Raw genomic sequence first — 55,841 nt, 5'->3', positions numbered from 1 at the left:
TTTCTGTTTTCCGCCGGCATCCTGGCGCCCGCTCTCGGCGCGTTCCTGGGATCGCTGGCATCGCTGATCAACTATGGCGAGCCATTTGGGCCGTCTTTCGTGCGCTGGTTTGCCAGTAATGCGCTGGGCCTGCTGATCGTAACCCCGGTGCTCAAGAGCCTTCTCGATGGGGGCTACCTGCGCTGCTATACCCAACGGAGCTGGCTGGGACGGTTTGAAGCCATCGGCCTGCATGCCACGCATATCGCACTGACCGCCGCCGTGTTCAGCCAGAACACAATGGCGCTGTTGTACCTGCCCATCTGTTCCCTGCTCCTGCTCTCCTTCCGTTTGGGCAGGTTGGGCACGCAGGCCGGTGTCATCATGGTTGCCCTGATCGGCGGGGTGGCCACGTATCGCGGCCTGGGGCCGGTAAACCTGATGGACCAGAGTTCGGACTTCGACGCGATCTTCTTTCAGGTCTATCTGGGCATCCTGCTGTGCACCGCCCTGCCGGTGGCCGCCACGGTTTCGGCCAATACCGAGGCACTGACTCGCCTGGCCGAGCGGGAGAAAGCGCTGCACCTGATCATGAGCAATTCGCCCGACGGCATCATCAGCTTCGATCTGGCCGGAATCTGCCGGTGGGCCGACGGACGGCTTGAAGACTACCTCGGCGTCAAGCCCCGGGACCTGCTTGGCGCGTCCCTGCCGGAGATCGCCGAACGGACCGGCATGTTGTGCCCAATTCTATCTGGCCCGATACTACCGGGAACAGCGGAAGGACACGAACAGGCGACGGCCGAATTCACCCCGAAGCTGCGCCCGGACATTACGCTCGAAGCCTCAACCGGCCTCGTCAAGCGCGATGGTATCCGGCTGGGAACCATCGTCACGCTGCGCGACATCTCGGCACGCAAAGCGAAGGAAGTCGCGATATCGAAAATGGCGGAAACGGATGACCTGACTGGCGCTCTCAACCGCAAGGGTTTCAGGCAGCGCCTCGACGAAGCGGTAAAGGACGCCACGCGGCAAGTGTCGCTGGCCCTGATCGACGTGGACCATTTCAAGTCCATAAACGACACCTTCGGACACACCGTCGGTGACAAAGTGCTTCAGGAAGTCGTCACGCGCATCAAGGCGAGTACACGAAACACCGACATCGTCGGCCGCCTCGGCGGAGACGAGTTCGCCATCCTGTTTGATGGGGACATGAAGATCGCCCGGTCCGCCTGCGAACGCCTGACGGCGTCTTTCCAGTATATGCCGGTGTTCGAACAGTCCAATGTCAGCCTGCACGCCTCGATCAGTTGCGGCATTGCCGAACTGCATCCCAATATGTCCCGCGGACAGTTCTTCGACGCGGCCGACATCGCCCTGTACGATGCCAAGCATCAGGGACGTGGTTGCGTGCGGGCAGCGGCCTGAAGCCCGCCGCCCATTCCGCAGCCGCGACGGAGCAGCTAGACTGCACGCATGACATCGCTTTACCACCCGCCGGTCAAACGCTCGGTCGAAATCGCCGGACACAAGACCTCCATCAGCCTCGAACCGGTGTTCTGGGACATGCTGAAAGCGGCGGCGATTCGTGAGGGCGTCCCGGTCAACGCCCTGGTGGCGCGCATCGACGCGGAACGCCTCGAAGCGCAGACCCCGCCCGGGCTCGCCAGTGCGATCAGGGTGTGGCTCGCCGCGAAACCCTGAACCGGCAGATCAATACGTGGCTGGTCAATATGTGGCTGGCGGATCGCTGGCCGGAAAGCTTTCGTCGATCGCCTCGTCGGTTTTCGACCAAGGGCCGGGCCTGGATTTCATGTTTTCCGGCCCGGCATCGCGCACGTCGGTGAAGTGACCGTTTCCGGCATGGGCCGGCTTACTGCCCCTGCCGTGCATCGCATACTTGTAGATCGCGTAACCGGCCACGCCGGCGGCGGCCAACTTGATCAGGCCCATGTCGAGATTCCTCCAATATGCCTTGCGGGTTTGTGGAGGAAAAACGCACGGCGGGCGCGGCAGGTTCCTCAGTCCCCGCCGACCCGTTCGATCTGCGCGCCGGCGAGAGCCAGCTTTTCTTCCAGCCGCTCGTAGCCGCGGTCGAGGTGATAGAGGCGGTGGACCTGGGTCTGCCCTTCGGCCGCCAGACCGGCGATGACAAGGCTCATCGAAGCACGCAGGTCCGTGGCCATGACTTCGGCACCATGGAGCTTTTCCACGCCGTGGACGATGGCGGTGCGCCCCTTGGTCTCGATATGCGCGCCCATGCGGTTGAGTTCGGGCACATGCATGTAGCGGTTCTCGAAGATCGTCTCGGTCAGGACGCTCGATCCCTCGGCCAGGCAGAGCAGCGCCATGAGCTGGGCCTGCATGTCAGTCGCAAAACCCGGATAGGGGGCCGTCGAGATCGTCACCGGGCGAAGCTTGCCCTCCGCCGCGACATGAAGCCCGCCGGGAACCGCCTCGACATGGACGCCGGCATCGCGCAGCGCCTGCACGGTCGCTTCCATATCCTCGATCTTCGCGCCCTTGAGCGTGACTTCGCCGCCGGTGATCGCCGCTGCGCAGGCATAGGACCCTGCCTCGATACGGTCGGGCATGACCATGTAGGTCGCCCCATGCAGGCGCGGCACGCCATGGATCGTAAGTTCCGACGTGCCGATGCCTTCAATCTCGGCGCCCATCGCTACCAGCAGGTTGCACAAGTCAACGATCTCGGGTTCACGCGCAGCATTGTTGAGAACGGACTTTCCGCGCGCCGTAACCGCCGCCATCAGCGCATTCTCGGTCGCTCCGACGGACACGACCGGGAAGGAATAGCGCCCGCCGGGCAAGCCGCCATCGGGCGCGATCGCCCGCACGTAACCCGCGGCCAGCTCGATAGTCGCCCCGAAGGCTTCCAGCGCCTTGAGGTGGAGATCAATCGGGCGGTTGCCGATCGCGCAGCCGCCGGGCAGCGACACGGTCGCTTCGCCCATACGCGCCAGCATCGGGCCAAGCACCAGAATCGAGGCGCGCATCTTGCGAACGAGATCGTAAGGCGCGACCGAACTGGTGATACGGGTCGCCTGCAGAGTCATGACGCGGCCGAAATCTTCCGGACGCGACCCCGCGATCATCGTCGAGATGCCGAACTGGTTCATCAGGTGCTGGAACCCGTCGATGTCGGCGAGGCGGGGCAGGTTTCGCAGAGTCAGCGGCTCATCTGTCAGCAACGCACATGGCAACAGGGTGAGCGCTGCATTTTTTGCGCCGGAAACCGGGATAGTGCCTGACAGGCGTTTTCCGCCCTCAATAATGATCTTGTCCATCCTCGCCATTTAGCGGGAAACGCGGGCACGGCAACGGGGGAAGCAGACGATGACAGGCGCTGTTAAATGATCCGGCACCAGTTGCATGTGTCGGATCAAGCAGCCTAGACTGTCCCGCAATACAGGAGGAAATGCAGCATCCCATGAGTGAAACGAACTTCCGAAGGCCCGTCCGCAAGGCGGTCTTCCCGGTCGCAGGCCTGGGTACACGCTTCCTGCCGGCCACCAAGGCCATTCCCAAGGAACTGCTTCCGGTCGTCGACAGGCCGCTGATCCAGTACGCGGTCGACGAAGCGCGCGAAGCGGGGATCGAGGAATTCGTGTTCGTAACGGGGCGCGGAAAGACCGCCATCGTCGAGCATTTCGACACTGCCTACGAGCTCGAAGCAACGATGACGGGGCGCGGAAAGTCACTCAATGTGCTGGCCCCGACGCGAATCGAGCCCGGGAACCTCGTCACCGTGCGCCAGCAGGTACCGCTGGGGCTGGGACATGCCGTGTGGTGCGCAAGGGCGGTCGTCGGCGATGAGCCCTTCGCGATCTTCCTGCCGGACGAACTGATGTACGGCTCGCCCGGCTGCATGGCGCAAATGATCGAGGCCTACAACGAAGTCGGCGGGAACCTGGTTTCCGTGCTCGAAGTGCCGATGGAAGAAGTCTCCAGCTACGGCGTGATCACCCCTGGCGAGAGCAAGGGCAATCTCACTGAGGTCAAGGGCCTGGTCGAAAAGCCCAAAGTCGCGGATGCCCCCTCGAACAAGATCGTTTCAGGCCGCTACATCCTGCAGCCCGAAATCATGGACCTGCTGGCGAATCAGGGCAAAGGCGCCGGCGGCGAGATCCAGCTGACCGATTCGATGGCCAGACTGATCGGCGAACAGCCGTTTCACGCCGTCACCTTCAACGGCCGCCGTTTCGACTGCGGATCGAAAGTCGGTTTCGTCGAAGCGACACTCGCCATCGCCCTCGACCGCGAGGACATGGGCGCAGAAATACGCGAAGTGGTCCGGAAAATGGTGGACTGATCACAAGGCGCAGGGGCAGCACGGCCAGCCCCTCGCCGTTGCTACGGGCGGACTGTATCCGTCAGCCGCCCCATGATGGCGGCCACATAGGCCTTCGTTTCGCGGATGTTGGGAATGCCGCCTGCCTTTTCGACCCGCAGCGGCCCGGCATTGTATGCCGCCAGGGCTTTCTCGACATCGCCGCCGAAAGCATCGAGCTGCATCCGCAGATAGCGCGCGCCGCCTTCCAGGTTAGCCATCGGATCGCCGGGATTGACGCCCATCTGAGCGGCCGTGCCCGGCATCAGCTGGGCAAGACCGCGAGCCCCGGCCGGAGAGACGGCACGCTCGTTCCAGCGGCTTTCCTGCCAGACGACGGCTTCGAGCAAGGCCGGGCTGATGTCGTACTTTGCCGCCAGTTCCGCAACACGGGTGCGCCAGCGGACCGGCCCCGCCGCCTCCTCCGCGACTGTCATGGATTGCGGGTGAAGCGCGGCGTCCACGGCCAGCGGCGTGTCCTGCACCATCTGCGAATCGGCCGTGCCGCCCGCCCGAGGACCGCCCGCAATCCACTCCGCACCAGAAGCGCCAATCTGCATAACATCGGCCATGGCCACCGACGGCGCGGCAAACAGCCCCGTCACCAAGGCGATACCGAGTACGGAACGCAGATTCACGGTTGCAAGTCCCCAAACATCCGCCGCCCATACCGCAAAGGCGGCATGGCACTCAAGCCGCTCGCCACGGCCCATGCCTGCGGCAAGTTCAACGGATACCGAGAGCCTCGCGAATCGCACGCCACGAGAGCAGCTTGAAGTTCTGCGCCTGTGGCGCGTTGTCGCCATCCTGCGCAACGAACAGGCCTTCCGGGAACTCCGGCCCGAAATCGCCCAGCACGACCTCGATCCCGTCGGTATCACTGGTGCCATCGATCGCACCGCCGTGGATGCGGAAGCGTCCGGTGAACGCGCCGGTGCCGAGATCGAACAGCGCATAGGCATTGTCCCCCTGGCTCGATGCCACGAGCCAGCCCCGGCCATCGGCTTCGCGGGCGATCCCGAGCCCCTCGATATCATCGACGAGACCATCGGCCGCTCCAACGCGCGCAAATGCCTCACCAGCCAGAGCGGGTGCCGCCAGCGCCACGCGCCAGATACCGGCATCTTCCTCAGCCACGTAGAGCGTATGCGTGGCATCATCGACCACGCAGCCTTCGGACTGGGTCGCGAACTTCACATCACGCAGATGCTCCGGCACGATCGCGCCACCGCGCTCGACCAGACGGCTTTCCGTTACTGTGCCGTCCTTCAGCACGACATAGGCCCGCGCCAGCTCTCCCGCCGCCAGCGGCGCGCCCATGCAGAAGCCATAGGCCTCGGCCGGTGCGTGCCCTGCGGGCAGGAACGGCTCGGTTCCCAGTTCGGTCAGCTTCGCCGTCGAACCATTGAGGCTGAACAGGGCAATGCGCGGCTCGGCCTTGTCGGTGCGGTCACTGGCACCGACGAGAATGCGCGAAGATCCATCGGCCAGCCGCACCGTGCGCAAGTCGGTGTTGTTGAGCGCCCCTGCCGCCACGAAATCGCGCACTTTGCCGTCGAGCCCATAGACATAGAGCCCGGCCTTCTTGTCCGTGGCAACGATCAGACTGGCGGCCGGATCGGCCGCGTTGCGCCAGATCGCCGGATCGTCGGCGGCATCGGCATGGCCGGTTCCGACCGGATCGGTCTCCGCAAGCGCAGGCACATCGACTGCGGGCAGATAGGGCTTGGGCATCACGGACGTCGTCGCACAGCCGGCAAGCAGGAAGGCCGGGAGCAATGCTCCCGGCCCGTATTTGATGATCGGGTGGATGGCGATCATCAGAAGTTCGCCTTCACGCCGAACTTGTATGTCGGACCATACTTTTCGAACTGCAGCAGGCGCTTGGCTCCAGCGTAGTTCTCATAGGCATAGTACTTGGCATTGTTGATGTTGATGACATCGACGGTCAGCTTCACCCCGTCGATGATCTCCAGCTTGCCCGAGAAGTCGAGCTGGAAGTGGTTGTCGACCCAGCGGTCCTGATCCTGGCTGTCGCCCAGCTCGTCGAGATACTTGTCGCGGTAAGTGCCCGCCAGACGCAAGTCGAGCGGGCCCTTGTCATAACCCAGCACGACATTGAAGGTATTGCGCGAGTTCGACGGCAGAGAAGTGCGGTAGGCGTTCCCGTCGGTATCGTAGACCGTGCCCTTCGAGTAGGAATATGTGTAATTCACCTGGGTCAGCAGGCCATCGAACGGGGCCGGCAGCATCGTGTAGGCCTGGCTGTAGCCGACCTCGAAACCGGCAATCTTCGCCGTATCTCCGTTTTCAGCGATACGCAGTTCGGTGTAATCGAGACCCGTCGTCACGTCGGTGCCATCATCGTAGTAGCGGGTGACGATGAAATCATCGACCTTCTTGTAAAAGGCACTGAACGTCACCGCGCCGTTGCCGGTGAAGTAGTATTCCACGCCAAAGTCCAGGTTCCAGGCCTGATAGGGCTTGAGGTAGGGGTTGCCGAACTCCGCCTCATAATCGTCGTTGTACGAATAGCGCGGCGCCATGTCCTTGAGGTTCGGACGCATCAGGCTCTTGTAGCCGGCCACGCGGGCGACAACGTTGCCTTCCGCATTGTTCCAGCGAGCCGTCAGGCTCGGCAGCCAGGTCGTATAGCTGCGCTTGTATTCCACCGGCGTGATGACCAGCGTATCGGTGTTGTAAAGGTTGCCGTTGAGCACGTTGCGCGTGTGCTCCATGCGCACGCCGCCGATCAGGCGCAGTGTGTCGGAGTCCCAGCGGGCCAAGGCATAGGCGGCAGTAATGTCTTCGGTTGCACCGTAATCGTCCGCCGCCGAATCGATCAGCGTATCGTCTTCGTTGATTTCGAGGATGTCGGCATAGTCGGACATGAAATCGACGCCAGCGGACTTGGCCAGCACCGGCCCCAGATCGATGCCGTGCAGACGATAAGTCTGGGTGCCTAGATAGTCCTCCATCGAGAGCGACTTGTCCTTGCCATAGTCGGTCTGCGTCTTGTTGTAGGTCTTCTTGCGCCAGCGCTGCTTCACACCGGCCTGAACTGTGAAATCGCCAGTGTCGGTCGCGAAAGTGCGGGCGAGATCGGCCTTGAGGGCGTATTCCTCGTCCTGACTGTCGGAAAGGGTCGTCACTTCGATCTTGTTGAGCTTGTAATTGCTCGCGTCGTTGACGTCGTCGGCACCGCTGGTGATCGTGTAGAACGGGACGCGCACGTCCGAATAATCCCAGTCGATGGCAACGCCATCATCCTCGAACTTGCTGCGGAAGGCGATCGGATCGATTGAGCCGTGCTCTTCCTCGCTGGACTTGGCGTAGCTGGCCAGCCAGTTAAACTTCCAGGTGCCGGTATCGGTGTCCCCACCCAGAGCCACAGTGCGGATACGCTGGCGCTCGAAGCGGTCCTTGAGGTCGCGCGTGACCTCGATCGTACCGTCGGTATCGGTGAAGCTCACACCGTTGGCGGTGGCAGTGATGTCGCTCGCGTCCTCGAAGTTGAACGTCGTGCGGCGGCGGTATTCGTGGTCGTCGAACTGCGACCAGTTGCCGCGCAGGTAGACCTTGGTGGTGTCGCTCGCACGCCAATCAAAATTGAGCGAAGCGTTGATGCGCGTGCGCGTCACGTCATAGTCGCGGTATTCGATCTGCGGGCTGTAGGCCACGCCATCGTCGGTGAGCTTCCAGGGGTCCGATTCGTTGTTATCGGTCTCGAACTTGCGCTTGTAATAGCTGACCGAGCCGGCAACGCCGAAGTTGTCACCCAGCCGCTTCGAAAAGTCGAAGCTGCCCTTCGGCGTGATCTGGCCGTTGTAATCGTTGTAGCTGCCCTCGGCGCGGATCGCGTAGTAATCCTTCTTGCGGTCAAAGGCGCTGGTGGTCTTGATCTCGATCGAGGCGCCGATGGCATCGCCGTCCATGTCCGGCGTCAGCGACTTCTTCACTTCGATCGATTCGATCGTGTCGGAACTGACAACGTCGAGCGCCACTTCGCGCACGTCCGCTTCCGGAGCAGGAACACGCACGCCGTTGAGCGAGGTCGCATTGAGGTTCGGGTCGAGGCCGCGCACCGAAACGAAGCGGCCTTCGCCCTGGTCGTTGAGAATGTTGATGCCCGGCAGGCGGCGCAGCGATTCGGCCACGTTCTGGTCCGGGAACTCGCCGACCGCGTCGCGAGTGAGCACATCTTCAATGCCGTCCGCAGCTCTCTTGCGCGAAAGCGAGCTCGCCTGGTTGGCGGCCTGGCCAACCACCAGGATGTCGCCGCCGCCGATGCCGGCCAGCGTGAAATTGCCTTGCACGCGGCCCGTTGCCGGAACCGAGATCGTCTTCGTTTCCACGACGGCGCCGACGTAGCTCACTTCCACTGTATATTCGCCCGCAGGGATATCCGCGAAGATATAGCTGCCATCGCGTTCGGTCTGGGTCGCGCGGTCGAGCTCCAAAATTTTTACCGTGGCCGACTGCAGAGGGCGGGCACCGGTGGCGTCTGAAACGTTACCGGAGAGATCCCCTGCATGAGCAATGGTTGCGAAAGAAGCCGAGGCGAGCAGCCCCGCGACGAGGCGGAGGGACGTTTTCATGGTTAAGGGGACCCCTGTTGCGAGCGAGTTGCAGGGGGCCTAGTCACGCTCCGTGACAACCGGGTGCCATTCCCGAGACAGTTCGATGACAGTTCGCAGATGCGGCAAATCGGTCACGGTCGCACTATCGCGCCGATTCCAGAAGCCGGTCATGTCGGGAAGAATGGTGCTGCTGGGGAGGATTGAACTCCCGACCTCACCCTTACCAAGGGTGCGCTCTACCACTGAGCTACAGCAGCGCCGTCAGCCCGGTCTCGCCGGGACAGGGGCGCGCTATTGTCCGCGTGCGCGGCAATTGTCAAGCGCCGCTTGCGCTTTCCCCGCGCAGGCGGCATGGCCTGCCCATGGAAGAGACCCCGGGCAAGCTGACGCGTGAAGAACGCCTCGCCGCCAAACTGCGCGAAAACCTGCACCGGCGCAAGGCGCAGGCGCGGGCCGTGTCCTCACGGCAGCAGAGCGAAGATAGCGAATCGGGCAGGCTTTCCAAATCGTCCCCGGAAAGCTAGGGGCTGCGGCCTGACTTTCGCGAAAGCCGCAAGGAAACGCGGCACTGCAAGCCAATAGGGAGCCCGCCTTGCCTCGCCTGATCCTTCTCCGCCACGGCCAGAGCCAGTGGAACCTCGAAAACCGTTTCACCGGCTGGTGGGATGTCGATGTCACCGAGAAGGGCGAGGCCGAAGCCCGCGCCGCCGGTGCGCTGCTCAAGGAAAAGGACATGCTGCCCAGCATCGCCTTCACCTCCGTGCAGACCCGCGCGATCAAGACCCTGCACTTCGCGCTGGAAGCCGCAGGCGTGCTGTGGATCCCGGAAACCAAGGACTGGCGCCTCAATGAGCGCCACTATGGCGGCCTGACCGGCCTCGACAAGGCCGAAACCGCCGCCAAGCACGGCGAGGCGCAGGTCAAGATCTGGCGCCGCAGCTTCGACACGCCGCCGCCGGTGCTCGAACGCGGCAGCGAGTTCGATCTCTCGAACGATCCGCGCTATGCCGGTATCGACGTGCCGCAGACCGAAAGCCTGAAGGACACCATCGCGCGCGTCCTGCCGTACTATGAAAGCTCGATCGTGCCGCACCTCAAGGCGGGCGCCACCGTGCTCGTCGCCGCGCACGGCAACAGCCTGCGCGCGCTGGTGAAGCACCTCTCGGGCATTTCCGACGACGAGATCACCGGACTCGAAATTCCGACCGGCCAACCGATCGTCTATGATCTCGACGCCGATCTGGCGGTGCTCGACCGCTATTACCTGTCGGAGCGGTAAGATGGCAGCGCCTGTCGCCATCATCATGGGCAGCCAGTCCGACTGGCCGACCATGCAACGCGCCGCCGACATGCTGGACAAGCTGGGCGTGGCCTATGACGCGCGAATCGTCTCCGCGCACCGCACGCCCGACCGTCTGGTGGATTTCGCCAAAGGGGCGGCAGCGGAAGGCTTCAAGGTCGTGATCGCCGGTGCGGGCGGCGCCGCGCATCTGCCGGGCATGGTCGCCTCGATGACGCATCTGCCGGTGCTGGGCGTGCCAGTGCAGTCGAAAGCGCTTTCGGGGCAGGACAGCCTGCTTTCGATCGTGCAGATGCCCGCCGGTATCCCCGTCGGCACGCTGGCGATCGGCGAGGCGGGCGCGGCCAATGCCGGCCTGCTCGCCGCCGCGATCCTGGCGACCAGCGACGATGCGCTCGCCGAGCGGCTGCAGGCGTTCCGCGCCGCGCAGACCGCCAGCGTCGCCGAACGGCCGTCCTGATGCTTCGCCCCTTCGACACGCTCAGGGCTCAGCATGAGCGGACTATGTCCCGCAACTCAAACTCCGCTCATCCTGAGCCTGTCGAAGGACGATTGGCAGCGCACTCATGATCGCACCCGGCGAAACCATCGGTATCCTTGGCGGCGGCCAGCTTGGCCGGATGATCGCGATGGCGGCCGCGCAGCTCGGCTACCGCTGCCACATCTATGCGCCCGAGGGCGATTCGATCGCCGCCGAAGTATCCGCGGCCTTCACGTGCGCGAGCTGGGATGACGGCAAGGCCATGGCCGCCTTCGCCGCCGACTGCGCCGTCGTCACCTACGAGTTCGAGAACGTGCCGGTCGCTCCGCTGGCCGCGCTGGGCGAAGTGCCGCTGCTTCCCCATCCGCGCGCGCTCGAAACCGCGCAGGACCGGCTCACCGAAAAGCGCTTCGTGACCGAACTGGGCGGCACGCCCGCGCCCTTCGCCCCGGTCGATTCGACGGAAGACCTCGCCGCGGCCATCGCCGCGATCGGTGCACCCGGCATCCTCAAGACCCGGCGCGACGGCTATGACGGCAAGGGCCAGTGGCGAATCATGACGCCAGAAGATGGTCAGGCGCTCGATCTGCCCGCCAAGCCGCTGATCTACGAAGGCTTCGTCACCTTCTTCGCCGAATTTTCCGTGATCCTCTGCCGGGGCAGGGACGGCGACATCCGCTTCTTCGATTCGGCGCACAATGTCCACGAGAGCGGAATTCTTGCCGTGAGCACTGTGCCCGCGCCTGCCGCGCTGCGCGAACAAGTGCCTGCCGCCCGCGCGCTCGCGGCCAAAGTCGCCGAAGCGCTGGACTATGTGGGCGTGCTGACGCTGGAATTCTTCGCGACCGAAGAGGGGCCGGTGTTCAACGAGATGGCCCCGCGCGTCCACAATTCGGGCCACTGGACCATCGAAGGCGCCGTCACCAGCCAGTTCGAGAACCATGTGCGCGCGATCTGCGCCCTGCCGCTGGGCGAAACCCGGCTCGCGGCCCAGGCGGTCGAGATGCGCAACCTGATCGGTGACGAGGCGCACGACTGGCCCGCGATCCTTGCCGACCCGGCCAATCACCTGCATCTCTACGGCAAGGCCGCCGCGCGCCCCGGACGCAAGATGGGCCATGTCACCCGGCTGACGCTGGACTGAGGCGGGCAGGCGGCGTGACACAGGACCTCTTCCTCATCTACGCGCGCGCAGCCAATGGCGTGATCGGCCGGGACGGCACCCTGCCCTGGCGGCTTTCCGCCGATCTCAAGCGCTTCAAGGCCATGACCATGGGCAAGCCGATGATCATGGGGCGCAAGACGTTCGAGAGCTTTCCCTCTCCCCTGCCCGGCCGCCGCCATATCGTGCTGACCCGCGACTGCGCATGGCACGCCGAAGGTGCCGAAACCGCCTGTTCGGTGGACGACGCGCTGGCGCTGGCCGGCGAAGGCGAAGTCCCGGTGATTGGCGGCGCGGAAATCTATGCCCTGTTGCTGCCCCGTGCCCGCCGTGTCGAACTCACGGAAGTGCACGCCGACTACGAAGGCGACACCGTGATGCCCCCGCTCGGCTCCGAATGGCGCGAAATCGCCCGTGAAGAGCATCCCGCGCAAGGCGATACGCCGCCTTACGCTTTCGTGACACTGATCCGCGACCTATAGGCCCTGCCGAAATGATTCGCCTCGACAACCGCCACCCCATCCCCGAATCGCTGCGCGGCGCCATTGTCGCGCTGGGCAATTTCGACGGGTTCCACCAGGGCCATCAGGCCGTTGTCGGCGAAGCGATCCGCTGGGCGCGCGCCGAAGGCCGCCCGGCCATCGTCGCCACTTTCGATCCGCATCCGGTGCGCCTGTTCCAGCCCGATGCCGAGCCGTTCCGGCTGACCACGCTCGACCAGCGCGAGGATCTGTTCGGCGCGGCGGGCGCCGATGCCATGCTGGTGCTGCATTTCGACAGGGCCATGGCAACGATGGGTGCCGCCGACTGGGTCGAGAAGGAACTGGCCGGCCACCTCGGCGCGGCGGGCGTCGTCACGGGCGAGGATTTCACTTTCGGCAAGGGCCGCTCGGGCAATCCGCAAGTGCTGTGCGAGGTAGGAGCCCGATTCGGCCTTTCGGGCCGGACCGTCGGGCCGGTGCGCGATGCGGAAGGCGTGATTTCCTCCAGCCGCATCCGTGATGCCCTGATCGCCGGCGACTGCGCCACCGCCGAACGCCTGCTGACCCGGCCTTTCGCGGTGCGCGGCACCGTGCAGCACGGCGACAAGCTGGGCCGCGAAATGGGCTTTCCCACCGCGAACATCGCGCTGGGGTCTTATCTGCGCCCGCATTTCGGCGTCTATGCCGTGACCGGGCGCCTGCCGGATGGCCGCGTGCTGCCCGGCGCTGCGAATCTGGGCATCCGGCCGCAGTTCGACGTGCCCAAGGAACTGCTAGAACCGCACTTCTTCGACTTTTCGGAAGATCTCTATGACCAGGAGATCGAAGTGTTCTTCCACCACTTCATTCGTCCCGAGGCCAAGTTCCCCTCGTTCGACGCGCTGATCGCGCAGATTGCCGCCGATTGCGTCAAGGCGCGCGAATTGCTGGCCGGGCCACCCGCCTGACTTTGGCCTGATCGCGATTCTCTCGCGCCTACAAGTGGTTTGTACGCACTGCGCACTCTTCCAACGTTAAGGCATTTACGTTAACGCCCGCCGATCATGACCGAGCAGCGCGACTACCGTAGCACCGTCTTCCTGCCGAAGACCGATTTCCCCATGAAAGCCGGGCTCCCCCAGAAGGAGCCGGGTATTCTCGCGCGTTGGCAGGATCAGAACATTTACGAGACGATCCGCGAGCACCGCCGGGGCCGCGAAAAGTTCATCCTGCACGACGGCCCGCCCTACGCAAATGGCGATATGCATATCGGCCACGCACTTAACCATATCCTCAAGGACATGGTGGTGCGCACGCAGACCCTGCTTGGCAAGGATGCGCCCTATGTGCCCGGCTGGGACTGCCACGGCCTGCCTATCGAGTGGAAGATCGAGGAAGAATACCGCAAGAAAAAGAAGAACAAGGACGAGGTTCCGCCCGAGGAATTCCGGGCCGAGTGCCGCGCCTATGCCCAGAACTGGGTCAATGTGCAGCGCGAGCAATTGAAGCGCCTCGGCATCGGCGGCGACTGGGACCACCCCTACCTGACGATGGATTTCGATGCCGAAGCGACGATCGTTTCGGAACTGATGAAGTTCGCCGAAACCGGTATGCTCTATCGCGGCGCCAAGCCGGTGATGTGGTCTCCGGTCGAAAAGACCGCGCTGGCCGATGCCGAAGTCGAATACGAGGATATCGTCTCGACCCAGATCGACGTCGGCTTCGAAATCATTGAGGCGCCCGAGTGCCCCGAGCTGGTCGGCACCACGGCCGTCATCTGGACCACCACGCCCTGGACGATCCCGGTCAACCAGGCGATCGCCTATGGCAAGCCGATCGATTACCTGCAGATTCTGGTCGCGGGAAAGAAGTACCTCATCGCCGAACCGCTGGTCGATGCATTCTGCAAGCGCCTCGACGAGGACGGCTACGACTTCCAGATGTACGTGAAGGGCCCGCTCCTCGAAGGCGCCAAGGCCCGCCATCCGATGCATCACCTCGGCGGCTTCTTCGCCGAGCCGCGTCCGTTCCTGCCCGGCGATTTCGTCACCACCGAAAGCGGCACCGGTCTTGTCCACATGGCACCCGACCATGGTGAGGACGACTTCGAGCTGTGCAAGGCCCATGGCATCGGCCCCAAGTTCGCGGTCGAGGGTGATGGCAAGTACCGCGCCGACTGGGCCTGGCTCGGCGGCGAGGGTTCGGTCATCAATCCGAAGTTCAACGCGCCCGATGGCCCGATCTGCACGGCGCTGCGCGAAGCGGGCGGCCTGCTGGCGGCGAGCGCGGACTACAAGCACTCCTACCCGCACTCGTGGCGGTCCAAGGCCAAGGTGATCTTCCGCTGCACCCCGCAGTGGTTCGTGCCGATGGACAAGCCGATCCCCAAGCATGGCCTCACCTTGCGCGAAACCGCGTGGGACGCGCTGGCGGAAACCCGCTTCGTGCCCGCCAAGGGCCGCAACCGCATCAGCGCCATGGTCAACACCCGGCCCGACTGGGTGCTCTCGCGCCAGCGTGCCTGGGGCGTGCCGATCACGCTGTTCGTCCACCGCAAGAGCGGCGAGTACCTCGCCGATCCCGAGGTCAATGCGCGCATCATCGCCGCCATCCGCGAAAAGGGCGTCGATGCCTGGAACGACGAGCGGGCCCAGGAATACCTCGGCAATGCCTATTCGGCCGAGGAATACGAGCGGATCACCGACATTCTCGACGTATGGTTTGATTCGGGCTCGACTCACGCTTTCGTGCTCGAATCGGGCAAGTGGCCCGATCTCATGCGCCCGGCGGACTACAAGGGGCCGCCCGCCGATCTCTATCTGGAAGGCAGCGACCAGCATCGCGGCTGGTTCCAGTCCTCGCTGCTGGAATCGTGCGCAACGCGCGGCCATGCCCCTTACAAGGCGGTCCTGACCCATGGTTTCACCATGGATGCCAAGGGCCTCAAGATGTCGAAGTCGCTCGGCAATACCGTCAACCCGCTCAAGGTGATGGAACAGTACGGCGCCGACATCATTCGCCTCTGGGCGCTCTCGGTCGATTTCACCGAGGATCACCGCATTGGCGACGAGATCCTGAAGGGTATCGCCGACCAGTACCGCAAGCTGCGCAACACCATGCGCTACCTGCTCGGCGCCCTGGCCGATTACGACGAGTCCGAAGCCCTGCCCGTGGCCGAGATGCCCGAGCTGGAGCGCTATGTGCTGGCACTCACCGGCAAGCTGGACAAGACGCTGCGCCAAGCCGTGGCGGACTTCGACTTCAACACTTACGTCCGCGAACTGCTGGATTTCTGCAACGAGGACCTTTCGGCCCTGTTCTTCGATATCCGCAAGGACTGCCTCTATTGCGACAGCCCGGCCGATCCCAAGCGCCGTGCCTATCGCACCGTGCTCGACACGCTGTTCCACGCACTGGTGCGCTGGTCCGCGCCGGTCACGGTGTTCACCGCAGAGGAAGTCTGGACCACGCGCTATCCCGAAGGCGGCAGCGTTCACCTGCTCGAATGGCCCAAGGTGCCCGAGGCCGAAGCGGACATGGACAAGTGGCAACAGCTTCGCGCCCTGCGTGAAAAGGTCACCGAAGCGATCGAACCGCTGCGGCGCGAGAAAGTGATCGGCTCCAGCCTCGCCGCCCATGTCACTGTGCCGCAGGACGCGCCCGAAGCCGATCTGGCAGAGCTGTTCATCACTGCGACAGTGTCGCGCGGCCAAGGCGATGACGTGACTGTCACTCCCACCACCGACCACAAGTGCGGCCGCTGCTGGCGCCACCTTCCGGAAGTTTCGGAAGACGGCGCCCTGTGCGGCCGCTGCGACGAGGTCGTGGGCGCCACGGAGGACGCATGAACCGCGCAATGCGCAACCGCATTGCCGGGCTGCTGATCGCGGCGCTGATCTTTCTTGTCGATCAGGCGATCAAAGGCTGGCTCACCGGGCCGCTGCGGCTTGAGCAAGTGCATGTGATCGGCCTGCTGCCGGTCTTCGACTTGCGCTACACGCAGAACTTCGGTGTCTCGCTCGGCCTGTTCACGGCCGGCTCGCCCGAAGGCCGCTGGGCGCTGGTGGCGATGACCGGAGCGATCGCGGCGTTCGTCCTCATATGGATCATGCGCGAACGCAAGCTGGGCGATATCGCCGCCCTGTCGCTCGTGCTGGGCGGCGCGGCGGGCAATATCCGCGACCGATTCCTGCACGGCTTCGTCATCGATTATGCCGACCTGCACTTCGGCGAATGGCGCCCGTTCCTGATTTTCAACCTTGCCGACGCCGCGATTACGATCGGCGTCCTGATTATCCTTGCCCGATCCCTGCTTTCGCGCGAAAAGCCGGACGCTACGGCCGAACCCGCTCCGGAGAGTTGATTTGATACCTATGAAGAAAACCGGTGCCCTGATCCTCGTCACGACCGGAGCGGTCCTGCTGTCGGCTTGCGGCAGCACCGGGCTGTTCAACCGCAATCGTCCCGACGAGTTCGCAGTGCAGCGCCAGTCTCCGCTGGTCGTACCGCCCGATTTCTCGCTGAGCCCGCCGAAGCAGGGTGAGCCGCGCCCGGCCGACGACAATCTCCAGCAGAAGACGCTCGATGCGCTGTTCGGTGGCCCGCAGGCCCGCAGCGACATCGAAAGGACCACGCTGGGCATGGCCGGGACGGCAGATGCCGGTATCCGCTCCAGCGTGGGCGATCCGGGCACCTACACGGTCGCCAAGGGCCAGGTGACCCGCGCGATCCTCGCCGCCCCCGAAGGCGACGGCCGCGACGCGCAGACCTCGATCGGCGGCTGAACCCTCCGATTACCGAATGCAAAAAGGCCGGGCGAAAGTCCGGCCTTTTTCGTCGGGGCATTCCTGAGGAGCAGCCGGGCGAACGCTATCCGTCACCGCTCACGCCGTCATCCGCCTCTTCCTCGTCAAAGCGCTCGACCAGTTCGACAAGCACCTTGTCGATCCTGAGGCCGTCCATGTCGACGACTTCGAAGCGCCAGCCCTGATCGGAGAAGTGCTCGCCTTCCTTGGGCACTTTCTTGAGCACGGCCAGCACATAGCCGGCCAGGGTCGCGAATTCACGGTCTTCGGGTAAGGTCAGGTCCAGCCGGTCGGCCAGAGCGTCGGCCGGCATCGCGCCCGAGACCAGCAGCGAGCCGTCCTCGCGCTCGACGACCATCGGCTCGTCGCCTTCGTCCTGGTGGCTGACGAACGTGCCGGCCAGCGCCGCTAGCACGTCCGACGGGGTGACGAGACCTTCGAGATGGCCATATTCGTCATGCACGACCGCCATCGCCACTTCGGCCATCTGCAGCTTGCGCAGCGCGTCCATCGCATCGAGCTGATCGGGAATGACTTCGGCCTTCTTCATCATCGCCCGGATATCCACGGGGGCTCCGGCAACGAGGGCGGCCAGCACTTCGCGCACCTTGAGAATGCCGATCACATTGTCGGGCGTATCCTCGTCGGCCACCGGCAGCAGCGAGTGGGGCGAAGCCTCGATCTTGGCACGCAGGGCCGCTTCGTCGGCATCGACGTCGATCCAGTCGATCTGGTTGCGCGGCGTCATCAGTTCGCGCACCGGGCGGTCGGCCAGACGCATGACGCCGGCCATCATCGCCCGCTCCTCTTCCTCGATCACGCCCGACCGGGTGGCTTCGGCGAAGATCATCTGCAGTTCTTCGGCCGTGAGCTGCTCCTGCAACCCGCCGCGTATCGAGAACAGGCGCAGGATCACGCCGGAAGACTTGTCGAGCAGCCACACGAACGGCGCCATGACGCGCGCCAGCCAGAACATCGGCCGCGCCATCATCAGCGCCACCGGCTCGGCTAGCCGCAACGCGAGCTGCTTGGGCACCAGTTCGCCGACTACCAGGCTGCCATAAGTCGTGGCGATGATCACCAGCGTGAACCCGGCCTCGCTCGCCATGCTTTCGGGCAGGCCCAGCCGCACCAGCCGCTCGCCCACCGGCTCGCCCAGGCTGGCGCCCGAATAGGCACCGGCGACAATGCCGATCAGCGTGATGCCGATCTGCACGGTAGACAGGAACTTGCCGGGATCGGCAGCAAGCTCCAGCGCCGTCTTCGCCGCGCCGCTGCCCTTCTCCGCCGCGACCTTCAGGCGCGCGGGACGGGCAGAAACAATAGCCAGCTCCGACATGGAGAACAGGCCATTGATCAGGATCAGGCCGGCGATGATGAGGAGGTCGGTCCAGGGAAAGGGCGTCACAATAGGCGCAGCGCTAGCAGAGAATGAAGCATTCGCGAAGAGCTGGCGAAACATACCCCTGTCAAAGATTGCAGGAACGGCCCGCGGGAACACCGGTTCCCCCGATGTGTTGTGACACCATCATCCATTTGCCATTCATGTTCACTACCACACAGAAACCCCGGCAAGCGACTAACAGAGGAAGGGACACACCATGTTGAAATCGCGCCTGATCACTTCGGCCGCAGCGGCCCTGTCGCTCATCGCGGTATCCGCCTGCGTTACCGACCCCAACACCGGCGAAAAGAAAGTTTCGCGCACCGCGATCGGCGGCGTCGGCGGCGCCGGGCTTGGCTATCTGCTGGGCAGCGTCATCGGTGGCCGGACCGCCCGTATCGTCGGCGCCGGCATTGGCGGCGTGGCCGGCGGTGTCGTCGGCTACCAGATGGACAAGCAGATCAAGGAACTGAAGGAACAGACCGCCGGATCGGGCGTCGATGTCACGCAGGAAGGCAACGGCATCCTCGTCAACCTGCCCGACGTGACCTTCGCCGTCGATTCGACCGCGATCAGCCCCTCGTTCCAGGCGACGCTCGACAAGGTCGCGCAGTCGATGACCCAGTACCCGAACAGCCTGATCGACGTGTACGGCCACACCGATTCGACCGGATCGGACGCCTACAACATGGACCTGTCGAAGCGCCGCGCCGATTCGGTCGCGCGCTACCTGACCATGCGCGGCGTCTCTTCGGCCCGCATCCAGACCCAGGGCATGGGCGAGAACTACCCGGTGGCCAGCAACGACACGCCCGAAGGCCGCGCGCTCAACCGCCGCGTAGAGATCAAGATCACCCCGGTGACGACCGACGAGGTCAACGCCGCGAAATAAGCGAATTCAAAGTTCCGCTCTCCCGCGGGATTTGGAAAAGGGGCCGGCAATCGAGTGCGCCGGCCCCTTTTTTCATGTCCGTTTCCGGGATGGCATGGGGCGTAGTCAGACATTGCCGATCCTCCCCCTTTCCTGCGGAAACAGGGAGGAGCAATCAGGCCGAGAAACGCTCGGCACGCTCCGCCAGCCGCTCCACCGCCTGTGCGTGAATGCCGTTGGAAGCGCACAGCACGCCAAACGCGCGCGGATCGTGCTTGTTGTAATTGAGCGGGCGCCCGAAGGCATCGGTGACAACCGCCCCGGCCTCACGCGCGATCAGCCCGGCGGCGGCAATGTCCCATTCGAACCCCCAGCGCAGCGTCGCCAGAAGGTCGGCCTCGTTCGCCGCCACCATCGCCATGCGCAGCGCGATGGAGTTGGGCTGCTCGACAAGTTGCAGGTCCGCATCCTCGGGCGCCAGCTTGTGGGCCGGCACGCGCGCCCCGGAAAGCGATTCGCGGCGGCTGGCGGAAAGCCGCTCGCCATTACGCCAGGCGCCCTTTCCAGCCTCTCCGGACCAGAATTCGCCCCCCTCCTCGCGCCGCCGCGCAGGCGCATAGAGATAGCCGAGCAGCGGACGGCGCGTGTTGACCAGGGCCACCGAGATCGCCCAGCCGGTGCGTCCGCGGATGAAATCGCGCGTGCCGTCCACCGGATCCACCAGCCAGACCAGCGCCTCCTTCAGCCGCGCCGGGGCATCCACGGTTTCTTCGGAAAGCCATCCGGCCGCAGGGAGCAGCGCGTGCAACTCCTTCTTCAGAAACGAATCCACTTCCAGATCGATCGCGCTCACCGGGCTGCCCGGCGTCTTCTCCCAGTGATCGAGCACATGGCCATCGCCCGGCCAGCCAGCCAGCGCAATCCGGCCGGCTTCGCGGACAATGGCTTCTAGTTTCTCGCGATCGATCATGGGGGGATATCTTCTTTCGGTTGTCTGGCGAACCTGCCGCATGAAATTGCGCAGGGAACGGGACTTTTCAAGCGTGCAGGGATGTGCTTATGCGGCGCTGCAAAAATTCGGCACCCGCGCCTTCCCCGAGGAAACTCCAGCAGAAAGCGATTCAGCGATGAACATTCACGAATATCAGGCCAAGGAACTGCTTGCTAAGTATGGCGTCGGCATTCCCGCCGGCATCCCCGCGCTCACCGTCGAAGAAGCCGTCGCGGCCGCCAAGCAGCTCCCCGGACCGCTCTATGTCGTGAAGGCGCAGATCCACGCCGGCGGCCGCGGCAAGGGCAAGTTCAAGGAACTCGGCCCCGACGCCAAGGGCGGCGTGCGCCTCGCCAAGTCGGTTGAGGAAGTCGAGGAATTCGCCAAGGAAATGCTCGGCAACACCCTCGTCACCGTGCAGACCGGCGAAGCCGGCAAGCAGGTCAACCGCCTCTACGTGACCGACGGCGTCGACATCGCCAAGGAATACTACCTCTCGATGCTCGTCGACCGTAAGACCGGCCGCGTCGCCATGATCGTCTCCACCGAAGGCGGCATGGACATCGAGGAAGTCGCTCACTCGACTCCGGAAAAGATCACCACCGTCACCATCGATCCGGCTGAAGGCTTCAAGCCGCACCACGGCCGCGCGGTGGCTTTCGCGCTCAAGCTCTCGGGCGATCTCAACAAGCAGGCCCAGAAGCTGGCCAAGCAGATCTACGACGCCTTCATGGCGATGGACTGCGACATGCTCGAGATCAACCCGCTGGTCGAAAGCAAGGGCGGTGAACTGCTCGTGCTCGACACCAAGATGAGCTTCGATTCGAACGCCCTGTTCCGTCACCCCGACATCTTCGCCCTGCGCGACGAGACCGAGGAAGACCCGGCCGAAATCGAAGCTTCGAAGTACGACCTTGCCTACATCAAGCTCGATGGCGACATCGGCTGCATGGTCAACGGCGCCGGCCTTGCCATGGCGACGATGGACATCATCAAGCTGAACGGCATGTTCCCGGCCAACTTCCTCGACGTGGGCGGCGGCGCCAACAAGGAAAAGGTCACTGCGGCGTTCAAGATCATTCTCGCGGACCCCGCCGTGAAGGGCATCCTCGTGAACATCTTCGGCGGCATCATGAAGTGCGACGTCATTGCCGAGGGCATCGTTGCCGCGGCCAAGGACGTGAACCTCTCGGTTCCGCTGGTGGTCCGCCTCGAAGGCACCAACGTTCAGCAGGGCAAGGACATTCTTGCCAATTCCGGCCTTCCTATCGTCCCCGCCAATGACCTGGGTGACGCGGCCGCCAAGATCGTCGCGGAAGTCAAGGCAGTCGCCGCCTGATGGCGCATGCCCGGTTTACCGTGCAATAAAAACAGCTTGGGCGGCGGGGACTTCGGTCTCCGCCGCTTTGCATATCTGCGATATTGGCCGTCTGTGGCGAAATCATCTGCCGCAACGAAAGCTTGACGTGGAATATCGGGGACGCAATAGCGCGTCGACCGGAATTAATCGCGCGGTTAAACTGTTGCCGCGCCGCCAGTGAGAGGACGACACGCAATGAAAATCCTCGTCCCCGTAAAGCGGGTGATCGACTACAACGTGAAGCCGCGGGTGAAGTCCGACGGCACCGGCGTTGACCTTGCCAACGTCAAGATGAGCATGAACCCGTTCGACGAAATCGCCGTCGAGGAAGCTATCCGCCTGAAGGAAGCAGGCAAGGCCGAAGAGATCATCGCGGTCTCGGTCGGGCCGGCCAAGGCCCAGGAAACGCTCCGCACCGCCCTGGCCATGGGTGCCGACCGCGCGATCCTCGTCCAGACCGACGATGAAGTCGAGCCGCTGGCCGTTGCCAAGATCCTCAAGGCCATCGTCGCCGAAGAGAATCCCGGCCTCGTCGTCCTCGGCAAGCAGGCGATCGACGACGATTCGAACCAGACCGGCCAGATGCTCGCCGCGCTGCTCGGCCGTCCGCAGGGCACCTTTGCCTCGAAGGTCGAGATCGATGGCGACAGCGTGACGGTTACGCGCGAAGTCGACGGCGGTCTCGAGACCGTGAAGCTCGCCATGCCCGCGGTCGTCACCACCGACCTGCGCCTCAACGAGCCGCGCTACGCTTCGCTGCCGAACATCATGAAGGCCAAGAAGAAGCCGCTCGATACCAAGTCGCCCGCCGACTATGGCGTCGACACCGCCCCGCGCCTCAAGACTCTCAAGGTCTCCGAGCCGCCGGTGCGCAGCGCGGGCATCAAGGTGCCTGACGTCGATACGCTGGTCGCCAAGCTCAAGGAAATGGGAGTCGCCTGATGAAGACGCTTGTTTGGGTCGAACACGACAACGCGTCGATGAAGGACGCGACGCTCGCCACTGTCACCGCGGCATCGAAGCTCGGTGAAGTCCACCTGCTGGTCGCCGGTTCGGGCTGCCGCGCCGTCGCCGAACAGGCTGCGCAGATCGCGGGCGTGGGCAAAGTCCACCTCGCCGACAACGCCGCCTACGAGCATGGCCTTGCCGAGAACGTGGCGCCGCTGATCGTGGACCTCATGGGCCATCACGACGCCGTGCTGTTCCCGGCCACCACCACCGGCAAGAACATTGCGCCGCGCGTCGCCGCGCTGCTCGACGTGATGCAGCTTTCGGACATCATCTCGGTCGAGGGCGAGAAGACCTTCACCCGCCCGATCTATGCCGGCAACGCCATCGCCACCGTCGAATCGAGCGATGCCAAGCTGGTGATCACCGTGCGCGGCACTGCCTTCGAGAAGGCCGCCGCCACCGGTGGCTCGGCCGCGATCGAAGACGTCGCCGGGGCCGGTGACGCGGGTCTTTCCAGCTTCGTGGGCGCCGAAGTCGCCAAGTCGGAGCGTCCGGAACTGACCAGCGCCAAGATCATCGTCTCGGGCGGCCGTGCGCTGAAGGACTCGGCCACGTTCGAGCAGTACATCATGCCGCTGGCGGACAAGCTCGGCGCCGCTGTCGGTGCCTCGCGCGCTGCGGTCGACGCAGGCTATGTGCCCAACGACTACCAGGTCGGCCAGACCGGCAAGATCGTGGCCCCGGAAGTCTATATCGCCGTCGGCATCTCGGGCGCGATCCAGCACCTGGCCGGCATGAAGGACTCCAAGACCATCATCGCCATCAACAAGGACGAGGATGCCCCGATCTTCCAGGTCGCCGACATCGGCCTGGTGGCGGACCTGTTCAACGCCGTGCCGGATCTGACCAGCAAGCTCTGATCCGCGCCGAACGGCTCTAAAAACGAAAACCCCGGAAGGAAACTTCCGGGGTTTTTGCTTGCCGCCGCTATGGGGCTACGCCCGGCCGCAAATGCGGCTGCCTTCACGCAGGCACGCGCTCGTACAGGTTGATCACCGTCCGCTCGCCGTCCTCGGGCACATGACTGCCGCATGGCTCGAAGCCCAGCGCTGCCGCCAGCCGTTCGGAGGACGTGTTGCCCTCCTCGATCATGCAGGCGATTCGCCGCTGGCCGTGCGTCTCGTCGAACCAGGGCAGCACCGTGCGCATCGCCTCGCCGGCAACGCCTTTGCCCCACCAGTCCCGCCGCACGATCCAGCCGGCCTCGGGGGTATCGTCCATCCCCTTGCCGAAGCCGCGCCAGGAGTGGAACACGCCGCAACTGCCGATGATCCCGCTTTCCCCCGGCCGGCGGATATAGAAGATGCCGTAGCCGTAAAGCGCCCAGCTTCCCGCGTTGCGGAGCAGGCGTTCGAACTGGGACAGGGCCGTCGGCCGCGCGGGGCCGAGAAAGCGCGTCATGTCCTCGCCTTCCAGCAGATGGACGAGATCGTCCAGATCGCCCGCGGCGGGTTTCCAGAGCTCGAAACGGTCGGTGGTCAGAACGGGGCCTTGGGTCATAGCCAGCGATCTACGGCGTGGATGGCCAAGCCGACAAGCCCGCCGACGACCGTGCCGTTGATGCGGATGAACTGCAGGTCGCGCCCCACCGCACCCTCGATACGGTCGGACACGGTCTTGGCGTCCCAGCGCTTCACCGTTTCCGACACCAGCCGCACGATTTCCGAACCATAGCGCGAGGAAACGCCGACCAGCGTCCGGCGCGCGAAGCGGTTCACAAGCGCCTGCAGCCGCGCGTCCTCGCCCAGTGCCTGCCCGAGCTGGCCCAGCGAATCGCCAAGGCTTCCCGCCAGCGCCCTGTCCGGATTGCGCATGGCCCGCAGCAGTGCCTCGCGCGCGCGCTCCCACATCGAATCCATCCAGGCGGCCACGGCCGGGTTTTCCAGCAGTTCCAGCTTCAGCCGCTCCACCTTGATGCGCATCGCGGGATCGCCTCGCAGATCGTCCGCCAGCCTGGTGAGCGCATCGTCGATCTTGCCCCGCAGCGGATGCTCGGGCTGGACGATCACTTCGGCCAGCAGGCGGTACGTGCCGTCGAGCACGCCGTTGGCCAGCCGCTCATCGAGCCCGGTCCAGCGCATGATCGTGTTGGCGCGCTGGTGGATCATCGTCCGGATCATCGGCTCGTTGGCTTCCACCGTCTCGCCGATCTTGCGCAGCAGGCTTTCCAGCACCGGCAGGTGGCGCTTGTCGGCGATCGCATTGTCGAGCATCTGGCCGAGCAGCGGGGCCAGTTCGACTTTCTCCAGCTGGCGCCGCATCCCGGCCTTGACCATGCCGCCCATCTGCTCGGGATCGAGCGATTCCAGCACGTCGGCAAACAGGCCCGCCGCCCCTTCGCTCAGCCGCGACTGATCGCCGCGGCGGGGATCGGCCAGGAACGCCCCTGCACTGGCGGCAAGATTGAAGCCGTGCAGCCGGCGCGCCACGACCTGCGGCGTCAGGAAATTGTCGCGCAGGAACCGCGCCATCGAATCGGCGATCCGGTCCTTGTTGACCGGGATGATCGCGGTGTGCGGGATCGGCAGTCCGAGCGGGCGGCGGAACAGCGCCGTCACCGCGAACCAGTCGGCCAGGCCGCCCACCATCGCCGCTTCGGCAAAGGCAATCGCAAAGCCGAGCGGCACGCTCCATTCGGGATAGAGTGCCGCCAGACGCCGGAACGCAAGGAACGCCGCAGCCATGACCAGCAGCAGCGCGGTGGCGAACAGATGCATTCGCCCCGGCCTGCCAGACACTGCCCTGCTGCCGGGCATCATGCCTTGCGATTTCGCGGTCCCTGTGCGCCGGGCTGGCGGCAATGGCGTCCTTCCCGTTACTCCGCCGGGAACGCATCGCCGCCATGACGGCCGCGATGCGCCTCTTCGGCGTGATGGGGCTCAAAGGTCAGCAGCGCCTTGCGCAGGCGCGGACCGATCCGCTTCTCGAAGCCGTCGGCAAGGCTGAAAGCGGCCGGCACGATGACCAGTGTGAGCATGGTCGAAAGCAGCAGGCCGCCGATCACCGTCAGGCCCATCGGCGCACGGAAGGCGCCGTCACCCGACAGCGAGAGCGCCGTGGGCACCATGCCCGCGGTCATGGCCACGGTAGTCATGATGATCGGCTGCGCGCGCTTGTGCCCGGCGTCCATGATGGCGTGGAGCTTGTCGACCCCCTTGCCCATTTCCTCGATCGCGAAGTCGATCAACAGGATCGAGTTCTTGGCAACGATGCCCAGCAGCATCAGGATGCCGATATAGACCGGCATGGAGATCGGCTGCCCCATGATGGTCAGCGCCAGCAGCCCGCCCAGCGGCGCCAGCAGCAGCGAGGCCATGTTCACCAAGGGCGAGACGAAGCGCTTGTAGAGCAGCACCAGCACCGCGAAGACGAGGAAAATGCCGCTGACCACCGCGATGAAGAAGCTCTGCACCATCTCGGCCTGCCACTTGTCCTCGCCCACCGGGGCATTGGACACGCCCGTGGGCAGGTTCTTCATGATCGGCAGGTTCTGGATCTGCTCCATCACCGGGCCCTTGACCTGCCCTTCGCCCAGGTCCGCGCCCACGAAGATACGCCGCGCCTGGTTATAGCGCTGGATCTGGGTGGGCCCGGCGCCGAAGCGGATTTCCGCCACGCGCTTGAGCGGAACCGAGCCGCCGCTGGCGGTGGGCACGGGCAGGTTCTCGATCGTGGAGAAATCCCGGCGCGAGGAGCGGGCAAGGATCACGCGGATCGGCACCTGCCGGTCGCTCAGCGAGAACTTCGCCGCGTTCTGGTCGATCTCGCCCAGAGTGGCGATGCGGATCGTCTGGCTCAGCGAGGCCGTGGTTACGCCCAGCTGCGCGGCAAGATCGAGACGGGGCACGATGACCAGTTCGGGGCGCTGCAGGTCGGCGGCGATACGCGGGGCCACGACGCCGGGAATGGTGCGCATCTGCTCCACCAGCGTCTGGGCCGTCTTGTTCAGCAGTTCGCTGTCGCTGCCCGAAAGCATGACCGAGATATCGCGCCCGCTGCCGAAACCGCCGGATTGCGAGGCGAAAGTGACGCGGGCATCGGGAATCTGCTGCAGCCGGGGCGCCAGGCGGCGCTCGAACTCGACGGAGGTCGCCTTGCGCTCATGCGCGGGCTTGAGCGCGATATACAGCGAGCCGCCGCTTTCCCGGCTGGCCTGCAGGACGCGCACGACTTCCGGCTGGGCCTCGACCATCTGCGTCACCCGGCTGGCGACCGCATCGGTCTGCTCGATCGTGCTTCCCGGCACCATCTCGATGTTGACCTGGCTGAAATCGTCGTTGGTATTGGGCTGGAACTGCTGCGGCAGCCCGGCCAGCAGCGCGAACGTGACCACCAGCGCATAGATGCCCGCGCAGAAGGCATAGAAGCGGTGATCGTGCATCCGCGCCGCGATGCGGTCGGAAAAGTAGCGATACCAGTGGCCGAAACCGCCCGCCAGCCCGGCCGCTGCCTTGAACAGCGTGCCCAGCAGGAACATCGCGCCGGGAATGCCGAAAGGCGCCAGCGCCGCGGCAAGCACGAAAGCCGCCTTGTCCAGCCCGAGCCCTTCCAGCCCCTTTTGCGTGGCGTAGAAGATCACCCCGGCCAGCCCCAGCCCGCCGGCCAGCACCAGCATGACGAGCAGGCTGGCCACGAGATAGTACCAGCCGCGCGCCGGAGCCTTGACCAGTGCAGCCTTGCGGCGGTGCGCCTCGCTGGAATCGAGCGTCCAGGCGAGGAGTTTCATGTACAGGTCCATGGCCTTGCCGCCGCCATGTTCGGCATGGCCGTGGGCCTTGAGGAAATAGGCCGCAACCATCGGCGTGATAAGGCGCGCGACGGCAAGGCTCATCAGCACCGCAACCACCACCGTCAGGCCGAAAGCCTTGAAGAACTGGCCCGGAATGCCGGGCATCAGGCCCACCGGCAGGAACACCGCGACGATCGAGAAGGTGGTGGCCACCACGGCCAGCCCGATCTCGTCGGCCGCGTCGATCGAGGCCTGGTAGGCGCTTTTGCCCATGCGCATGTGGCGCACGATATTCTCGATCTCCACGATCGCGTCATCGACCAGCACGCCCGCCACCAGACTGAGCGCCAGCAGGGACAGGAAGTTCAGCGTGAAGCCGAGCATGTCCATGAACCAGAACGTGGGAATGGCCGAAAGCGGGATGGCGATCGCGGCAATGAAAGTGGCCCGCCAGTCGCGCAGGAACAGATAGACGATCACGATCGCCAGCACCGCCCCTTCGACCAGCGCCTCCATCGAGCTGCTGTACTGTTCCTTCGTGTAATCGACCGGCGCGAACAGCTGGGTGATGTGGATGTTCGGATTGTCTTTCTTGATCCGGTTCAGCTTCTCCATCGCGCCGTCGTAAACCGCGACGTCCGATGCGCCGAGCGCGCGGCGGAAGCTGAACGTGACGACCTGGCGCCCGTTCAGCTTGGCGATCCGGGTCTGCTCGGAATAGCCATCATAGACATTGGCGATATCCGACAGCTTGATCTGGCGCCCGTTGCCCAGATTGATCCGCGTCTGCGACAGGTCGTAAGCGGTATCGGCATTGCCCAGCACGCGCACCGACTGGCGCGATCCGGCGATTTCCGCCTGCCCGCCTGCAGCATCGGTATTGACGAGGCGCAGCGCATTGTTGACGTCGCGCGCGGTAACGCCCAGCGCGTTCATGCGCTCGGGATCGACGACCACGCGGATCTCGCGATCGACGCCGCCATTGCGGTCCACTTCGGCCAGACCCTCGACCGACAGCAGCGACTTGCTGATCGTATCGTCGATGAACCAGCTGAGCTGCTCCATCGTCATGTCGTCGGCGCTGACCGCGAAATGGGCCAGATCGCCACCGCTCGATTCCACCTTGGCCACTTGCGGTTCGAGAATACCGTCGGGCAGGTCGCTGCGGATCTGGTCCACCGCGTTCTTGACCTGGTTGGTATCGACATCGACATTGCTGCCGACCGAGAAGAACACCAGCGTCGTCGAACTGCCTTCCGACGCGGTGGACTGGATCTCCTCCACCCCGGGGACCGAGCGCGCCGCGGCCTCGATCTTCTGGGTAACCTGCGTCTCGATCTCGGTCGGTGCCGCGCCCGGCTGCGAAACGCGCACGAGCACGCCCGGAAACTGGACGTCGGGCATGTTGTTCACGTCCATCCGGCTGAACGAGACAAGCCCGGCGATCATCACGCCGATGAAGAAGACGATGGGGACGATCGGGTTGCGGATCGACCAGGCGGAAATGTTGCGCAGGCTCATGCGCGCCTCACGTGTCGCTGGCGACGAGCTTGGATTTCACCTTGTCGCCATCGTTGAGGAACCCGCCCGCGCGCAGCACGACTTTCTCCTGGCCGGTCAGGCCGGAAGTGATGGCAATGCCCTTGGCCGTCACCAGCCCGGTCTTCACCGACGTGCGATGCACCCGGCCCTTGGCATCGACGACATAGACGAAGGAGCCCGCGGTATCGTTCTGGATCGCCGATTCCGGCAGCATCGGAGCCACCACCGCGCCGCTGTCGATCGTGGCACTGGCAAAGCCGCCGGGACGCAGCGTCCGGTCATAGCCCAGCGCGATGCGCGCCGTGCCCTGGCGGGTCTTCTGGTCGATGACCGGGGAAATCTGCCAGACCTGACCGGTAAAGCTCTTGCCCGATCCGACCGGCGTCACTTTGGCCGGAACGCCGACCGAAATGGAGGCGAGATCGTCCTCGCTCAGGTCGGCCAGCAATTCCATCTGCCCGTCCTTGGCAATACTGAAGAGCACGCCCGTGCCGCCGCCGACGACTTGTCCGGGCTCGACATTGCGCGTCAGCACGAGGCCGGGCTCGGGCGCAACGATGTTGAGGCGCGCGGCCTGGGCCTGCAACTGGCGCAAGGTCGCCTGCGCCACCTTGACCCGCGCCACCGCCGCGTCGCGGGTCGCCGTCAGCCGGTCGACATCGGCCGTCGAGATGAAGCCGCGGTCCACCAGCTTGAGCGCGCGATCGAGATTGGCCTGCGCCAGCCGCGCATCGGCCTGCGCCACGCTGACCTGCGCGGCCTGGCTGGCCTGCTGCTGGGTCTGCACCGAACGGTCGACCACGGCCAGCACCTGCCCCTTGTTCACCCAGTCTCCGGGCTCGACGAGAACGGAGCGGACTTCGCCGCCCTCGCCCACGGAACCGACCGGCATTTCCCGGCGGGCAGCCAGAGTGCCGGTGGCGTTGATCTCGCCGGCGACCGTCGTCTTGCCCGGTGCGACGACAGTCACCACCGGAACCTGTTCGCCGACCGCATCCGCGTCCGCCCCTTCGCCGCCGCGATGCAGGAGGAACCAGATGCCGATAATCGCGGCAACCGCGATCAGCACAATAATCCAGATCTTCCGGCTTGATGTGCGATCCTGATCGAAGTCATCCGCCAGCGGATTGCCAACAGCTTCGACCATATCCTCATCCGTCATTTCGATCTTGGTATCGTAGTTCATCAAGTCACCGCGCCAATCACTACCGCCCGGCGGGCCTCGTGACCTTATTCGCTGCAAGAAGACCGGCCAGTACGGCACGGACCACTTGCAGGCCTAAACCTATATCTACAGCCATATACGGGCAGCCTGAGAGTGGCAACGCACACTCGGTTTGGGGCGGATTGGCATCGACGAACGACTTCGTTGCCGGCAGGGCGCACCGGGCATTCTGTTTATTACACAAAATGGCAGAAAAACGGCGGCGAAATCGATTTCGCCGCCGTCTGTCGCATCCCTTTCGCCTCAAATGGGCGTTTCAGTATTTCTGCTGGCGCTCGTAAAGATCGCGATAGTGTTGAATTCGGGTCACACGCAGCCCCTGCATGCCGGAGCGATCGACCGCACGCTGCCATGACGCGAATTCCTCCAGCGTCAGCTGATAGCGTTCGCAGACTTCGTCGATCGAGAGCAGCCCGCCGTTGACGGCAGCCACGACTTCGGCCTTGCGGCGCACGACCCAGCGGGTCGTGTTGGGCGGGGGCAGTGTGTCCAGGGTCAGCGGCTCACCGAGAGGCCCGATCACCTGAGCAGGACGGATTTTCTGGTTCTCGATCATCTTTACCCTCGTCCGCCGGTGCTGCTTATGCCGGCAACAGGAGAGATTTTGGCCTCACCAGGCTTGCAATAGACTGAAGCAGTTAGGTTAACGGATCTTGATACATCCTCATATGTAGTCAGCACGGAAGCGGCGCAGCCGTCGAAGCTGCCGCGCAGCCTAAGCCGCAGAGGCCTTGCGTCCCGCGTCAAAACGGTACGGACTTCATGCGCCGCGAACAGGCGCGAACGCAGGTCCTGCCAATCGAGCGGTAAGTGGAATTCCGTTAACGCATCACCCGCGCGACCTTGCGGATGCCCTGTTATGCAGGTTTTGTGGTCATGAGCGATATCCATGACGCTGCCTATAACCCGCACTTGGTCAAAGGACGGTAAAGGACACCGTTACGCTTCTTTGACCAAGCTTAATGCAATCGTTAACTTTCCCGCCCTCCGCACAAGTGCCGTTCTGTGGTAGGAAAGCGGCGCTGTCGGCTGTATGGGGCACCTCATGAGCCTCCCGTTTAGCCTGCCTGCCGGTCTTGATCCGGTTAAATTGTGGCAACTGCCCGAGCCGCTTGCGGAACGCCGCATCGTCGTTGCCATGTCGGGCGGCGTCGACAGCTCGGTCGTCGCCGCGCTGGCCGCTGCGAGCGGCGCGGAAGTGATCGGCGTGACGCTGCAACTCTATGACTATGGCGCCGCCACCGGCCGCAAGGGCGCCTGCTGCGCGGGCGACGATATCCGCGATGCCCGCGCCGTCGCCGACCGCCTCGGCATCGCGCATTATGTCTTCGACCACGAGAGCAGCTTTCGCGAGGACGTGGTGGAACGCTTTGCCGACGATTACCTCGCCGGCCGCACCCCGATCCCCTGCATCCGCTGCAACATGGGGCCCAAGTTCACCGATCTCCTCGCCATGGCCCGCGAGCTGGGCGCCGACTGCCTCGCCACCGGCCACTACGTGCGCCGGGTGATGGGGCCGGCCGGGCCTGAACTGCACCGCGCCGCCGATCCGGCCCGCGACCAGAGCTATTTCCTCTACGGCACCACCGAAGAGCAGCTCGATTTCCTGCGCTTTCCGCTGGGTGGACTGCCCAAGACCGAAACCCGCCACCTTGCGGAACTGGCTGGCCTGCGCGTGGCGGACAAGCCCGACAGTCAGGACATCTGCTTCGTGCCCGATGGCGACTATGCCAAAGTAGTGCGCTCGGTGCGGCCCGAAGGCGAAGCGCCGGGCGAGATCGTCCACGCCGAAACCGGCGAAGTGCTCGGCACCCATCGCGGCGTGATCCACTATACCGTCGGCCAGCGCCGCGGCCTGGAGATCGGCGGCCAGCCCGAACCGCTCTATGTCACCCGCATCGATGCGGAAACGCGCCGCGTCATCGCCGGCCCGCGCCGCCTGCTGGCCACCGCCTCGGCCCGGATCGTCGAGACCAACCGTATCGGCCCCGTCCCTGATGCGCCGCTGACGGCCAAAGTCCGTTCGCTGGCCAAGCCGGTGCCGGTCACGCTCGAAGGCCCGCTGGGCGATGGCGCGGAGGCTACGATCCGCTTCGCCCAGCCCGAATACGGCGTCGCCCCCGGCCAGGCAGCGGTGATCTACGCCGGAGAGCGCGTGGTCGGCGGCGGCTGGATCGAAGAGACCGCATCCGCCGCCCTGTAACCGCAGATCACTGCACGCCGAGAAACGGCACCGGCCCGCCGCCATTGTAATTTGGCAGCTTGCCGTCCCATTTTTCGACCGCGCGCATCTTCACGATCTCCGGGTTCGTGCGGATCGCTTCCGCCTCGACCTGGATCGCCTGGGCATCGCCCTGCGCCTTGGCGACACGCGCCTCTGCATCGGCCTTGGCGGTCGCGACATTGGCCTGCGCGGCCAGCGCCGCCTGCTCGTTGGCGATCTTCGCATTGATCTGTTCGAGCACTTGCCGGGGCACGACGATATTGCCCGCCCAATAGATCTGCTCCACCTGCAGCCCGACCGGCGCGAAAAACGCCTCCACCCGCTTCTGCGCAGTCTGGATCAGTTCGGCCTTGTGATCGCCATAGATCTGCTCGACCCCGAGTTGGGCCGCGCGCTCAACGATCGCGTTGCGGATCGCATTGCGCAGCGGGCCCGCGATGATCTGGTCCATGTCCGCCCGGTAGCGCTGGAACAGGATCGCCGCGCGCGCGGGATCGACATGATAGCTCACCGCGACATCGGCCGAGAGCGACAGCCCGTTCTTGTCCTGAAAGGTGAAGCTCTCGTCGATCGGGCTCTGCTCGGTAGTGCTGGCCGTCCAGGTATAGGTGCGCGTGAACACCGGATACTCGTAGATATGCGTTCCCGGCGGCGCGAGATACCAGCCCACGCCCAGCGAATCCGGCGAGACGCCGCCCGCGATGTTGTTCACCCGGATGCCGACGTTGCCCGGCTCCACGCGCGCCAGCGAGGTCGAGGCCAGCAGCCCCACGGCCACCAGTCCGGCCACCCATCCGGCCCGCCCGGGAAAGCTGCGCACAGCCCGGCCCAGCCGGGACAGCGCGCCCCGGCGCGGATAGTCACTGTCGAGATAGCTCATTTCCATTCTCCACTCGGGGAAGAACCGCTCCCCTGCCGTTGCCGACGGGCGGCACGCGAACAGGCGTCCGGCGGACAGCCGGGTCCGGCCTTACGATGAAGGCACATCATTGCTGGGTGGATTTCGGGGTCGAGGGATGCGTGGAAAGCCCGAAAGGGCACCGCGCAGGCGCAAGACGACGAAAGCAACAGCCAAAATCACGTCGTGCAGAAGGGCTCATGCCCTTACGCACCGGACCTAAAGCTCAAGCCAGAACGCCGTTACACCTGCTCCTTTGCATGCCCGATGCATGCCTTGCCGTTTCGACAGGGGGGAATTTACCAGCCCCCACCCCCCGCACAAGAAAAACCGGATGCAGGACCGCCGATTTTGGCAAAGCGGCGGCGGACGGAGCGCCCGTCACTCGTCCCAGGGTTCGAGCTGGCAGCCGGTCTTCTCGTCGAACGTGGCGCTCTGGTGCGCCAGCAGCGGCACTCCGGCGCGGACCGTCTTCGTTTCCGGATCGTCGGACAGCGAGACGAGCCCGGCCACGCGGCCCAGCCCCGCCATCTTGAGATCGCCCTCGCAGCTCTTGAGCGGACGCTGCGAGACGTAGCGGCACACGCAGCCCACCCGCGCGCCATAGGCAGCCCCCACCAGCGCCTCTTCGCGCAGGCTGTTCCAGCGCCAGCCGAGAATCGCCAGAGCCGCCACGATCACCAGCAGAATCAGGTTGCGCAGCCAGCGCGAGGGCTGGCGCGTGCGGTAGGGCGCGGCCTGTTTGTCCCCCATCGGCCATTTTCCGGGTGTTGCCATTCGCACGCGCCTCGCACATCACACCGCGCGTCATGCCGGTGCGCCGCCTTCCCCATATCCTCGCCCTGCTCGTGCTGCCAACCCTGTGGGGCTGTGGACAGTCCGCGCCCGATGGCCCGCCCCCGCCCAGCAACGCCGCGATCGCCGCGATCCGGGACGACGGCGGCGCCCCGCAGATCCCGCTGGCCCGCGCCATCGATGCGCTGTTCGACGATGCCGGCGTGGGCAAGACCGAAGCCTTGGTCATCATGAAGCGCGGTTCCGTGATCGCCGAGCGCTATGCCGAGGGCGTCGGCGCGAAAACGCGCCTGCCGGGCTGGAGCATGGGCCAGTGCGTCACCACGCTGATGATCGGCCAGCTCGTCAGCGACGGCCGTCTGCGCCTCAACGAATCGGCCCCGGTGCCCGACTGGCAGCGCCCCGGCGACCCGCGCGGGGTCATCACGCTCAAGCAGTTGCTGCAGATGCGCTCGGGCCTGCGCCATGAAGAGAACGCCGTAATCGGCGAAGGCGGCGAGAACACCGAATCCGACCGCGTGAGAATGCTGTTCCTCGACGGGCGCGACGACATGGCGGCCTATGCCGAAGCCCAGCCGCTGGAGGCGCCGGCGGGCCGGGTCTTCGAGAATTCCTCGGCCACCGCCGTGATCCTCTCGGACCTTGCCGCGCGCGTCCTGGCGCCCGACCACGACCCCGGCCGCCGCCGCCAGGCCGTGAACGACTACCTGAAGAACCGCGTGCTCGGCCCGATCGGCATGACCTCGACGCTGGTCGGCTACGACCGGGCCGGCACCATGATCGGCGCGGGCATGATCCACGCCAATGCCCGCGACTGGGCCAAGCTGGGCGAGTTCCTGCGCCGCACCGGCTCGGTAAAAGGCGCGCAGATCCTGCCACGGCGCTGGGTCCAGTTCATGCTGACCCCGAGCCCGCGCAACCAGGGCTACGGCGCGGGCGTCTGGCTCAACAAGGCGCCGCCGGGCGACGGCGCGCGGCTCTATCCCAATGTGCTGCCCGCCAATCTCTTCGCCTGCATGGGGGAATACGGGCAATATGTGATCGGCTCTCCCGATCAGCTCCTCACCGTGGTGCGGCTGGGAGAGAGCGATACCGCCCAGCAGCGCGTGCTGCACCGACGGCTGGGCGAGCTGCTGACGCTGTTTCCCGGCGGGAAGCCCTAGGACCGCCAAGTCAGGTGAATGCGCAGGAATAATAGCTGCCCCAAAGATGGCGGCAACTGACGAGATCTCCACCAAACAGCTTAGTGACAGCCTCAGGCGCACGAAATTTTCCCGTGACGGGATCGAAACCGTCCGCTGTCATCACCACGCCTGTGGGGTCGAAAATGATGCCCGACCAATTATCCAGCATTCCCGCTGGATTGAAAGCCACGCGAATCGGCGGCCCCAGATCCACGGAGTACGTGACACCACCATCTTCTTCGTACCAAGAAGCTTTATGATCCCTTCTCGCTTTGGCAATAATGGCCTCATAGTGTCGCTGGTTGAGCGCCAATCTCGCGAGATCTCCCAAACGTCCCCCAACGATCAATGATGGCCAGACAAGAAACATTGCAGCTGCCAGCAGCACCGGGCTTGCTAACACCCCGACCGCTTTAACCCAAAAACGCTCGTATTGCTTGGCCAAGCGCACACCACGAACAAACCATACGATGAGAAAGGTCAGCAGTAGAATCGTTAGAAATGGCAGGCCGCACAGCAGAAGAAAGATGCCCAATCCTTCGTTAAAGGCATTCACGAGACCCACAAGAAACGCGATCGCGACAACAATCGCATAGGATCGCGCGGAAGACACAAGATAGGGCTTCACCGTCGCCAATCCGGGAGTTTCTTCGGACACTCTTTCTCCTATTCCACTGTCCCTACATGAAGCGGCGGCAGCACGTTCTTGCCGGCATTGCCCCGTTCATCGACCAGCCCGTCCGGGTCGGTGTGAATCAGCACTTCGACGCCGGGGAACTCGGCATGGATCCGGGCTTCGATGTCGTCCATCACCCGGTGTGCCTGCCGCACGGTCATCTTGGGATCGACCCAGATGTGGAACTGCACGAAGTCCTTGTGGCCCGACGTGCGCGTGCGCAAGTCATGCACGCCGCTGATGTTCGGGTAGCGGGCCAGAACCTGCAGGAAGCGCTCTTTCTTCTCGGCGGGCCACTCATGGTCCATGAGCTGGTCGAGCACCTGTTTCGACGCGCCCCATGCGCCCCAGCCGAGCCACGCCGCGATGCCCAGGCCGAACAGCGGGTCGGCGCCCTTGATCCCGGCGTACTGGTCCAGCGCCAGCGCGGCGATCACGGCGAGGTTGAGCAGCAGGTCCGACTGGTAGTGGACGTTGTCGGTGGTGATCGCCAGGCTGCCGGTCTTGCGGATGACATGGCGCTGCCAGGCCAGCAGCACGAACGTCACCACGATCGCCGCCACCGACACGCCGATGCCTTCCGCCGCCGCCTCGACGCGGTGGCCGGACAGGAACTGTTCCACGGCGCGGCTGGCAATGCCCAGCGCCGAGATGGAAATCAGCACGATCTGGAACAGCGCCGAGATCGCCTCCGCCTTGCCGTGGCCAAAGCGATGCTTGTCGTCCGCCGGCTGCGCCGCGATCCACACGCCGAGCAGGGTCGCAAGGCTGGCGACGAGATCGAGCGCGGTATCGGCAAGGCTGCCGAGCATCGCCGTCGAGCCGGTCGACCATGCGGCCCAGCCCTTGATGCCCAGCAGCAGCGACGCCGCGGTGATGCTGGCTAGCGCCGCACTGCGGTTGAGATGGGCGTGTTCGGTCATGCCGCGCCGCTCACGGATAAAGCAGCGTGCTGGACCAGCCGCCGTCCGAATCGCGCATGAAGCGGCGCCGTTCGTGCAGGCGGTGAGGCCGGTCGTGCCAGAACTCGATCGCCGCAGGCACGACGCGATAGCCGCCCCAGTGGCCCGGCCGATCGACCTCCTTGCCCTCGAACCGGTCGCGCGCTTCCTCGTACCGGGCCAGGAACGTCTCGCGGCAATCGAGCGGGGCCGACTGGTCGGACGCCACCGCGCCGATCTGCGAATCGCGCGCGCGCGAATGGAAATAGGCGTCGGCCTCTTCGGACGTCACCGGCTGCAGATGACCCTCGATGCGAATCTGGCGGCGCAGGCTCTTCCAGTGGAACAGCAGCGCGACATTCGGATTCGCGGCAATCTCGCGGCCCTTGCGCGAATGGCCGTTGGTGTAGAACACGAAACCTTCCGGCCCATAGCCCTTGAGCAGCACCATGCGCACCGAAGGAGCGCCGTCCGGCGTTGCCGTTGCCAGTGCCATGGCATTGGAATCGTTCAGCTCGGTGGTCCGGGCCTCGTCGTACCAGACCTTGAAGAGGTCGAACGGATCGCCGTGCGGGACGACTTCGCGCGCGAGTTCAGTTTCCATGGCGATTTCCTGATGCGGTTGACACAGTTGACACTGTCCTGCGGTAAGAGGGGGGCCTGAGGTAAAAGGCGAAACCGGGGCAAAAAGGCAAGAGGATCGCGCCCTTGGCCCGAACCGCCAAGCGGCGCCTTGATCCGGGACAATTCACGCGCACCTCGAAAGACATAGTGCAGGGATACCAATCAGGGTCCATGTAGGAAAGCAGACTCGCACACACAACTTGCCGCAAGCGGCGCGGACACCTAGCTAAGCACCACTATGGCAGCAGATCCTTATACCACCCTTGGCGTTTCGCGCGGCGCAAGCGAGAAGGAGATCAAATCCGCCTATCGCAAGCTCGCGAAGGAACTCCATCCCGATACCAACAAGGACAATCCCAAGGCGGCGGAGCGCTTTTCCGACGTGACCCGCGCCTATGACCTGCTTTCCGACAAGGCCAAGCGGGCGCAGTTCGACCGCGGCGAGATCGATGCCGACGGGAATCCGACCATGCCGTTCGGCGGCGGCGGCGGCAGCTACGGCGCCGGTTTTGGCGGCGGTGGCGGCCAGCGCGGGTTCTCAGGCGGCTTCGGCGGCAACGAGGGGATCGACCTCGAAGACCTGTTCGGCGGCATTTTCGGCGGCGCCGGGGCCCGCGGTCCCGGTGGCATGGGTGGCGGCATGGGGGGCCGGGGCCGGGCAGCCCCGCGCGGCGCCAATGTCAGCTACCGCCTTTCCGTCCCGCTGACCGATGCGGCCGAGCGCAAGGACCAGCGCATCACCCTCTCGGACGGCAAGACCATCGACCTCAAGCTGCCCGCAGGCGTCGAGGACGGCACCCAGATGCGGCTGACCGGCAAGGGCGAGCCCGGCCCCGGCGGTCCCGGCGATGCGCTGATCACGATCCAGATCCAGCCGCACGCGTTCTTCAAGCAGGATGGCGACGATCTGCGGCTCGACCTGCCGGTCACGCTCGACGAGGCGCTGAACGGCGCCAAGGTCAAGGCGCCCACGGCCTCGGGCGCAGTCATGCTTTCGGTTCCGGCCGGTTCCAGCTCTGGCAAGGTGCTGCGGCTCAAGGGCCGGGGCATGAGCCGCAAGGACGGCTCGCGCGGCGACCAGCTGATCTCGCTGGAGATCGTCCTGCCCGACCATGACGCAGACCTGGTCCAGCGCCTGGAAGGCTGGAAGGATACCCGCGACGTGCGCGGCAAGCTGGGGATCTGAGCCAAGCGGCTCATCCCTGCCAGTATCATATCCGGCCATGAATATGGCGGGGCCGCGGTGTAGGATCTTACGCAGCACCGGACCTGCCGCTCGTAGCGGGCGCGTTGCCGTGGAGGCAGGCCCTGCCCTTTTGTACCTTGGCAACGATGCCCGCCATGTCACGGAGAACAGTTTATGGATCAGCAAAGCCAGGATATGCGCCCAACGCCGGATCCGGCGGAAGACAACGCGTTCTTCCCGTCGCCCTATTCGCTGAGCCAGTTCACCGCGCCGGTATCGGATCTTGGCGGGGCCGAATATCCCCACCCTTACACCGGCAAACTCAAGGTCCTGATGATCGGCGCCGACGAGCGGTATTTGCTGACCGGCAACGGCACGATGTTCTCCACCGGCAATCATCCGCTGGAAACTCTGCTGCCGATGTATCACCTGGACAAAGCTGGCTTCGCCATCGACGTGGCGACGCTATCCGGCAATCCGGTGAAGCTGGAATACTGGGCGATGCCCTCGCAAGACACCGAAGTGAATGCATTTTTCGCCAAATATCGCGAGGCATTCAAAACCCCGCTCAAGCTCGCCGACGTGATCGGGGACGGGCTCGATGATTCGGACTACGTGGCTGTCTTCATTCCGGGCGGCCACGGCGCGCTGATCGGCCTTCCCGAAAGCAAGGAAGTCAAAGCCGTTCTCGAATGGGCGCAAGCCCGGGACAAGTTCGTGATCTCGCTCTGCCATGGCCCCGCCGCCTTCCTGGCGCTGGAAGACTCCGGCATTTATCGGGGCTACCGGATTTGCGCTTTCCCCGATGCGATCGACGATCAGACCCCGGCGGTCGGCTATATGCCGGGCCATCTCACCTGGAAGTTCGGCGAGAAACTGAAAGCGATCGGTTTCGAGATCGTCAACGAAGGCATTTCCGGACAGACCCTGCGGGATCGCAAGATGCTGACCGGCGACAGCCCGCTCGCGGCCAATGCGCTGGGGAAACTTGCAGCGACAGCACTTCTCGAAGAGGTCGCGAGCGAAACCTGACGGCCTTTCTGCGCGCAAAATTGAACACATCGCTTCCAGCGCCTATGACCGGCCCGTGCACGCCGATCCGCCGATAAAGCCCGCCGGTCCGCCGGACCTTTCGCCCGAGGGACGGCGGCGCGAGGCGCTGCTGCAGCGCGAAGGCCTGCGCCAGCGAATCAAGCGCCATGCCGGGCCGGGCTCGCGCGTCTTCGCCGTCATCACCCGGGTTGCAGGCGGGGCCTGGAAGGACGGGTTCATCCACGCCGGCAACCTCGCCTACATGACGCTGCTGGCGCTGTTCCCCTTTTTCATCGCGCTGGCCGCCATCTTTTCGGCGATCGGCGAGAAAGCGCGGCTCAGCGCCTCGATCGATGCGGTCCTGCGGGCCATGCCACCGCGCGTGGCCGAGGTGCTCGGCCCGGTCGCGCATGATGTTGTGGCGGCGCGGCACGGCTGGCTGCTGTGGATCGGCGGCCTGTTCGGGCTATGGACCGCGACCAGCCTGATCGAGACCATCCGCGACATCCTCCACCGCGCCTACGGCACCAGCAAGCGGCAGCGCTTCTGGCGCTACCGGCTGTTTTCCACCGGCCTGATCTTCGGCGCGGTGCTGCTGCTGCTGATCTCGCTGTCCTCGCAAGTGCTGATCGCGGCAATGCAGACGATCATCTTCGCCCTGTTCCCGCAGTTCGACACGCTTTCCGACCAGATCGCCGTTTCCAGCATGATCAGCGCCGGGGCCCTGTTCGGCTCGATCTATATGCTGTTCTACCTGCTGACCCCGGCGGAATACCAGAAACGGATCTATCCGAAATGGCCGGGCGCGGCGCTTGTAACCGGGTGGTGGCTGCTGGTCGCCTTCGCGCTGCCAAAGGTGCTGCGCAATTTTTTCGTCTACGATCTGACCTACGGAAGCCTCGCCGGAGTGATGATCGCACTTTTCTTTTTCTGGCTGGTAGGCTTAGGGATGGTCGTGGGCGCCGAGCTGAATGCGGCGCTCGCGGAATCGCCTGAAGAGAGGGACATGTTCGGGCGGTCCACAGCGGCCTTAGGGCCGAATGAGAACGAAACACGGGAAGAACACGAATGACCGGTTTGATGCAGGGTAAACGCGGCTTGATCATGGGCCTCGCCAACGACAAGTCCCTGGCTTGGGGTATCGCCCAGAAGCTGCACGAACAGGGGGCCGAAATGGCCTTTTCCTATCAGGGTGATGCGCTGGAAAAGCGCGTGCGGCCGCTCGCCGAAAGTCTGGGCAGCGATTTCCTGATCGATTGCGACGTTTCCTCGATGGAAGCGCTCGACACCGCTTTTGCCACACTGGCCGAACGCTGGCCGACGATCGACTTCATCGTCCATGCCATCGGCTATTCGGACAAGACCCAGCTGCGCGGCAAGTTCTACGACACCACGCTCGACAACTTCCTGATGACGATGAACATTTCGGCCTACAGCCTGGTCGCCGTCACCAAGCGGGCCATGCCGATGATGCCGAACGGCGGCTCGATCCTGACGCTGACGTACTACGGCGCCGAAAAGGTCGTGCCGCACTACAACGTGATGGGCGTGGCCAAGGCGGCTCTGGAGTCGTCGGTGAAGTACCTCGCCAACGACTGCGGCCCTGACGGCGTCCGCGTCAACGCGATCTCGGCCGGCCCGATCAAGACCCTGGCCGCAAGCGGCATCGGCGACTTCCGCTACATCCTCAAGTGGAACGAGCTGAACTCGCCGCTGCGCCGCAACGTCACGATCGAGGATGTCGGCGGCGCCGGGCTCTATTTCCTCTCGGACCTGTCCTCGGGCGTGACCGGCGAAACGCATCATGTCGATGCCGGCTATCACACCGTCGGCATGAAGCAGGAAGACGCCCCGGACATCGCTTTGGGCTGATCGATCGGCACAGGAAAATGCAAAAGGCCGGAAGGAAACTTCCGGCCTTTTTTGTTGTGCTGAAGCGAGTGTCTCGGAGCCTTATACCAAAGCTTGCTGTTGATGACTCGCGTCCCTTTGCTTCGTCATTGCGAGGAGGCGAAGCCGACGCGGCAATCCAGTGCCGGCGCAAACCGCCCTGGATTGCTTCACCCTTCGGGCTCGCAATGACGAGAGAACGGGACGGAGTTCTAATCAACGAGCCATGGTATTACTTCGGCTCCTGCACCGGCGCTTCCACGGTCGCCTTGCCACTGGCGTCCTCGGCGGCTTCCTGTTCGGCCTTCTGCTTCTTCTGCGCGTCGAAGTAGGCCTTTTCCTCCTTTTCGACCTCCACCTGCTCGGTGGCGGCCTTGGCATCAATGGTCGAAAGACGCTTTTCGCGTTCGGCCTGGATCAGTTCGCTGAACTTGACGTCCGAACCGTTCTTCTTTTCGGCATAGGCCTGATCGATAAGGCGCTGGGTGCAGCCCAACGATCCGCCCGGGCCCACCGGCGAACAGCTCAACGTGCCAGCAGCGCCAACCGTCTCGTAAGCTTGAACCTTGTTGGTCCAGGACTGGGACTTGGGCGAGTCGATACCGCGCAGCGGCTTGGGAATGCGATAGCGCTCTTCCTCCGGCTTGCGGGCGCAGACGGTGATCTCGCCCTGGCTCGACTTCGGGCAGGGATCGTCGCCATAGACGATGAGCTGATTGACCTTCTCGCCGCCGGGGCTGGAAAGGTCCTCGTCCTGCGCGGCGGCAGGCATGGACGCCAGAGTCAGGCCGAAAGCGGCAGCGGCAACGGCGGTCAGGAGGCGAGACATTCCGGGGGCTCCAATCAGATCAGGTTTGAGGCGCACTATAGGAGCGTGCGCCGTTGAACGGTAGCTGAAGCGCTGGTGCCAGCCTTGCGCCAGAACAACAAGCGGGGAAAATTCAGATGCGTTCCGACAGCTTGATCGCGGCACGGCAGCCAAGGCGGATCGCATTGAACAGCAGCGGATAGGCCGGGGCCCGTTCCGCGCCCGCCGCCAGCGCCGCGTCGCGATGCTCGCGCTCATCGTCGCGGAACTCGCGGATCGCCGCGCCCAGTTCCGGATCGTCGCCGTCCAGCTCTTCAAGCTGTTCGGTATAGTGCCGGTCGATCTCGGTTTCGATCGCGGCGGTGCAGGCCATCGCCGCTTCGGGACCGATCAGCGCCGTCGCCGCGCCCAGCGCGAAACCCGCCACCGACCATACCGGCTGCAACAGCGTCGGCCGCACACCGCGCTCAGCGATCATGGCGTCGAAGCGCGCGCGGTGATCCTCTTCCTGCGCCGCCATCCCGGCAACCTCGGTCGAATGCGGGGCGCGGTTGCCCATCACCGCCATTTGCCCGGCATAGATGCGGGTCGCGCCGTATTCTCCGGCCTGATCGACGCGCAACATCCGCGCGCTGCGGGAAGAAGTCATGCTTTCGCCTTTCCGCCGAGCGTCAGCAGTCCGAAGGCCGCCAGCGCACCGGCTGTCGAGAAGATAAAGTTCCAGCCTGCCAGCGAGATTCCGAACAGGCTCCACTGCACCTGATCGCAGCGGATGACCGGGGCATTCATGATCGCCTCCAGCGGATCGCCGCCTTTCGCGAAGGGGCTGGCGGTGCAGGCCGTCACCCCTTCCCACCAGCCATATTCGACACCGGCATGAAAGGCGCCGATCAGCCCGGAGGTGAGGATGCCCAGCGCCGCCACGGCAACCAGCGGGCGCACCGGGCTCCAGAAGAACGCCAGCGCCGCGAAGACCAGCGCGAACATGTGCGGATAGCGCTGCCACCAGCACATCTCGCAGGGCACCAGCCCGAAGCCGTATTGCGAAAGATAGGCCCCGCCCAGCGCCGCCGCCGGGATCAGCAGCACCAGCCACCGGGCCAGGCGCAGGGAGGCATCAACAGGTACGGTCATGTCCTTGTGTCCTCGCCGCTCTGGCCGTCAGTCCGCGGTCTTGGCTGCGGCAAGCGCCGGCTTGCCCGCGGTGCGCTCCAGCGTGGCGATCGCGTAGTGGAGCTGGAAGTCTGTGATCCCTTCCTTCTTCAGCTCCTCTGCGGAGATCTTGAAGCGCGGATCATCCTTGCTGTCGGTTTCCAGATCCTTGTCCTGCAGCGCCGAATCGTTGATCAGGTGGCCGCGCAGATCGGACTCGCGCACGGCCCGCTCGGCCCGCGCGCGCGCATCCGGATCGGAGAGCTGCGGCACCTTGATGTCGGGCACGATGCCGCCTTCCTGCACCGAGTGGCCCGAAGGCGTATAGTAACGCGCGGTCGTCAGCTTCACCGCGCTGTCCTTGTCGAGCTGGATGAACGACTGCACCGAGCCCTTGCCGAAAGTGCGCTGGCCCATGATGACCGCGCGGTGCTGGTCCTGCAGCGCCCCGGCGACGATCTCGGAAGCCGAGGCCGATCCGGCATCGACCAGCACGATGATCGGCAGCCCGCGCGCGGCATCCCCCTTGAACACGGTTTCGGCGCGGTAGAACTGGTTCTCGCTGGCGAGGCGCCCACGCTGCGAGACGATATCGCCATGATCGAGGAACAGGTCGGACAGCGCCACTGCCTCGTCGAGCGAACCGCCCGGGTTCGAGCGCAAGTCGAGCACCAGCCCGTTCAGCTTGCCCGCGCCCTTGAGCGCGGCCTGCTTCTTGAGGTCGGCAATGGCGTTGTTCACGTAATTGCCGACATCGCGCGAGAACTCGTTGACGCTGATCACGCCGATATCGTCCTTGAGCTCCCAGGTCACGGGCTTGAGCTCGATCACGCCGCGCGTCACAGTCACGTCGAACGGCTCGTCGCGGCCGGGGCGGTAGATCGTCAGCTTGATCGACGTGCCCGCAGGCCCGCGCATCTTCTCCACCGCCTCATCAAGATCGCGATCATAATAGAGCACGCCGTCGAGGTGAGTGATGTAGTCGCCCGCCTTGAGGCCGGCCTTCTCCGCCGGGCTGCCCTTGAACGGCGAGATGATCTTCACCGCGCCGTCATCCTCGACCACCGAGAGGCCGAGGCCGGTGTACTTGCCGTCGATCATCGTCTCCAGCCGCTGCAGCGAGGGGCCGTCGAGATAGTTCGAATGCGGGTCGAGGCTGGCCAGCATCCCGTCGATCGCGCCCTTGAGCAGCTTGTCGTCATCGACCGGATCGACATAGTTCGCCTTCACCAGCTCGTAGATGGTGAAAAGCTTGTCGAACTCATGGTTGGCGCGGCCATCGACCGCGGCAAGCCCGGAGGTCGCGGCGGGAAGCACGGCAACGGCAGACACCAGCAGCGCGGCGCGCATCAGAGGTGCGAATTTCATCGGGCGATATGCCTCTCGTTCTTCACGTCCGGCACCGGGCAGGCCCGGCCGGTGGGGTTTTCGAAGCCGATCCTACCCGCCCTTTACCACAAACGCCAGCGGCTGGAGCCGGACAGTTTGACGCAGGCCGGGAGGAAACCGGATGCCGCCTTATAGCGAACGGATATATTGCAGGGGATTAACGGGCTCGCCGTCACGGCGCAGTTCCACGATCACTTGCGGCGTGCCGGGGCCGGTCATGCCGATCGGCGATCCGGCGACGACTTTGTCCCCCACCGCCACGTCGAGCCGCGCCAGCCCGGTAACGAGCGAGGTCCAGCCGCCTTCATGTTCGACGATGACGATGCGGTCATAGCCGCGATAGGGTCCGGCAAAAGCCACGCGGCCCGGGGCAGGCGAGACCACTTGCGCATTGGCGCGCGGCGCCAGAACCAGTCCGCCCGATCGCGCCTGCCCCGGCGCCGCTTCGCCGAATCCCGTGACCAGGCGGCCAGTGACCGGAAGCATGTAGCTCGGCAGGCCTTCGGGCGGAGGGGTGAACTGCGAGGCCTCGACGACTTGCGCATCTTCCGGGCGCGGCGGGCGCATGATCGGGCCCGGCAGCGCGGCGAGCTGATCGCGCAGCTCGCCCTGCTTGCCCATTTCCTCGACCAGTTCGCCCAGATCGCGCGCCTTTTCCGCCAGTGCCAGCGCCCGATCGCTCTCGCGCGCGGCAATTCCGGCGACCTGCCGGCTGGCAAGGCGCTGGCTCGCTTCGATCGAGGCAAGCTGCTGGCGGCGCGCGCGCATCTGGTTCTCGCTCTCGCCCAGATCCGCCGCCGCGGCCTGCGCGCTGCGCTCCAGCGCATGCCCGCGTTCGATCTCGGCGCGCAAGTCCGCCGTGCGCGCCTGCACTTCGGGCAGCACGGTATCGAGCAGCGCCCGCATGTAAACGGCATCGCGCACCGATCCCGGCCGCAGCAGCGCCAGGAGCGGCGGCCGCCGCGAGAGCCGCTGGAGCGAACCGGTCAGCCGGGCGAGCGGCACCTGCTGCGCGGCCAGCGCGGCGCGCAGCTCGGCGCGCTGCGAGGAAATCAGCTGGATCTTCGCCTTCTGCGCCGCCACCGCAGCCTCGGTTTCCTGAATGCGCGCGGCCACCGCCGCCGCTTCGCGCGCGGTCTTCTCGGCCTGTTCGGTCACGGCTTTGGCGCGCGCTTCCAGCTTCTCGGCCCGCTTGCGCGCGGCCTCGCCTTCGCGGCGGGCCGCGAGCATGTCTTCCTGCGCCTTGCTGGCATCGGCGGTGGGATCGAGCACCGCCAGCGCCCCCTGCTGCGTCATCGCCTGCGTCGCCAGCACAGCGGCGGCACAGGCAGCGAGGATCAGGGAAAGGCGGGCGGCAGGCTTCACAGGCGATTCACTAGGCCAGCTGGAGTCCCGCGGGAAGAGGGAAGACGCCGCCGATGGACGTGACTCGCCAACCGCCATTGACACCACGCTCAGACAGATTGTACCGATCGGTACAAGAATCGCCATCACTGGAGCCTTGTCATGTCCCGTCCCCCCTTTCCGCCCTTCACGCCGGAAACCGCAGCGCAAAAAGCGAGGATGGCCGAAGATGCATGGAACAGCCGCGATCCCGGGAAAGTGGCGCTGGCCTATACGGCCGGCAGCGTGTGGAGAAATCGCGGAGAGTTTCTGACCGGACGCGAGCAGATCATCGCTTTCCTCACGCGCAAGTGGGACCGCGAGCTGGACTACCGGCTGATCAAGGAAGTCTGGGCGCAAAGCGGCAACCGTATCGCCGTGCGCTTTGCCTACGAATGGCGCGACGACAGCGCGAACTGGTATCGGTCCTACGGCAACGAGAACTGGGAGTTCGACGATGCCGGACTGATGGCCCGCCGCATCGCCTCGATCAACGACCGGCCGATTGCCGAAAGCGAACGGCTGTTTCACTGGCCGCTTGGCCCTCGCCCGGACGGGCACGCCTCGCTCACCGAACTCGGTCTCTAGGGCGTGGCGCGCAAGAGGACGAATCCCGGAAACGTGATTCCGGCGCTGGCCGAGGTCTTTCGCGAACATGGCTATGAAGGTGCCAGCCTTTCGCTGATTGCCAGCGCCACGGGGCTGGGCAAGGGCAGCCTCTACAACTTCTTTCCGGGCGGAAAGGAAGAGATGATGGCTTGCGTGCTGGCCGACATCGATGGCTGGTTCGAAACCGCGATCTTCTCCCGTCTGGAACAGGTGGCAAATCCGGTCCCGGCGATCGCCGCCATGTTCCGCGACGTGGTGCACTATTTCCGCTCAGGCGAAAAGGTATGCCTCGTCGGCGCGCTGGGACTGGGATCGTCCCGCGACCCTTTCACCAGACAGGTCAGCGCCTATTTCACGCGGTGGATAGGTGTCTTGTCGGCTTGTCTCGAAAGGGCTGGCGTTCCGGAAAACCGGGCGAAACATCTGGCCGAAGACGCCGTAGCCGGCATTCAGGGAGCCATAGTGCTATCGCGAGCCCTCGATGACACCGCGGCATTTCTGCGGATAGTGGGGCATCATGAGGCATGTCTGACCGAAGCCGTGACATCGCTCAAAAGCCCGGAGTAAACGCCGCAGCGCGGTTTCGCTGCCCTCACCCCGACCGGTGATAGGGATGCCCCGCCAGAATCGCCGTCGCGCGCCAGAGCTGTTCGGCCAGCATCGCGCGGGCCAGAAGATGCGGCCAGGTCATCTTGCCGAAGCAGAGCAAGTGATCGGCCCTGGCGCGGGCTTCATCGCCATGGCCGTCGGCAGCGCCGATCAGGAAGCGGCATTCGCGCACGCCTTCATCGCGCCAGCGGCCGAGCAGGGCCGCGAATTCCTCGCTGGTCATGGCCTTGCCGCGCTCGTCCAGCAGCACTTCGCGAAACGGCGTCTGCGAAGGCGGTGGCACTTTGCCACCGGTGTCAGGCAATTCGCTGTGCCTGAACGGCCAGGTGATCCGCTTGGCATAGCGGTCCAGCAGTTCTGCCTCGGGCGAGCGGGCGATCTTTCCGCGGGCGATGATGTGCAGCAGCATGTCAGGAGCACGCAGAACGGCTAGGCGCCTTTTGCGCGGATGTCCTCTCGCTCTGCCCGGCCGCTTCCGGGCCGGGCTGTTCTGTCAACCGTGCGCGGCGGTCAGGCCGCGCCGGAGGGTCCGTCGAAGCCCCACATCCTCTCAAGGTTGTAGAAGCTGCGCACTTCCGGGCGGAAGAGGTGGACGATCACGCCGCCGGCATCGACCAGCACCCAGTCGGCCGCGGGCAGGCCCTCGATACGCGGATTGCCGAAGCCACCGTGTTTGAGCCGTTCGCCGAGTTTCTGCGCCATGGCGGCCACCTGCCGGGTCGAACGGCCCGACGCGATCACCATGTAGTCCGCAATGCTGGATTTGCCTTCGAGGTCGATGGCCACCAGGTCCTGTGCCTGATCGTCGTCGAGCGACTGCAGGACAAGGGCCAGAAGCGGGTCATCGCTGTCGACCACCGCCGGGGGTGTGGTGCCGGTCGCAACCGGCTGTATTTGTGCCTGTGGCATCTAGTGTGTGTCTGCTCCTTTCAGGGATCGTCCGGGCAAGATGGAAACCATCGTGCCGTTTTCAATCATATGCTGGGTAAGCCGGGTGCGCTTGCGAAAGGTCTCAGGACCGTTCACGCCGCTGTTCCGGGGATCAGGCGGTGCGTGACAGCGTCCCGGCAAGAATGGGGACGCACAGTCCGCGTCCCGTTTGTCCGGGCCCAGTCCGGATCGGTCTGGCGTATCGCCGTGGCCGACCGCGTATCGGGGTCGAATCGCAATGTCACAAGCGCAGGTGCGCTCCACCTTTCCGGACCGCGAAGACTGGACAAAGGCTTCCGGAATCGCCTCAACCAGGCCATCGCGGGGCTCGCGAGGGCAGGCGCATCATACCCCGGACGGGCAATCACTGCAATCGGCATGAGATTCGCGATCCCGCGCCAGTCCTTCCAGTGGTGGAACTGCGCCAGATTGTCCGCCCCCATCAGCCAGACGAAGCGCCGTTTCGGATAGCGGAGCAGCAGCTTTCTGAGCGTGTCCACGGTATAGCGCGTGCCCAGTTCGCGCTCGATCGCCGTGACCCGGATGCGCGCGTGCCGTGCCACCCGGCAGGCCGATGCGACCCGCGAACCGAGCGGCGCCATGCCGGCCGCGGGCTTGAGCGGATTGCCCGGGGAAACCAGCCACCACACTTCGCCAAGCGCCAGCGCATCGATCGCGAAAAGCGAAATGCGCCGGTGCCCGCCGTGGGCCGGATTGAAACTGCCGCCGAGCAGCCCGGTAACCGGGCCGCAGCGCCGCCGCTGCACCATATGCTTCAGGGCCGGAGCACTCAGGGCCGAATCTGGCCGCTGCCACGCACCAGCCACTTGTAGGTCGTCAGCCCTTCCAGCGCGACCGGGCCGCGTGCGTGCAGGCGGCCGGTGGCGATGCCGATTTCCGCCCCGAGCCCGAATTCGCCGCCGTCGGCGAACTGGCTGGAAGCATTGACCATGACAATGGCGCTGTCGACTTCATTGAGGAAACGCTCGGCCGCTGCCGCGTCCGCCGTGACGATCGCGTCGGTGTGATGCGAGGAATGCGTGGCAATGTGGTCCAGCGCGGCATCGAGCCCGTCCACCACGGCGACCGACAGCACCGAATCGAGATACTCGGTATCCCAGTCCTCGTCGCTGGCAGGCAGGATGCGCGGATCGAGCGCACGGGCGCGGGCATCCCCGCGCAGTTCGCAGCCGGCATCGAGCAGGCCCGCGGCCACCGAAGCGCTTTCCGGAAACTGCGTGTCGAGCAGCAGCGTCTCCATCGAGCCGCAGATGCCGGTGCGGCGCATCTTGGCATTGAGCGTCACCCGGCGCGCCATCTCCGGATCGGCGGCGGCGTGGACATACGTGTGACAGATCCCGTCGAGATGGGCGAGCACCGGCACCCGCGCATCGGCCTGTACGCGTGCAACCAGGCTCTTGCCGCCGCGCGGCACGATCATGTCGATCAGGCCCGCCGCCGTCAGCATCGCGCCGACGACCGCGCGGTCCTGCGTGGGCACGAGCTGGATCGCGGCGGCGGGAAGACCCACGTTTTCCAGACCCTCTGCAAAAGCCGCCGCGATCGCCCGGTTCGAATGGAGAGCCTCGCTGCCGCCGCGCAGCAGCACGGCATTGCCCGAACGCAGGCACAGCGCCGCCGCATCGGCGGTGACGTTGGGGCGGCTCTCATAAATGATGCCGATCAGCCCGATGGGAATCCGCACGCGGCTGAGCTTCAGCCCGTTCGGGCGCTCGCTTTCGGAAATCACTTCGCCCACCGGATCGGGCAGGCTGGCCACCTGATCCACCGCATCGGCGATGCCCGCAAGGCGCGCGGGATCGAGCCGCAGGCGATCGAGCATGGCCCCCGTCAGCCCCTTGGCTTCACCGGCCGCGATGTCACGCGCATTGGCCTCAAGAATCGCCGGCTCGGCGGCGCGCAGAGCGGCAGCAGCGGCGCGCAGGGCCTCTGCCTTCTGCGCATCGCTCAGCCGTGCCAGAACACGCTGCGCGGCACGGCCGTCACGGGCAAGACGCGCGACGAGATCTTCGGGCGATTCGGTGGCCGTGCCGGAAGGCCGGTCAGCGAGAGGGGCAGTCTGTACAGTCATGGCTGCCGACTACCACCAAAGCACAGGATTGTCACCGTTTCCGGCGGTTTCGCGCGCCTGTGCCCGCGCGGCAACACCGGTTAGGATAATGGAAACATGCTCCATTCTACAGCAGTTTTCATTTGACACGACTCCGGTCCAACCTTGGCCTCGGTCAAGAAGTTTTCTCAGCTCATCGTACTGACGCATCGGCTCACCCCGATTCAGCAAGGGTTTACGATAAGCCGATTCGCCTTTGCCCCCCTCCCCTGCTAGCCCACCGCCCCGGGACTGAGATTGAAAACTCAAGCGGGGTCGTTTTGAAATTCACATCTTCCGGGGCGTGGCTGTCGCGCCTGCGGACTGCGTTTCCCGATCGCGAGTTCATCATGCGATCGCAGGGACAGGTTCGTTTTATCCATGTCTCCTCGCGCGTGCAGATGGCCGCAGCGGGTGCCGCCACGGCCCTGCTGGCCGTCTGGCTCGGTACGGTGGGCACGGCCGCCGTCGCCCGGATCTATGCCAGCCATGAACAGGCCGCGCTGCTGAACCGCGAAGCCGCCGTCGCCAAGTCCGAGAGCCGCGTCCAGGCCTACCGCGACAACATCAGCGAAACGACCGCCGACCTCGCCCGGCGCCAGCAGTTCATCGAACAGATGGTCGAAGCCCATATCGGCGACCTCCCCAGCGACAAGCAGGCCGGCGAAACCGTATCCGACAGCTCCGGTGAAGCCGCCAAGACCGTCCGCAAGATCAGCGCCGTCCTGCCCGAAGCGCGCGGGCTGGCCGAGGTCGAGGCCGAACAGCTCACCTTCGTCGAACGCCTGACCCGCTATGCCGACCGCCGCTCCGCCAGTGCCAGCGCCGCGATCCGCAAGCTGGGCCTCAATCCCAACGCGATCATCGCCAATTCGAGCGGCGCCGAAGGCGGCCCGCTGATGCGCCTCGCCACCTCCGCCGACGGCAGCCTCGATCCGCGCTTCCAGCGCATGGGCATGAGCCTCGCCCGCATGGACGCGCTGGAGAACGGCCTTGCCTCGATCCCGCAGGTCAGCCCCGCGCATGTCGCCTATGTCTCGTCGAGCTACGGCTACCGTTCGGACCCGTTCACCGGCGCCGCCGCCTTCCATGCCGGGCTCGACTTCCCCGGCCCGCGCGGCTCGGCGATCTACGCCGCCGCCAAGGGCACGGTCAGCTTCGTCGGCCAGCGCCAGGGCTACGGCAACTGCATCGAGATCAGCCACGGCAACGGGCTGATGACCCGCTATGCCCACCTTTCCAGCTTCAAGCAGACCCACGTCGGCGAAAAGGTCGACGCCGGCACCGTGATCGCCGCGATGGGCAGCACCGGCCGTTCCACCGGCCCGCACCTGCACTTCGAAGTCCGCGTCAACGGCCGCCCGGTCAACCCGCGCCCCTTCCTTGAAGCCTCCCGCAATGTTCAGCAAAAAGACTCCTAATATGGCCCGGACTCCCGCTGCCTCCCGCCCCGCCGGCACTTCGACCTTCTCGATGCTCGGCGCCGACACCGTCATCACCGGCAATATCGAAGCCACGGCCGACCTGCACATCGACGGCCGCGTCGATGGCGATATCGCCTGCAGTTCGCTGGTGCAGGGCGAGGACAGCCAGATCACCGGCGGCATCCGTGCCGAAACGGTGCGCGTGGCCGGCCTCGTGCGCGGGACCATCGCCGCGCGCGAAGTGGTGATCCTCAAGACCGCGCGGATCGAGGGCGACGTGGCCTACGACACACTCACCATCGAGCAGGGCGCGCGTCTGGAAGGCCGCCTCAGCCCCAACGGCGGCCAGACCCCGCCCGCCGTCGCCCAATTGCCCAAGGCCAGCGGCGAAGCAGGATTGGTGCTGGCGGCGGAGTAATGAAAGCCGCCGCCGGTCAAAACCGGCAGCGTTTCAGACCGTAAAACTTTCCCCGCAGCCGCAGGCGCCCTTGGCGTTGGGATTGTCGAACACGAAGCCGGCGGTGAAGTCGTCTTCCTTCCAGTCCATCGTGCTGCCGATCAGGTAGAGCACCGAGCCGCTGTCGATGTAGAAAGTGCCGCCCGGCGTTGCGATCTTCTCGTCGAACTTCGCTTCCTCGGTCACGTAGTCGACCGAATAGGCAAGGCCCGAGCAGCCCCGGCGGGGGGTGGAAAGCTTCACGCCGATCGCGCCTTCGGGCGCCTGGCTCATCAGCTGGGCAATGCGCGCTTCAGCCGCCGGAGTCAGCACGACAGCGGCCGGACGTTCGCGAGTGGTCGTGGTCATAGCTTCTTTTCCCAGAACTGCGCCGTCCCGGTCGCGGGATCGAGCGCATAATTCCCGTAACCGAGCGCGGCGTAAAGCGCCTTGGCGCGCTCGTTGCCGCCCAGCACTTCAAGCGTGATCTTGCAGGCGCCGCGCACGCGGGCCTCGTGCTCGACCGCCTGCATCAGCGCACGGCCGATCCCCTTGCCGCGCACGCCGGGCTTCACGGCAATATCATGGATATTGATCAGCGGCCGCGCCGCGAACGTCGAAAAGCCGGTGAAGCAATTGGCCAGCCCCACCGCCTCGTCCCCGTCGAACGCCAACAGCGTGAACGCACCGGGAAAGGCATCGAGCGCCGCCGCCAGCCGTTCACGCACGGCCGGATCGAGCGGCGCACCGCCACCCATCGGATCGCGCGCATAGCTGTCCAGCAGCGCGACCACGGCCGCCGCATCGGGCGCATGGCCATAGTCCGCCAGCCGCACCGTGACGGCAGAGGTATCGAGGGCGGCGGTTTCGCTCACAGCATGCCCAGTTCGAGCTTCGCCTCGTCGGACATCTTGGCCATGTCCCACGGCGGATCCCAGACAAGATTGACGTCGCAGTCGCGCACGCCCGGCACGGCCGCCACGCGCAGTTCGACTTCGCCCGGCATCGATTCGGCTACCGGGCAATGCGGCGTGGTGAGCGTCATCGTCACCGCCACCGAAGCTTCGGGCGAGACCTCGACGCCGTAGATCAGGCCGAGATCGTAGATGTTCACCGGGATTTCGGGATCGAAGATCTCCTTGAGCGCGCCGATCACGCCTTCGTAGATCGCCCCGCCCGGCTCGCCGGGATTCTCGCCCTGCGGCGTCTCGGCAAGGAAGCCTTCGAGGTAGTCGCGCTTGCGCTCCAGCTTTTCCGCCGGCGTTTCCGCATCTTCCACACGCGCGCGCGGCGGCGGGGGCGCGGATTCCACTTCCTCGACCTGAAACTTGCGCGGTTCGTCGGGGTTCTGCTCCGTCATTGGCCGAAAATTCTCCTGGTGCGCTCGATCCCTTTCAGGAGCGCCTCGATATCGCTGTCATCACTGTAAAGGCCAAAACTGGCCCGGGCGGTGGCGGGAACGCCAAGGTGGTCCATGAGCGGCTGCGCACAATGGTGCCCGGCCCGGATCGCCACGCCTTCCTCGTCCAATATGGTGCCAAGGTCGTGCGGGTGAACCCCATCGAGCGCAAAACTGACGATACCCACCGAATCGTCGGGGCCGAACAGAGTCACGTCGTTGCGCTTGCCCAGTTCCTCGCGCAGCCGGGCGGCCAGATCGCGCTCGTGCTGCTCGGCACGGCCAAGGCCGATGCCCGAGAGCCAGTCCATCGCCGCCGCCATGCCCAGCGCCTCGACGATCATCGGCGTGCCGGCCTCGAAGCGCTGCGGCGCGGGAGCATAAGTGGTCTTCTCGAAGGTCACGCGGTCGATCATCGATCCGCCGCCGTGCCAGGGCGGCATGGCATCAAGGATCGCCTTGCGCGCCCAGAGCGCCCCGACCCCGGTCGGGCCATAGAGCTTGTGCGCCGAGAAGACGTAGAAATCGCAATCGAGCGCAGCCATGTCGAGCGCGATGCGCGGCGCGGCCTGGCATCCATCAACCAGCAGCATGGCCCCGACCGCATGGGCCAGATCCGCCGCCCGGCGCACGTCGAGCACCGAGCCCAGCACGTTCGAGACATGCGCGAACGCCACCAGCTTGTGCGCGGGCGTCAGGATGCGTTCGGCCGCCTCCAGATCGATCCGGCCGTCCTCGGTGAGCGGGCAGACGTCGATTGCGACGCCGGTGCGCTCGCGCAGCATCTGCCAGGGCACGATGTTGGAATGGTGCTCCAGCGTGGACAGGAGGATGCGGTCCCCCGCCTTGAGGTTTTGCGCGCCCCAGGTCTGCGCCACGAGGTTGATCGCTTCAGTGGCGCCGCGAGTGAAGACGATCTCCTCTTCCGCGCCGCCCAGGAACGCGGCGGTGCGGCGCCGGGCCGCCTCGAAGGCCAGCGTCATCTCGGCCGAGCGCGCATAGACGCCGCGGTGCACGGTCGCATAGTCGCGGCCGAGCGCGTTCACCGTGGCATTGATCACCGCCTGCGGCTTCTGCGCGGTGGCGGCCGTGTCGAGATAGTGCCAGCCGCCCGCAAGGCCGGGGAATTCGTCCTTGAGAGTGAGAGTTGCCGTGCTCACAGCCCCGTCTCCACCAGTGCTGCAAGCCGGGCTATCGCCGCTTCGTCAAGCGCTTCTTCACCAGGCGCACCGGCGAAAGCCTCGGCAATGAAGGCCTGCAGCATCAGCCGCTTGGCCTCGGCCGGGGGAAGCCCGCGCGACATCAGGTAGAACAGGCCTTCGGCGTCGAGTTCACCCACCGCGCAGCCATGTGCCGCCTTGACGTCATCGGCGTAGATTTCGAGTTCGGGCCGGGCATTGGCGGTCGCCGTGCGGTCGAGCAGCATCGCGCGCACCGACTGTTCGGCATCGGTCCCGTCCGCACCGCGCTCCACCGCAATGCAGCCGAGATAGGTCCCGGTCGCATGGCCCGCAAGCACGGTCCGCACGATCTGGCTGGAGGTCGCGTTGAGCCCGGCGTGCGTCACCCTGGTGACGATCTCCAGCGTCTGCTTGCCGGTCGCAAGCTGCGCCGCGCCGAGCGTGAAGCCGGCGCCCTCTTCCAGCCGCACATCGATGGCAATGCGGCCATAGGCCGGGCCCGCCGTCAGCACGCGCAGGTCCATCTTCGCGCCTTTTTCCAGCCGGATAGCAAGGTGGCGCGCGACAGCGCCCTCACCCAGCTCGATCACCTGAAGCGACTGTTCCAGCCCGGCCGCAACAACGATCTCTTCGCGCTGGACCGGCCAGACCGTGCCCAGCGCTTCGATATCCGAATAGCGGAAGTCCTCGTCCTTGCGGGTGGGAAGCGTGAGTTCGAGGTTCATACCCTGT

The 55,841-nt window shown here is 65.1% G+C and carries 57 protein-coding genes and 1 tRNA gene (1 of these 58 only partly in view); 26 read left to right on the top strand and 32 right to left on the bottom strand.

Annotated elements, in window-relative coordinates; all coding sequences use genetic code 11:
- On the top strand, positions 1–1,407 hold the 3' portion of the coding sequence (locus tag NN5_RS01480; protein WP_067732273.1) for a sensor domain-containing diguanylate cyclase. Its footprint begins 381 nt before the window's first position; 1,407 of the gene's 1,788 nt are visible here — the last part of the coding sequence; its start codon lies beyond the left edge, outside the window; its stop codon occupies positions 1,405–1,407.
- A 48-nt stretch (positions 1,408–1,455) separates the two neighbouring features.
- On the top strand, positions 1,456–1,683 hold the full coding sequence (locus tag NN5_RS01475; RefSeq protein ID WP_067732272.1) for a ribbon-helix-helix domain-containing protein: 228 nt from the start codon (positions 1,456–1,458) through the stop codon (positions 1,681–1,683).
- A 24-nt stretch (positions 1,684–1,707) separates the two neighbouring features.
- On the opposite strand, the gene NN5_RS01470 is transcribed toward NN5_RS01475, so the two are convergent.
- Complete coding sequence (locus tag NN5_RS01470; protein WP_067732271.1) at positions 1,708–1,932, bottom strand: hypothetical protein; 225 nt, start codon at positions 1,930–1,932, stop codon at positions 1,708–1,710.
- A gap of 68 nt (positions 1,933–2,000) precedes the next feature.
- Positions 2,001–3,284 carry a UDP-N-acetylglucosamine 1-carboxyvinyltransferase gene (murA, locus tag NN5_RS01465; protein WP_067732270.1) on the bottom strand — a complete coding sequence of 428 codons (1,284 nt, stop codon included), beginning with the start codon at positions 3,282–3,284 and terminating at the stop codon, positions 2,001–2,003.
- A gap of 143 nt (positions 3,285–3,427) precedes the next feature.
- Between murA and galU the strand changes: the two genes are divergently transcribed.
- Positions 3,428–4,309 (top strand): UTP--glucose-1-phosphate uridylyltransferase GalU, encoded by an 882-nt coding sequence (gene galU / locus NN5_RS01460; RefSeq protein WP_067732269.1) that lies wholly within the window; start codon positions 3,428–3,430, stop codon positions 4,307–4,309.
- A gap of 41 nt (positions 4,310–4,350) precedes the next feature.
- Here the strand turns inward: galU and NN5_RS01455 are convergent, their stop codons facing one another.
- The 4 genes from NN5_RS01455 to NN5_RS01440 form a co-directional block, all read right to left on the bottom strand.
- On the bottom strand, positions 4,351–4,899 hold the full coding sequence (locus NN5_RS01455) for a lytic transglycosylase domain-containing protein (protein WP_245656131.1): 549 nt from the start codon (positions 4,897–4,899) through the stop codon (positions 4,351–4,353).
- 154 nt (positions 4,900–5,053) lie between these two features.
- A complete protein-coding gene (locus NN5_RS01450) occupies positions 5,054–6,148 on the bottom strand; it encodes a phytase (protein ID WP_067732268.1) in 1,095 nt (364 codons plus the stop codon).
- A complete protein-coding gene (locus NN5_RS01445; RefSeq protein WP_067732267.1) occupies positions 6,148–8,925 on the bottom strand; it encodes a TonB-dependent receptor in 2,778 nt (925 codons plus the stop codon). The genes NN5_RS01450 and NN5_RS01445 overlap by 1 nt, the downstream gene beginning before the upstream one ends.
- A 164-nt stretch (positions 8,926–9,089) precedes the next feature.
- Positions 9,090–9,164, bottom strand: a tRNA-Thr gene (locus NN5_RS01440).
- A 105-nt stretch (positions 9,165–9,269) separates the two neighbouring features.
- On the opposite strand from NN5_RS01440, the gene NN5_RS26205 reads away from it, so the two are divergent.
- From NN5_RS26205 to NN5_RS01400, 9 genes are all read left to right on the top strand, one after another.
- Positions 9,270–9,431: a hypothetical protein gene (locus NN5_RS26205; protein ID WP_169800928.1), complete on the top strand. Its 162-nt coding sequence runs from the start codon at positions 9,270–9,272 to the stop codon at positions 9,429–9,431.
- A gap of 68 nt (positions 9,432–9,499) precedes the next feature.
- On the top strand, positions 9,500–10,186 hold the full coding sequence (gene gpmA, locus NN5_RS01435; RefSeq protein WP_067732266.1) for a 2,3-diphosphoglycerate-dependent phosphoglycerate mutase: 687 nt from the start codon (positions 9,500–9,502) through the stop codon (positions 10,184–10,186).
- 1 nt (position 10,187) lies between these two features.
- Positions 10,188–10,667, top strand: coding sequence for a 5-(carboxyamino)imidazole ribonucleotide mutase (gene purE / locus NN5_RS01430; protein ID WP_067732265.1), 480 nt, complete (start codon positions 10,188–10,190; stop codon positions 10,665–10,667).
- 106 nt (positions 10,668–10,773) lie between these two features.
- Positions 10,774–11,832 carry a 5-(carboxyamino)imidazole ribonucleotide synthase gene (locus tag NN5_RS01425; RefSeq protein WP_067732264.1) on the top strand — a complete coding sequence of 353 codons (1,059 nt, stop codon included), beginning with the start codon at positions 10,774–10,776 and terminating at the stop codon, positions 11,830–11,832.
- A 14-nt stretch (positions 11,833–11,846) separates the two neighbouring features.
- A complete protein-coding gene (locus NN5_RS01420; protein ID WP_067732263.1) occupies positions 11,847–12,332 on the top strand; it encodes a dihydrofolate reductase in 486 nt (161 codons plus the stop codon).
- Positions 12,333–12,343: 11 nt separating this feature from the next.
- On the top strand, positions 12,344–13,279 hold the full coding sequence (locus NN5_RS01415) for a bifunctional riboflavin kinase/FAD synthetase (protein WP_174523864.1): 936 nt from the start codon (positions 12,344–12,346) through the stop codon (positions 13,277–13,279).
- A 96-nt stretch (positions 13,280–13,375) separates the two neighbouring features.
- Positions 13,376–16,159, top strand: a complete 2,784-nt coding sequence (ileS, locus tag NN5_RS01410) for an isoleucine--tRNA ligase (RefSeq protein WP_067732262.1) — start codon at positions 13,376–13,378, stop codon at positions 16,157–16,159.
- On the top strand, positions 16,156–16,674 hold the full coding sequence (gene lspA, locus NN5_RS01405; RefSeq protein ID WP_174523863.1) for a signal peptidase II: 519 nt from the start codon (positions 16,156–16,158) through the stop codon (positions 16,672–16,674). Before ileS ends, lspA begins: the two co-directional genes overlap by 4 nt.
- Positions 16,675–16,684: 10 nt before the next feature.
- Positions 16,685–17,095 carry a DUF3035 domain-containing protein gene (locus NN5_RS01400; protein ID WP_067732261.1) on the top strand — a complete coding sequence of 137 codons (411 nt, stop codon included), beginning with the start codon at positions 16,685–16,687 and terminating at the stop codon, positions 17,093–17,095.
- An 85-nt stretch (positions 17,096–17,180) separates the two neighbouring features.
- On the opposite strand, the gene NN5_RS01395 is transcribed toward NN5_RS01400, so the two are convergent.
- On the bottom strand, positions 17,181–18,524 hold the full coding sequence (locus NN5_RS01395; RefSeq protein ID WP_067732305.1) for a hemolysin family protein: 1,344 nt from the start codon (positions 18,522–18,524) through the stop codon (positions 17,181–17,183).
- A gap of 193 nt (positions 18,525–18,717) precedes the next feature.
- On the opposite strand from NN5_RS01395, the gene NN5_RS01390 reads away from it, so the two are divergent.
- Complete coding sequence (locus NN5_RS01390) at positions 18,718–19,392, top strand: YiaD family glycine zipper/OmpA-like lipoprotein (RefSeq protein ID WP_067732260.1); 675 nt, start codon at positions 18,718–18,720, stop codon at positions 19,390–19,392.
- A gap of 154 nt (positions 19,393–19,546) precedes the next feature.
- On the opposite strand, the gene NN5_RS01385 is transcribed toward NN5_RS01390, so the two are convergent.
- The gene (locus NN5_RS01385) at positions 19,547–20,341 is read right to left on the bottom strand and encodes a 3'(2'),5'-bisphosphate nucleotidase CysQ (protein WP_067732259.1); all 795 of its coding nucleotides are present in this window, start codon (positions 20,339–20,341) and stop codon (positions 19,547–19,549) included.
- Positions 20,342–20,498: 157 nt separating this feature from the next.
- On the opposite strand from NN5_RS01385, the gene sucC reads away from it, so the two are divergent.
- The 3 genes from sucC (at position 20,499) to NN5_RS01370 (ending at position 23,593) form a co-directional block, all read left to right on the top strand.
- A complete protein-coding gene (sucC, locus tag NN5_RS01380; protein ID WP_067732304.1) occupies positions 20,499–21,701 on the top strand; it encodes an ADP-forming succinate--CoA ligase subunit beta in 1,203 nt (400 codons plus the stop codon).
- 216 nt (positions 21,702–21,917) lie between these two features.
- Entirely contained in the window at positions 21,918–22,664 is a 747-nt protein-coding gene (locus tag NN5_RS01375) for an electron transfer flavoprotein subunit beta/FixA family protein (RefSeq protein ID WP_067732258.1), read from the top strand.
- Entirely contained in the window at positions 22,664–23,593 is a 930-nt protein-coding gene (locus NN5_RS01370; protein WP_067732257.1) for an electron transfer flavoprotein subunit alpha/FixB family protein, read from the top strand. Before NN5_RS01375 ends, NN5_RS01370 begins: the two co-directional genes overlap by 1 nt.
- Positions 23,594–23,696: 103 nt before the next feature.
- Here NN5_RS01370 and NN5_RS01365 read toward each other — a convergent pair whose 3' ends face one another.
- From NN5_RS01365 to sciP, 5 genes are all read right to left on the bottom strand, one after another.
- The gene (locus NN5_RS01365; RefSeq protein WP_067732256.1) at positions 23,697–24,233 is read right to left on the bottom strand and encodes a GNAT family N-acetyltransferase; all 537 of its coding nucleotides are present in this window, start codon (positions 24,231–24,233) and stop codon (positions 23,697–23,699) included.
- On the bottom strand, positions 24,230–25,450 hold the full coding sequence (locus NN5_RS01360; RefSeq protein ID WP_067732255.1) for a DUF445 domain-containing protein: 1,221 nt from the start codon (positions 25,448–25,450) through the stop codon (positions 24,230–24,232). The genes NN5_RS01365 and NN5_RS01360 overlap by 4 nt, the downstream gene beginning before the upstream one ends.
- A gap of 98 nt (positions 25,451–25,548) precedes the next feature.
- The gene (locus NN5_RS01355) at positions 25,549–28,983 is read right to left on the bottom strand and encodes an efflux RND transporter permease subunit (protein ID WP_067732254.1); all 3,435 of its coding nucleotides are present in this window, start codon (positions 28,981–28,983) and stop codon (positions 25,549–25,551) included.
- Between the two features lie 7 nt (positions 28,984–28,990).
- Positions 28,991–30,190 (bottom strand): efflux RND transporter periplasmic adaptor subunit, encoded by a 1,200-nt coding sequence (locus NN5_RS01350; protein ID WP_067732253.1) that lies wholly within the window; start codon positions 30,188–30,190, stop codon positions 28,991–28,993.
- 295 nt (positions 30,191–30,485) lie between these two features.
- Positions 30,486–30,785 (bottom strand): CtrA inhibitor SciP, encoded by a 300-nt coding sequence (gene sciP, locus NN5_RS01345; protein ID WP_067732252.1) that lies wholly within the window; start codon positions 30,783–30,785, stop codon positions 30,486–30,488.
- Between the two features lie 489 nt (positions 30,786–31,274).
- On the opposite strand from sciP, the gene mnmA reads away from it, so the two are divergent.
- Entirely contained in the window at positions 31,275–32,432 is a 1,158-nt protein-coding gene (mnmA, locus tag NN5_RS01340; RefSeq protein ID WP_067732251.1) for a tRNA 2-thiouridine(34) synthase MnmA, read from the top strand.
- A gap of 7 nt (positions 32,433–32,439) precedes the next feature.
- Here the strand turns inward: mnmA and NN5_RS01335 are convergent, their stop codons facing one another.
- Positions 32,440–33,333, bottom strand: coding sequence for an SPFH domain-containing protein (locus NN5_RS01335; RefSeq protein ID WP_084384660.1), 894 nt, complete (start codon positions 33,331–33,333; stop codon positions 32,440–32,442).
- Between the two features lie 399 nt (positions 33,334–33,732).
- Positions 33,733–34,128, bottom strand: coding sequence for a hypothetical protein (locus NN5_RS01330; RefSeq protein WP_174523862.1), 396 nt, complete (start codon positions 34,126–34,128; stop codon positions 33,733–33,735).
- 32 nt (positions 34,129–34,160) lie between these two features.
- Here NN5_RS01330 and NN5_RS01325 point away from each other — a divergent pair, with 32 nt between their 5' ends.
- Positions 34,161–35,309 (top strand): serine hydrolase domain-containing protein, encoded by a 1,149-nt coding sequence (locus tag NN5_RS01325; RefSeq protein WP_067732249.1) that lies wholly within the window; start codon positions 34,161–34,163, stop codon positions 35,307–35,309.
- 10 nt (positions 35,310–35,319) lie between these two features.
- Here the strand turns inward: NN5_RS01325 and NN5_RS01320 are convergent, their stop codons facing one another.
- Genes NN5_RS01320 through pdxH form a run of 3 tightly spaced genes read right to left on the bottom strand, consistent with a single transcriptional unit; the run spans position 35,320 to position 37,551 of the window.
- Entirely contained in the window at positions 35,320–35,988 is a 669-nt protein-coding gene (locus NN5_RS01320) for a hypothetical protein (protein WP_245656126.1), read from the bottom strand.
- 8 nt (positions 35,989–35,996) lie between these two features.
- A complete protein-coding gene (locus NN5_RS01315; RefSeq protein ID WP_067732248.1) occupies positions 35,997–36,929 on the bottom strand; it encodes a cation diffusion facilitator family transporter in 933 nt (310 codons plus the stop codon).
- Positions 36,930–36,939: 10 nt separating this feature from the next.
- On the bottom strand, positions 36,940–37,551 hold the full coding sequence (gene pdxH, locus NN5_RS01310; RefSeq protein ID WP_067732247.1) for a pyridoxamine 5'-phosphate oxidase: 612 nt from the start codon (positions 37,549–37,551) through the stop codon (positions 36,940–36,942).
- Between the two features lie 258 nt (positions 37,552–37,809).
- On the opposite strand from pdxH, the gene NN5_RS01305 reads away from it, so the two are divergent.
- The 4 genes from NN5_RS01305 (at position 37,810) to fabI (ending at position 41,661) form a co-directional block, all read left to right on the top strand.
- Positions 37,810–38,757: a DnaJ C-terminal domain-containing protein gene (locus NN5_RS01305; RefSeq protein WP_067732246.1), complete on the top strand. Its 948-nt coding sequence runs from the start codon at positions 37,810–37,812 to the stop codon at positions 38,755–38,757.
- A gap of 174 nt (positions 38,758–38,931) precedes the next feature.
- Entirely contained in the window at positions 38,932–39,789 is an 858-nt protein-coding gene (gene hchA / locus NN5_RS01300) for a glyoxalase III HchA (protein ID WP_067732245.1), read from the top strand.
- Positions 39,790–39,844: 55 nt separating this feature from the next.
- A complete protein-coding gene (locus NN5_RS01295; protein WP_067732244.1) occupies positions 39,845–40,861 on the top strand; it encodes a YihY/virulence factor BrkB family protein in 1,017 nt (338 codons plus the stop codon).
- Positions 40,858–41,661: an enoyl-ACP reductase FabI gene (gene fabI / locus NN5_RS01290; protein ID WP_067732243.1), complete on the top strand. Its 804-nt coding sequence runs from the start codon at positions 40,858–40,860 to the stop codon at positions 41,659–41,661. The genes NN5_RS01295 and fabI overlap by 4 nt, the downstream gene beginning before the upstream one ends.
- 250 nt (positions 41,662–41,911) lie before the next feature.
- Here fabI and NN5_RS01285 read toward each other — a convergent pair whose 3' ends face one another.
- From NN5_RS01285 to NN5_RS01265, 5 genes are all read right to left on the bottom strand, one after another.
- A complete protein-coding gene (locus NN5_RS01285; RefSeq protein ID WP_067732242.1) occupies positions 41,912–42,508 on the bottom strand; it encodes a hypothetical protein in 597 nt (198 codons plus the stop codon).
- Positions 42,509–42,620: 112 nt separating this feature from the next.
- Positions 42,621–43,136 (bottom strand): demethoxyubiquinone hydroxylase family protein, encoded by a 516-nt coding sequence (locus NN5_RS01280; protein ID WP_067732241.1) that lies wholly within the window; start codon positions 43,134–43,136, stop codon positions 42,621–42,623.
- Positions 43,133–43,621 carry a disulfide bond formation protein B gene (locus tag NN5_RS01275; RefSeq protein WP_067732240.1) on the bottom strand — a complete coding sequence of 163 codons (489 nt, stop codon included), beginning with the start codon at positions 43,619–43,621 and terminating at the stop codon, positions 43,133–43,135. The genes NN5_RS01280 and NN5_RS01275 overlap by 4 nt, the downstream gene beginning before the upstream one ends.
- 27 nt (positions 43,622–43,648) lie before the next feature.
- On the bottom strand, positions 43,649–45,007 hold the full coding sequence (locus NN5_RS01270) for a S41 family peptidase (protein ID WP_067732239.1): 1,359 nt from the start codon (positions 45,005–45,007) through the stop codon (positions 43,649–43,651).
- A gap of 150 nt (positions 45,008–45,157) precedes the next feature.
- A complete protein-coding gene (locus tag NN5_RS01265; protein WP_067732238.1) occupies positions 45,158–46,393 on the bottom strand; it encodes a murein hydrolase activator EnvC family protein in 1,236 nt (411 codons plus the stop codon).
- A 141-nt stretch (positions 46,394–46,534) separates the two neighbouring features.
- On the opposite strand from NN5_RS01265, the gene NN5_RS01260 reads away from it, so the two are divergent.
- Together NN5_RS01260 and NN5_RS01255 are read left to right on the top strand one after the other, a co-directional pair.
- On the top strand, positions 46,535–46,999 hold the full coding sequence (locus tag NN5_RS01260; RefSeq protein ID WP_067732237.1) for a nuclear transport factor 2 family protein: 465 nt from the start codon (positions 46,535–46,537) through the stop codon (positions 46,997–46,999).
- A gap of 3 nt (positions 47,000–47,002) precedes the next feature.
- Entirely contained in the window at positions 47,003–47,587 is a 585-nt protein-coding gene (locus NN5_RS01255) for a TetR/AcrR family transcriptional regulator (RefSeq protein WP_067732236.1), read from the top strand.
- Positions 47,588–47,612: 25 nt separating this feature from the next.
- Here the strand turns inward: NN5_RS01255 and NN5_RS01250 are convergent, their stop codons facing one another.
- The 4 genes from NN5_RS01250 to NN5_RS01235 form a co-directional block, all read right to left on the bottom strand.
- Positions 47,613–48,038 (bottom strand): 23S rRNA (pseudouridine(1915)-N(3))-methyltransferase RlmH, encoded by a 426-nt coding sequence (locus tag NN5_RS01250; RefSeq protein WP_067732235.1) that lies wholly within the window; start codon positions 48,036–48,038, stop codon positions 47,613–47,615.
- A 101-nt stretch (positions 48,039–48,139) separates the two neighbouring features.
- Positions 48,140–48,538, bottom strand: a complete 399-nt coding sequence (gene rsfS, locus NN5_RS01245) for a ribosome silencing factor (protein ID WP_174523861.1) — start codon at positions 48,536–48,538, stop codon at positions 48,140–48,142.
- Between the two features lie 113 nt (positions 48,539–48,651).
- Complete coding sequence (locus tag NN5_RS01240) at positions 48,652–49,329, bottom strand: nicotinate-nucleotide adenylyltransferase (protein ID WP_067732233.1); 678 nt, start codon at positions 49,327–49,329, stop codon at positions 48,652–48,654.
- A gap of 20 nt (positions 49,330–49,349) precedes the next feature.
- Complete coding sequence (locus tag NN5_RS01235) at positions 49,350–50,651, bottom strand: glutamate-5-semialdehyde dehydrogenase (protein WP_067732232.1); 1,302 nt, start codon at positions 50,649–50,651, stop codon at positions 49,350–49,352.
- Positions 50,652–50,950: 299 nt separating this feature from the next.
- Here NN5_RS01235 and NN5_RS01230 point away from each other — a divergent pair, with 299 nt between their 5' ends.
- Both NN5_RS01230 and NN5_RS01225 read left to right on the top strand, forming a co-directional pair.
- Entirely contained in the window at positions 50,951–52,090 is a 1,140-nt protein-coding gene (locus tag NN5_RS01230) for a M23 family metallopeptidase (RefSeq protein WP_174523860.1), read from the top strand.
- A 1-nt stretch (position 52,091) separates the two neighbouring features.
- A complete protein-coding gene (locus tag NN5_RS01225) occupies positions 52,092–52,511 on the top strand; it encodes a bactofilin family protein (protein WP_067732231.1) in 420 nt (139 codons plus the stop codon).
- A 33-nt stretch (positions 52,512–52,544) separates the two neighbouring features.
- Here NN5_RS01225 and NN5_RS01220 read toward each other — a convergent pair whose 3' ends face one another.
- From NN5_RS01220 to NN5_RS01200, 5 genes are read right to left on the bottom strand one after another with little or no spacing between them, the layout of a single operon-like run.
- Complete coding sequence (locus NN5_RS01220; protein ID WP_067732230.1) at positions 52,545–52,898, bottom strand: HesB/IscA family protein; 354 nt, start codon at positions 52,896–52,898, stop codon at positions 52,545–52,547.
- Positions 52,895–53,404 carry a GNAT family N-acetyltransferase gene (locus NN5_RS01215; RefSeq protein ID WP_067732229.1) on the bottom strand — a complete coding sequence of 170 codons (510 nt, stop codon included), beginning with the start codon at positions 53,402–53,404 and terminating at the stop codon, positions 52,895–52,897. Before NN5_RS01215 ends, NN5_RS01220 begins: the two co-directional genes overlap by 4 nt.
- Entirely contained in the window at positions 53,401–53,889 is a 489-nt protein-coding gene (locus NN5_RS01210; RefSeq protein WP_067732228.1) for an SUF system Fe-S cluster assembly protein, read from the bottom strand. Before NN5_RS01210 ends, NN5_RS01215 begins: the two co-directional genes overlap by 4 nt.
- Entirely contained in the window at positions 53,886–55,088 is a 1,203-nt protein-coding gene (locus tag NN5_RS01205; protein ID WP_067732227.1) for an aminotransferase class V-fold PLP-dependent enzyme, read from the bottom strand. The genes NN5_RS01210 and NN5_RS01205 overlap by 4 nt, the downstream gene beginning before the upstream one ends.
- Complete coding sequence (locus NN5_RS01200) at positions 55,085–55,834, bottom strand: SufD family Fe-S cluster assembly protein (protein WP_067732226.1); 750 nt, start codon at positions 55,832–55,834, stop codon at positions 55,085–55,087. Before NN5_RS01200 ends, NN5_RS01205 begins: the two co-directional genes overlap by 4 nt.
- Between the last annotated feature and the right edge of the window lie 7 nt (positions 55,835–55,841).

This window comes from Novosphingobium naphthalenivorans NBRC 102051 (assembly GCF_001590985.1).
Taxonomy (GTDB): domain Bacteria; phylum Pseudomonadota; class Alphaproteobacteria; order Sphingomonadales; family Sphingomonadaceae; genus Novosphingobium; species Novosphingobium naphthalenivorans.
This window is presented reverse-complemented; position numbering and strand designations above follow the sequence as displayed.

Coding starts and splice junctions, on each gene's coding strand:
- NN5_RS01375 (WP_067732258.1), top strand. CDS start 21,918: ATGAAAATCCTCGTCCCCGTAAAGCGGGTGATCGACTACAACGTGAAG.
- NN5_RS01275 (WP_067732240.1), bottom strand. CDS start 43,621: ATGACCGTACCTGTTGATGCCTCCCTGCGCCTGGCCCGGTGGCTGGTG.
- NN5_RS01240 (WP_067732233.1), bottom strand. CDS start 49,329: ATGGTGCAGCGGCGGCGCTGCGGCCCGGTTACCGGGCTGCTCGGCGGC.
- ileS (WP_067732262.1), top strand. CDS start 13,376: ATGACCGAGCAGCGCGACTACCGTAGCACCGTCTTCCTGCCGAAGACC.
- NN5_RS01445 (WP_067732267.1), bottom strand. CDS start 8,925: ATGAAAACGTCCCTCCGCCTCGTCGCGGGGCTGCTCGCCTCGGCTTCT.
- NN5_RS01415 (WP_174523864.1), top strand. CDS start 12,344: ATGATTCGCCTCGACAACCGCCACCCCATCCCCGAATCGCTGCGCGGC.
- NN5_RS26205 (WP_169800928.1), top strand. CDS start 9,270: ATGGAAGAGACCCCGGGCAAGCTGACGCGTGAAGAACGCCTCGCCGCC.
- galU (WP_067732269.1), top strand. CDS start 3,428: ATGAGTGAAACGAACTTCCGAAGGCCCGTCCGCAAGGCGGTCTTCCCG.
- NN5_RS01210 (WP_067732228.1), bottom strand. CDS start 53,889: ATGACGGAGCAGAACCCCGACGAACCGCGCAAGTTTCAGGTCGAGGAA.
- NN5_RS01365 (WP_067732256.1), bottom strand. CDS start 24,233: ATGACCCAAGGCCCCGTTCTGACCACCGACCGTTTCGAGCTCTGGAAA.
- mnmA (WP_067732251.1), top strand. CDS start 31,275: ATGAGCCTCCCGTTTAGCCTGCCTGCCGGTCTTGATCCGGTTAAATTG.
- NN5_RS01270 (WP_067732239.1), bottom strand. CDS start 45,007: ATGAAATTCGCACCTCTGATGCGCGCCGCGCTGCTGGTGTCTGCCGTT.
- NN5_RS01250 (WP_067732235.1), bottom strand. CDS start 48,038: ATGCTGCTGCACATCATCGCCCGCGGAAAGATCGCCCGCTCGCCCGAG.
- NN5_RS01390 (WP_067732260.1), top strand. CDS start 18,718: ATGTTGAAATCGCGCCTGATCACTTCGGCCGCAGCGGCCCTGTCGCTC.
- sucC (WP_067732304.1), top strand. CDS start 20,499: ATGAACATTCACGAATATCAGGCCAAGGAACTGCTTGCTAAGTATGGC.
- fabI (WP_067732243.1), top strand. CDS start 40,858: ATGACCGGTTTGATGCAGGGTAAACGCGGCTTGATCATGGGCCTCGCC.
- NN5_RS01475 (WP_067732272.1), top strand. CDS start 1,456: ATGACATCGCTTTACCACCCGCCGGTCAAACGCTCGGTCGAAATCGCC.
- NN5_RS01335 (WP_084384660.1), bottom strand. CDS start 33,333: ATGAGCTATCTCGACAGTGACTATCCGCGCCGGGGCGCGCTGTCCCGG.
- NN5_RS01225 (WP_067732231.1), top strand. CDS start 52,092: ATGGCCCGGACTCCCGCTGCCTCCCGCCCCGCCGGCACTTCGACCTTC.
- pdxH (WP_067732247.1), bottom strand. CDS start 37,551: ATGGAAACTGAACTCGCGCGCGAAGTCGTCCCGCACGGCGATCCGTTC.
- rsfS (WP_174523861.1), bottom strand. CDS start 48,538: ATGCCACAGGCACAAATACAGCCGGTTGCGACCGGCACCACACCCCCG.
- NN5_RS01235 (WP_067732232.1), bottom strand. CDS start 50,651: ATGACTGTACAGACTGCCCCTCTCGCTGACCGGCCTTCCGGCACGGCC.
- NN5_RS01200 (WP_067732226.1), bottom strand. CDS start 55,834: ATGAACCTCGAACTCACGCTTCCCACCCGCAAGGACGAGGACTTCCGC.
- hchA (WP_067732245.1), top strand. CDS start 38,932: ATGGATCAGCAAAGCCAGGATATGCGCCCAACGCCGGATCCGGCGGAA.
- lspA (WP_174523863.1), top strand. CDS start 16,156: ATGAACCGCGCAATGCGCAACCGCATTGCCGGGCTGCTGATCGCGGCG.
- NN5_RS01325 (WP_067732249.1), top strand. CDS start 34,161: ATGCCGGTGCGCCGCCTTCCCCATATCCTCGCCCTGCTCGTGCTGCCA.
- NN5_RS01315 (WP_067732248.1), bottom strand. CDS start 36,929: ATGACCGAACACGCCCATCTCAACCGCAGTGCGGCGCTAGCCAGCATC.
- NN5_RS01330 (WP_174523862.1), bottom strand. CDS start 34,128: ATGGCAACACCCGGAAAATGGCCGATGGGGGACAAACAGGCCGCGCCC.
- murA (WP_067732270.1), bottom strand. CDS start 3,284: ATGGACAAGATCATTATTGAGGGCGGAAAACGCCTGTCAGGCACTATC.
- NN5_RS01385 (WP_067732259.1), bottom strand. CDS start 20,341: ATGATCGATCGCGAGAAACTAGAAGCCATTGTCCGCGAAGCCGGCCGG.
- sciP (WP_067732252.1), bottom strand. CDS start 30,785: ATGATCGAGAACCAGAAAATCCGTCCTGCTCAGGTGATCGGGCCTCTC.
- NN5_RS01355 (WP_067732254.1), bottom strand. CDS start 28,983: ATGAGCCTGCGCAACATTTCCGCCTGGTCGATCCGCAACCCGATCGTC.
- NN5_RS01280 (WP_067732241.1), bottom strand. CDS start 43,136: ATGACTTCTTCCCGCAGCGCGCGGATGTTGCGCGTCGATCAGGCCGGA.
- NN5_RS01450 (WP_067732268.1), bottom strand. CDS start 6,148: ATGATCGCCATCCACCCGATCATCAAATACGGGCCGGGAGCATTGCTC.
- NN5_RS01220 (WP_067732230.1), bottom strand. CDS start 52,898: ATGACCACGACCACTCGCGAACGTCCGGCCGCTGTCGTGCTGACTCCG.
- NN5_RS01350 (WP_067732253.1), bottom strand. CDS start 30,190: ATGAACTACGATACCAAGATCGAAATGACGGATGAGGATATGGTCGAA.
- NN5_RS01370 (WP_067732257.1), top strand. CDS start 22,664: ATGAAGACGCTTGTTTGGGTCGAACACGACAACGCGTCGATGAAGGAC.
- purE (WP_067732265.1), top strand. CDS start 10,188: ATGGCAGCGCCTGTCGCCATCATCATGGGCAGCCAGTCCGACTGGCCG.
- NN5_RS01260 (WP_067732237.1), top strand. CDS start 46,535: ATGTCCCGTCCCCCCTTTCCGCCCTTCACGCCGGAAACCGCAGCGCAA.
- NN5_RS01305 (WP_067732246.1), top strand. CDS start 37,810: ATGGCAGCAGATCCTTATACCACCCTTGGCGTTTCGCGCGGCGCAAGC.
- NN5_RS01425 (WP_067732264.1), top strand. CDS start 10,774: ATGATCGCACCCGGCGAAACCATCGGTATCCTTGGCGGCGGCCAGCTT.
- NN5_RS01470 (WP_067732271.1), bottom strand. CDS start 1,932: ATGGGCCTGATCAAGTTGGCCGCCGCCGGCGTGGCCGGTTACGCGATC.
- NN5_RS01360 (WP_067732255.1), bottom strand. CDS start 25,450: ATGCATCTGTTCGCCACCGCGCTGCTGCTGGTCATGGCTGCGGCGTTC.
- NN5_RS01285 (WP_067732242.1), bottom strand. CDS start 42,508: ATGTCTCGCCTCCTGACCGCCGTTGCCGCTGCCGCTTTCGGCCTGACT.
- NN5_RS01400 (WP_067732261.1), top strand. CDS start 16,685: ATGAAGAAAACCGGTGCCCTGATCCTCGTCACGACCGGAGCGGTCCTG.
- NN5_RS01455 (WP_245656131.1), bottom strand. CDS start 4,899: ATGGCCGATGTTATGCAGATTGGCGCTTCTGGTGCGGAGTGGATTGCG.